Here is a 54561-nt window from a genome sequence, read left to right as displayed (position 1 = left end):
TCGAAATTCCATGCCGCGGCCATCTTGCCGCACGTTAGGCCGATTCTATAAGGGACGACGCGCCGCCATGTAAGCCGGAAATTGAGGCTAATCATGGCGGCAGACCGGCCTGCCGCCTCGTGGTGTACTCGACGGCGATCGTCTCGAAGCGATCCTGCTGGCCGGCGCCGCCCAAGGTAACGATGCCGTAGCGGGGCTAAGCGCATTTTCGAGGGGGCTCCACAGGCTGGCGAAGGACTGGTCGAAAGGGCGACCCTGACAGGGACATGAGTTCCTCCCGCTTCGCGAGGGAAAGGAAATGCGTCAGGCCGACACTTCGATGTCGTGGCCGCCGACGGCCGGCAGGGCGGCGTCGCCCGCGGCCGCGGCGATGACGCTGTCGAGCAGGCCGGGGAAGCGGGCGTCGAGATCGGCGCGGCGCAGCGTGATCATGCGGTTGGTGCCGACCACTTCGGCGCGGGTGACACCGGCCTCACGCAGCTTGGCGAGGTGGTAGCTCAGATTGGTCTTGGAGCCGAGATCGAGGAAGCGGCTGCAGTTCAGCGGCACGCCTTCCTTGCTGGCGAGATAGCGCACGATCGCAAGCCGCGTCGGGTCGCCGAGCACGCCGAGCACAATGGGCAGGCTGATCTGGTCCGTATTGGGGTGTGGCAAGGTCATGGCTGGAACCTAAGCACAGTTCGGGCCGATTTCAACGCGTCGATCCTGCCCGGTCCATACACACTGTTTCTCCAGTTCATGGCCGTCCTGACACAGGGCTGTCAGCATGGTTATGCTATTTTTGCCTGGCTTCATTGACATGATGCCCTTTTATGTCCAATTGTTCAATAACTTTTGAACTAAGGACGCTTTCCCATGGACAAGAGAATTTTCTGGCTTGCGCTCGGATCGTTTGCGATCTCGACCGAAGGCTTCGTCATCTCCAGCCTCCTGCCCGATATCGCCAGGGATGCCGGCATCTCCGTGCCGCTCGCCGGCTCGCTGATCACCGCTTTCGCGCTCGCCTATGCCGTGGGCACGCCGATCCTGGCGACGCTGACCGGCGAATGGGACCGGCGCCGCGTGATCCTGTGGACGCTGGTGTTCTTCGTCGTCGGCAATGTCGTCGCCGCCTTGAGCTCATCCTTCGAAGTGCTGCTCGTCGCACGCATCATCATGGCGCTGTCGTCGGGCCTGTTCGCGGCGACCGCGCAAGGCACGGCGGTGGCGCTGGTGGATGACCATCACCGCGCCCGCGCCATCGCCGTCGTCGTCGGCGGCACCACGGTGGCCGTCGCTGTCGGTGCACCGCTTGGCGCGCTTGTCGCGGCCATCGCCGGCTGGCGCGGCACCTTCTATGCCATTGCCGGCCTTGGCGCGCTGTCCGGCGCCATCCTGTGGTACCGCCTGCCGCGCGGCATCATCGGCACCAGGCTGCCGCTGAAGCGCCGGCTGGCGGCCGCCATGCGTCCCGGCGTGATGCCGATCCTGGTGACGACATTGCTGGCGCTGGTCGGTGCCTTCACCGTCTTTGCCTATGTCGCGCCGCTTGCCATCGAGGGCGGCGGGCTGAGCGAGATCGCGCTGCCCGGCATGCTGCTCGCCTTCGGCGTCGGCGCCGTCATCGGCAACATTGCCGGCGGCCAGGCGGCCGACCGTTTCGGCGCCACGCGCACCGTCGGCTGGTCGCTGGCGTTGAGTGCCGCCATGCTGATCATGCTGTCGGTCATCCCGACCTTCCTGCCGCAGCACATTGCCGGACCGGCGCTGATGGCGATGATGGTGCCGTGGGGCATCGTCGGCTGGGCGTTCCCGCCGGCGCAGGCCAGCCGCATCATCAAGCTGGCGCCGGACGCCGCCCCGATCGTGCTGTCGCTCAACGGCTCGGCGCTCTATCTCGGCGTGGCGGTGGGCGCGGTGGTCGGTGGTGGCGTGCTGCGCTACGGCGCGCCCGCCGATCTCGGCCTGGTCGCGGCGGTGTTTCCGATCGTCGGGCTCGGCATCGTGCTGGCGGGGCGGGTGTTTGCCCGGGCCGTCACCATGCCGGCGGAATAAGGCCGGCTCCGAGGCTTGCATCCTTGTTTTTCGCGGCCGCTTCTTCAGCTGGAAGGAGTGGCCGCGGGCAATTCCAGCTTCAACGCAGCCACTTCATCGAGTGTGGCCCGCAGTTTCGCGGCCTGCTCCGCGCCGATCATGGCCTCGAATTGCCGCTGGGCGACACTCCATAGCTTGATCGCCTCGTCGAGCTTGGCCTGTCCTGATTGCGTCAGCCGTACGCGCTTGACGCGGCGATCGTCCTTGTCGGGGAAGGTTTCGACATAGCCGTCGCGGACCAGGGGCTTCAGCGTGTGGCCGAGCGCCGACAGATCCATGATCAGCGCCTCGGCAATGGCTCCCATCGCCGGTTCGCTGCCGACACTGATCTGGAACAGCAGGCCGAACTGCGTGCCCTTCAGGCCGGAAGGCGCCAGCGCGTCGTCATAGAACCGGCCGAGCCTGCGCGCGGTGCGCCGCAAGGTGGCATTGTTGCAACGGCTAAATCCGTCAGCTTCACTCATGATCGCTCCTTGTGGAGCATCTCCGGCGAAACGCATCGCCTCCAATGCTCTCTCTTGTCACGCAATTCTGGGCGCAGAACCGCTGGGCACTTGCTGGAATTGTCTGGCAGGTGCGCCAGCCTGCCGCAGAAATAGTTTTCGCCGCCGCCGTTGACAAGATGGTGGCATATACCTACTTCGCGAAAAGTGGCATATACCACTAACTCGAATAGCAGCCTGGCCGGCGGATATTTATCCACCGGGGCCGAAGACAGCGAGCACAAGGAACGTGACAATGAGCAAGAATGACAACAAGGGCACGGCGGTCGTCACCGGCGCTTCATCGGGGATCGGCGCCGTCTATGCGGATCGACTGGCGGGGCAGGGCTACGACCTGGTGCTGGTGGCGCGCCGTGCCGACCGGCTGCAGGCGCTGGCCGAGAAGTTGCGCCATGACCACGGCCACAACGTGAGCGTGATCAGCGCCGATCTGTCCGACGACGGCGATGTGCGCCGTGTCGAGCAGTCGATATCAGCCGACGAAACCGTGACGCTGCTGGTCAACAATGCCGGCCTTGGCGGTCAGGCAGTGGTGGCAACCGCCGACGCCGACGCGGCCGAGCGCATGATCAAGGTCAATGTCGTGGCGCTGACCCGGCTGACGCGTGCCGTGCTGCCTGGGCTCCTGGCGCGCAACCGGGGCGGAATCGTCAACATCGCCTCGGTCCTGGCCTTCGACACCTCGTTCGGCGGCATCTACAGCGGCACCAAGGCCTATGTCCTCAACTTCACCGAAGCCCTGCATCGCGAGGTCGCGGGCACCGGAGTGACGGTGCAGGTGGTGCTGCCGGGCGCGACCCGGACCGATTTCTGGGAGCTTTCCGGCGGTGATATCGACCAGCTGCCGAAGGAGATCGTCATGACCGCCGACGACATGGTCGACGCCGCCCTTGTCGGCCTGGCCAGGGGCGAGGCCGTCACCGTGCCGGCGCTTGCCGATACGGGAAAGCTGGACACATTCCTAGGCGCCCGCCAGGCCTTCTACGGCAGCCTGCATGCCGACAAGCCGGCCCCGCGCTACGCGGCTTAGGCTGACGTGGCGGCCGACCGTCAGGCCGTCCGCCACATCGGGATGATCGAGGAGGCGAGCACCAGCGCCAGCACGATGTTGAGCGCGCGCCATTGCCACTCGGCCTTGAGCAGCCGCGCCAGCACCATGCCGGCCACGCACCAGACGGACAGCGAGATGGCGGCGGTGAGGCCGAAGGTCGAGCCGAGCAGCAAAGCGAGTTGTCCCGGACCGTCGGCAAGCGCGGCGAAGGAGGCCGCCGCGCCCAGACCCATCGCCCAGCCCTTGGGGTTCATCCACTGGATGCCGGCGCCGCCCAGAAAACTGTTGGGTTTGGCCATGGCGACATCGAGATTGGGCGGGCCGGCGCGGCCGATCTTGATTGCCAGCCAGACGAGGTAGAGCGAGCCGGCGATCTTCATGGCAAGCTGCAGCGAGGGCATGGCAAGCAGCAGCCCGGCAAGTCCGGCGGCGGCCGCCCCCGTCACGGTCGCGAGACCGGCGGCACTGCCGACCATCAAGGGAACCGAGCGGCGAAAGCCGAACTGCGCACCCGAAGCGGTCGACAATGTCGTGGCGATACCGGGCGTCGCGGTGGCCACGAAGGCAAACAGGATGAGCGGCAGGATCGGCTGGAGCATGGGGCGTCCTTTGTCGGAGGCTTCATGCTAGACTGAACGTGGCATCAGTAAATGCAATGTTTGCGATTATCGTCATTAGCACTTATAATGCCGGTCATGATCCGCAATCTCGATACCAGTCTCATGCGCACCTTCGTCACCGTCGCCGATAAGGCCAGCATGACGGCGGCGGCCAACGCGCTGCACCTGACTCAGGGCGCGGTCAGCCAGCAGGTCAAGCGGCTGGAAGAAACGCTCGGCTGTGGGCTGTTCGAGCGCGACCGGCGCGGTCTGCGCCTGACCCATTCCGGCGAGCGGCTGTTCGACAAGGCAAGGCGGCTGCTCAGCCTCAATGACGAGATCTGGACCGAGATGATGGGGAGCGCTGTTGCCGGACAGGTGCGTCTCGGCGTTCCCTACGACCTTGTCGGCACCTTGCTGGCGCCCATCCTGAAGGCCTATGCCGAGGCCTATCCGCAGGTCGAGATATCGCTGGTCTGCGCCTCCTCGCCGGAACTGGCGGCGGCACTCGGGGCCGGAACCATCGACCTCGCGGTAATCGAGGAGCGGGTCGGCCCGACCTCGGGCGAATGCCTGGCCATCGACCGGCTGGTCTGGGTCGGCGCAAGGGGTGGGGTGGCTCGCGCCAAGCGGCCATTGCCCGTCTCGATCGTTGCCGACACCTGCGCCTTCCGGCCGGTGGTGCTGGCGGCACTCAACGAGCATGGGCTGGAATGGCGCAGCGTGTTCGAGAACGGCAACATCGACGCGACGACGGCAACGGTGCGCTCCGATCTCGCCGTCACCACCTGGCTCGCTGCCACCGTGCCAGCCGATCTCGACATATTGCCGTTCGACACCGGCCTGCCGCCGCTGCCGAATTTCGCCATCAACCTGCACCTGCCGAGGCATGGCGTGAGCACGGCGGCGCAGGAATTCGCACGCCATATACGCGATGGGCTGGCGCGGCGATCGCAGGCTGCTTGATGCCCGAATTTACTTCCAGTTCTTGCGCCGCTCGAGTTCGGCCTGGGATGGCTCGCCCGTGACAAAGGAGCCGACCTTGATTTCGCCCGCGCGCTCATAGGTCGCGATGATGACGCCGGTGGTCGAAGTCTGCGATTTGACAAGCTTGAAAGCGGCCGGCATCGCTGCATCGCCGAACAGCCGCTTGCCCTTGCCCAGCAACAGCGGGAAGATCATCAGCCGGATCTCGTCGATCAGCCCGTTGGCGAGCAAGGTCTGAATGAGATTCCCAGATCCCTGGATGAGCAGGTCAGGTCCATCTTCCTGCTTGAGGCGACGCAAAGCCGTGGTGATATCGGGCCCAAGCGCGTGCGTGTTCTGCCAGGTCAAAGTATCCGGCCGATGCGTCGCCACATACTTGGTCGCGGGGTTGAACGCATCCGCGATCGGATCTTTCTGGTAGGGCCAGTACGCGGCGAAGATGTCGTAGGTTCTGCGGCCGAGCAGCAGGGCGAAGGGTTTGGAGAACAATTCCTCCATTGCCGCGCCTCCCACCTCATCAAAGTAGTGGAATGTCCAGCCGCCGAATTCGAAGCCGCCGACCGGATCCTCTTCCGGCCCGCCCGGCGCCTGCATGACGCCATCGAGGCTGACGAAGGTCGCGGCGATGATCTTTCTCATTGTGCTTTCCCTTGCTTGTGTCCACGCCATCGCGGCCGGACTTCAACCCAAGGACGGAGCAACCGCGCCCGTCCCGACAAAGGCCGCGAGATTTGGTCCGCCTCGATAGGTCAGCCGCGGACGCTCACGCCTTTCGACGAGAACCAGACATGCTCGAAGATCGCCGTGGCGGTGCGGTCCGGCTGCCTGTCCTCGACCAGCCAGATCGAGCGGCTGCGCGTGGCCTGCTCGCGTGTTGGGATCTTCGCCGCAAGTTCCGCGAGCGAGGCGCCGAAGCATGGGATGAACCAGGCACGCATGAACGGATTGCAGGCAAAGCCCTTTTCGGTGCGGGTCACCAGCATCGCCAGCGGGACGCGCTCGGCGGGACGCCAGGGGAAGATCATGCGGCCGCCGGGGCGCAACGCTTTCAGCCATCCGGCGGGAGGGGCAACGACACCGGCATTGACATAGATGATGTCGGATGGCGGCAGCGGCGACGTCACGGCATCGCCATGGACAATGGTCGCATTGCCGTAGGTTTCGAGATTCTTGCGCGCCAGCCCGGCCAGGTTTTCGTCGATCTCGAAGGCGGTGACGGTGCCGCTTGGCGAAACCAGTTTGGCCAGCAAAGCTGTGTAGTAACCGCTGCCGGCGCCGATATGCGTGATGGCCTCACCAGGCTTTGGCGCGAGTTTTCCGATCCACATGGCGTGCAGGAAGGGCTCGCCATTGTTGATGCCCTTGTCGGTATCGAGCGCCACCAGAACGTTCTGGCAGATGTGGGCCGGATCGGCGCTTGGCGTGGTGACCGTGCCGTTGCCGGTGATGACCGTCCATGGGCCGGGGCCGAGGAAGGCCTCGCGCGGTACGCTGGCGAACACCTCTTCCAGGCGCGGGTCCGATGAGGCGGCGTTGACCGCCATCAGCCGCGCGTAGAATGTCCTGATGTCCTCGAGGTCGCTCATGGCATCGGGAAGATAGCGCGATCCGGCGGTTTGTCCCGTGATTAAACGGAACTTCAGCCAACCCCGAACATGGTGTCGTAGAGCAGCTTGAAATTGAGCACCAGGATGATTGCCGCGACCACCCAGGCCAGTGCGGCGACCCCGCGCGGGATGGCGAGATTGCCCATCTTCTTCTTGTCGGACACGAACTGCACCAGCGGGACGACCGCGAAAGGCAGCTGCATGGACAACACCACCTGGCTGAAGACCAGTAGCTGGCCAGTGCCCTTCTCGCCATAGAGCGCGGTGACGACCACCACCGGTATGATGGCGAGGCCGCGGGTCAGCAGGCGCCGCGCCCAGTTGGGGATGCGCAGGCGCAGAAAACCTTCCATGATGATCTGGCCGGCGAGCGTTGCCGTCACCGTCGAATTCAGGCCCGACGCCAGCAGTGCCACCGCAAACAGGATCGAGGCGATGCCGAGGCCAAGCAGCGGCGACAGCAGCTTGAAAGCCTGGTCGATCTCGGCGACATCCTGGTGGCCGGTTTCGTGGAAGGCGACGGCCGCGACGATCAGGATGGCGGCGTTGACGAACAGCGCCAGCATCAGGGCGATGGTGGAGTCCGTCGTCGCCCATTTGATGGCATCGCGTTTTCCTGCTTCCGTGCGCTCATAGGCGCGGGTCTGCACGATCGAGGAATGCAGGTAGAGATTGTGCGGCATCACCGTTGCGCCGATGATGCCGATGGCGATGTAGAGCATCGCCGGATTGGTGACGATTTCGGAGGACGGCACGAACATCGAATGCAGGATCGTGCCGGCCGGCGGAGCGGCAACGAAGATCTGGATGGCAAAGCAGCTGAAAATGATGATCAGCAGCGCGACGACGAAGGCTTCGAGATAGCGGAACCCCTTGTTCATCAGGAGCAGAACCAGGAAAGCGTCGAGCGCGGTGAGCATGGCGCCGCCGATCAGCGGGATGCCGAACAAAAGCTGCAGCGCGATCGCGGTGCCGATCACCTCGGCGAGGTCGCAGGCGATGATGGCGAGCTCGCAGGCGATCCACAGCACGAGATTGACCGGGCGCGGATAGTAGGCGCGGCAGGCCTGGGCGAGGTCGCGGCCGGTGGCGATGCCAAGGCGCGCGGCCAGCGCCTGCAGCAGGATCGCCATCAGGTTGGACAGCATGATGATGAACAAAAGCGTGTAGCCGAACTGCGCGCCGCCGGCGAGGTCGGTCGCCCAGTTGCCCGGGTCCATATAGCCGACCGAGACCATGTAGCCGGGACCCATGAAGGCGAACAAGCGGCGGAACCAGACGCCTGATGTCGGCACCGCGATGGAGGAGTTGACCTCGCGCAGGCTGGGCTGATCGTCTTCATCCCGTCTGGCGAACCGCCATGCGGACCGGGAGGTTGTGACGTCTGCTTCTGACATGAAAAGGCTTTCCGCGACTTCCGGAGGATGCCCTCAAGGTATGCCATGGCTCAACATTATGCAATAAGCTATATTTCATTGTCGGTGCTTTTTAGCGTGTCGCGCGATACGTGCGAGGGCGGCACCTCGGATACGCCGGTTGCGCCTCTCTTGGAATGCAAATAAACGGCCTGAAGAATCAGAGCCCGTGCTATAAAGCAGGGACGGCAAACTCCCGAGGAGGAGCGCGCATTGGCGCTGAAGAACAGACCGGTCCCGCGTGAGCCGTTGCTCGATGCCGATGTCCATTCGGAAGGGTTCCGGCAGACGCGCGAAGCGCGCCGCAGCGCGCTTGTCGAGGATTATGTCGAGCTGATCGCCGACCTGATCGAGGACGGCAACGAGGCGCGCCAGGTCGACATCGCCGCGCGTCTTGGCGTCGCCCAGCCGACGGTGGCCAAGATGTTGACGCGGCTCTGCGCCGACGGGCTGGTGTCGCGAAAACCCTATCGCGGCGTGTTCCTGACCGAAGCCGGCCGCAAGGTCGCAGAGGAAAGCCGCATCCGCCACCAGACGGTCGAGGCCTTTCTGCGCTCGCTCGGCGTCAGCGCCGAGACGGCGCGCATCGATGCCGAGGGCATCGAACACCATGTCAGCGCCGAGACGCTGGAAGCGTTCCGCAAGGCGATGACGGCGCGCTGAAGCGCTTCATTGCCGCGTTTTCGACCATTTTAGCCGCTGGAACCGCCGGCGCTTATACGCGTTCCCCTCTCATTGCGCGCCTATCGCGCGCCAGGGAGGAAGCAATGGGCATCGAGCAGGCACCGACCGCAAAAGGCAAGCAGGCAGCCACAGGATTGGAACAGGCGGCCGCCAGGGACGAGCGCAAGACCGAGGCCGAAACGGGACATCCGCTGAAGAAAGGCGCCGATCGTTTCGAGGAACGCTCGAAAAGCTCCGACGGCAAGAGCGCCGGCGCCAAGCAGAAAGAGTAAGCGGCAGCAGTTCTGGACCGATGCGGATGACCATCGAGTGGCGCCCGCCTGAACGCTTTGTCTTTCAGGGACATTCGATCGCCTGGGGCGTCATGGGGGAAGGACCGCCGCCGTCGTTCTCCACGGCACGCCATTCTCCTCGGTCGAGTGGCGCCGCATCGCGCCATGGCTGGCGAAGCAGCGACGCGTCCACTATTTCGACATGCTTGGCTATGGCTGGTCGGACAAGCCGGACGGCGATGTGTCGCGTGGCATGCAGAACGAGCTGTTCGCGGCGCTCTATGCCCACTGGAAGCTGGAACGGCCCGACGTGGTCGCGCATGATTTCGGCGGATCGACCGCTCTGCGCGGTCATCTGCTCAACGGTTTGGAGTTCCGCTCGCTGGCGCTGATCGATCCAGTGGCGATCAGCCCGCAAGGTTCGCCGCTGGTCCAGGCAGCCAGGCAGAACGAGAAGGTTTTTGCCGGGCTGCCCGCATATGTCCACGAAGCGATCTTGCGGGCCTACATCGATGGCGCGACGGACAATTCGTTGCGCACAGACGAGATGCAGGCCTATCTGCGTCCATGGCTTGGCGACGAGGGCCAGAAGGCGTTCTGGAGGCAAGTCGCGCAGATGGACGACAGGTACACGGAGGAGGTGGAGTGGCGATATGGCGAGATTCGCTGTCCGGTCACCATCCTGTGGGGCGAAAATGACGATTGGATCCCGGTAAAGGACGGCAGGGAGCTGGCGCGGCGCATTCCCGGCGCGACGTTTCAGACAGTCCCCGGCGCCAAGCATCTCGTCCAGGAAGACGCGCCGGAGGCGGTCGCCGCCACGGTCCTCCAGTTCTGGCGGAGCCTGGAAGCCGGCTGGGGCGCTGGCAGTGTCTCAGTATGAAATTTGGTGGCGGACCCGCCCGTCTCGACCGGGGCCTCCAGCACATGACTGGCGCTCTTCCCCTGAGCTACGGGCCGCCAACCTGTTTATATCAAGCTACCCGCCTTTTGTAAGGGCCGCGATTGTCGACGTCGCGGGTGACGCCGAGCGCGGGGCCGAGCAAACGGCTGATCGACAGGCCGCCGCGCTCCAGCGCCTGCAAGGTGGCCGGATCGGTAACGGCGACGCTGGCATCGAGCGTCACCGCGCCGGCATTCGCAGCCCGAAGCCTGGAACCCCTCCCAATGCCGGCGATGCGACAGGCCTTGCGGCGCTCCCGGCCAGTGCGGTGGAGCGGCCATGCGGCGCTGCCTGGCCGCAAAAATGCTGTGACTTGGAGCAACCATTGCGATACTTGTTTGTTGGATTGAGCCGGCCCTGCCGGAGCAATGGGGAAGTTTGCAGCACGAGGAGTTGCCATGCTCTGGAGAGGCCGTCGTCAGAGTGACAATATCGAGGACGACCGCAGCGATGGCGGCGGCGGGATCGGTGGTGGTGGCGGCCAGTTCCGCATTCCGATCGGTGGCCGCGCCGGTGGCGGCGGTAGCATATTCCTCGTCATCCTGGTGGTGCTGGCAGGATGGTATTTCGGCTTTGATCCCTCAACGATCCTGGGCGGTGGCGACGGTGGCCTGCTGCCAGGCGGCGGTGGCCAGATATCGGACAACAGCGGCGGCCAGGACAGCGGCGCAACGCCAGCCAATGACGAGATGAAGCAGTTCGTGGCGACCGTGCTCGCCGAGACGGAAGACACCTGGACCGGCATCTTCAAGTCGCAAGGCCTGACCTATGAGGACCCGAAGCTGGTGCTGTTTTCCGGCCAGGTCCGCTCCGCCTGCGGCTTTGCCTCGGCGGCGGCGGGACCGTTCTATTGTCCGGGCGACCACAAGGTCTATCTCGACATGACCTTCTTCCAGCAGCTCGACCAGCAGTTCGGCGCTTCCGGCGAGTTCGCCCGCGCCTATGTCATCGCGCATGAGGTCGGCCACCACGTGCAAAACCTCACCGGCATCATGGGGAAGTTCAACCAGATGCGGCAAGGCATGAGCGAAGCCGATGCCAACCAGCTGTCGGTGCGCATCGAGTTGCAGGCCGACTGCTTCGCCGGCGTGTGGGCGCATTACACCGGGCAGAAGGGCATATTGGAGCAGGGCGACTTCGAAAGCGCGCTGAACGCGGCCAAGCAGATTGGCGACGATACGCTGCAGAAGAAGATGCAGGGCTATGTCGTGCCGGAAAGCTTCAACCACGGCACCTCGCAGCAGCGGCAGACCTGGCTGACACGCGGATACAAGAGCGGCAAGCTTTCGGACTGTAACACGATGAGCGGCCCGCTCTAAGCAGCCGTTTTCGGACATGGACCTGGCGGCCAAGACGCCGTCAGGGAGTGTCAGGATCAAAGCCTCCTGCCTGTTCCCGCATTGTTCCTTTCCGCGGGCTCGCCTATAAGGTGCGTCCGCCCGCGCCCCCAAGGCGGCCAGAGGAGCTTGACCATCATGATCGACCCCAAAACCGCCAAGCGGGGCCTTGCGCTGGTTTTCACCACGCTGCTGCTCGATATCATCGGCTTCGGCATGATCATGCCGGTGCTGCCGGCCTTTCTCAGGGAATTGACCGGCGTCGGCATCAGCGAAGCGGCGATCGAGGGCGGCTGGCTGTTCTTCGTCTATGCGGCCATGCAGTTCTTCTTCGCGCCCATCATGGGCGGCCTGAGCGACCGATTCGGGCGGCGGCCGATCCTGCTCGCCTCGGTGTTGACCTTCTCCATCGACAATTTGATCTGCGCCATCGCCTGGTCCTATCCGATGCTGTTCATCGGTCGCGTCCTGGCCGGCATTTCGGGCGCCAGCTATTCGACGACGTCGGCCTTCATCGCCGATATTTCGAACGACGAGAACCGGGCGAAGAATTTCGGCCTGCTCGGCATCGCCTTCGGCGTCGGCTTCGTCATCGGGCCGGTGCTGGGCGGATTGCTCGGTACGTTCGGGCCGCGCGTGCCGTTCTTTTTCGCCGCCGGGCTCGCCTTCGTGAACTTCCTCATCGCAATGTTCTTCCTGCCCGAAACGCTCGATGAAAAGCACCGCCGCCGCTTCGAGTGGAAACGCGCCAACCCGGTCGGCACGCTTCTGCAGATGCGCCAATATCAGGGCATCGGCTGGATTGGGCTGGTCTTCTTCCTGATGACGCTCGGCCACATGATGTATCCGGCGGTGTGGTCGTTCGTCTCCAACTACCGCTACGGCTGGAGCGAGCAGCAGATCGGCTTCTCGCTCGGCGCTTTCGGCCTGTGCGGCGCCATCATCATGGGCACGGTGCTGCCGCGCGTCATCCCCAGGCTCGGCGAGTGGAGGACGGCGGTCATCGGCCTGACGTTCACTGCGGCCAGCGCCTTCGGCTATGCCTTCGCCTCGCAAGGCTGGATGGTCTACGCGGTGATCGTCGTCGGCTGCCTGGAAGCGCTGGCCGATCCGCCGCTGAGAAGCCTCGCCGCAGCCAAGGTTCCCCCTTCGGCACAAGGCGAATTGCAAGGCGCGATGACCTCGATCTTCTCGATCACCTCGATCGTCACGCCGCTGCTCTATACCGCGATCTTTTCCTGGTTCACCGGCCCCAGCGCGCCCGTCACCTTCGGCGGCGCGCCCTATCTGGTCGGTGCATGCTTCCTGGTGCTGGCGGTCATCGTCTTCGTCACCAAGGTGGCTAGGCCGGCGACAGTCGTGACTGTCACGAACGATGTCGTGGAAGATGGAGCCCAGCTATAAGCCGGAGGCAAGTGAGGGGCAGCGCTGACGGATCGAGTCAAGCCCTTTCCACCAGCAATTCCTCGCCGCGCTTTTCGCGGATGAGGTTGACGAAGCGGCGGAACAGGTAGTGCGAATCCTGTGGGCCGGGCGAAGCCTCGGGGTGATGCTGGACCGAGAACACCGGGCGGCCGGTCAACGCGATGCCGCAATTCGAGCCGTCGAACAGCGAGACATGGGTTTCCTCGACACCCGCGGGCAGCGAGTCGGCATCGACGGCAAAGCCGTGGTTCATCGAAACGATTTCGACCTTGCCGGTGGTGTGATCCTTGACCGGATGGTTGGCGCCGTGATGGCCCTGGTGCATCTTGGCGGTCTTGCCGCCCAGCGCCAGCGCCAGCATCTGGTGGCCGAGGCAGATGCCGAACACCGGAATGTCGGTCTTGAGCAGGTCCTGGATGACCGGCACGGCATAGTCGCCCGTGGCTTCCGGGTCGCCGGGGCCGTTGGAGAGGAAGATGCCGTCGGGCCGCATGGCGAGGATTTCTTCCGAGCCGGTGCTGGCCGGAACCACCGTTACCTTGGCGCCCAGACCGGCGAGCAGCCGCAATATGTTGCGCTTGACGCCGTAGTCGATGGCGACGACGTGCAGCGAAGGGTCGGCCTGTTCGCCAAAGCCTTCGTTCCACACCCAAGGCGTCTCGCGCCAGACAGAAGACTGGCCCGACGTGACCTCCTTGGCGAGATCGAGCCCGATCAGGCCCGACCAAGCGGCGGCACGCCGCTTCAGCTCGTCGAGGTCGAAGACGCCGTCGGGCGCGTGCGCGATGACGGCATTGGGCATGCCTTTTTCGCGGATCAGCGCGGTAAGCGCCCGGGTGTCGATGCCCGAGAGCGCGACGATGCCCCGCTTCTTCAGCCACTGGTCGAGATGGCCGGCGGCGCGGTAATTGGACGGGCTGGTGACATCGGCCTTGATCACGGCACCGACGGCGCCGGCACGAGCGGCCGGATTGAGGTCTTCGATGTCCTCGCCATTGGTGCCGATATTGCCGACATGCGGGAAGGTAAAGGTGACGATCTGGCCGGCATAGGACGGGTCGGTGAGGATTTCCTGGTAGCCGGTAAGTGCCGTGTTGAAGCAGACCTCGGCAACCGCCGAGCCGGTGGCACCGAGGCCGCGACCCTCGATGACGGTGCCGTCGGCCAGCACCAGAAGGGCGGTCGGCTTTTCAGTGGCCCAGGCGGGCGTCATCTCGGCCATGGCGGCACTCCTATCAAGCCGCGCGCTTCCATAGCCCGGCGGGCGTTGGCGCGGCAAACGGCGCGAAGCGGCGAATTCGCGGCCTCCACGCACCCAAGCTTCAGTTCATGCAAGGCTCAGTACATAGGGGAAGGGGACAGGGCGGTCAATGATCATGCGAAAGAGGGCCGCGATTTATTTCATTGAGGAATATCATAGGCTTGCCCTGGCATATCAGGGTTTGCGTTGGCCTGTCCCCGGCGCTATTGTCCGCGCCGACCGAAGGAGAGAGAGCAATGCGCGCGAAAATCGCCGAATCCCTGAAGACCGCGATGAAGGCGCAGGACAAGCACCGGCTGCCGACATTGCGGCTGATCCAGGCCGCCATCCACGACCGCGACATCGCCAATCGCGGTGCCGGCAAGGAACCCGCCAGCGATGAGGAAATCCTGCAGATCCTGGCCAAGATGGTGAAGCAGCGCGAGGAATCGGCCAAGGCGTTCGAGGACGGCAAGCGCCCGGAACTGGCCGCGCAGGAACGCGGCGAGATGGAGATCATCCGCGGCTTCCTGCCGACGCAGCTTGACGATGCGGCGGTCACGGCGGCGGCGCGCGAGGCGATAGCGGCGACCGGTGCGGCCAGCCAGAAGGACATGGGCAAGGTGATCGCGGCGCTGAAGCAGAAATATGCCGGCCAGATGGATTTTGGCAAGGCGAGCGGCATCGTCAAGGCGCTGCTGCAGTAGGGCTTTCTACTCTCGCATCGTCGGCTTCCAACACGGCCACTCGACGCCAAGGCGCGGCTTGCTGTTAGGCCCGAGGTTCCAATGCGCGGCGCAATGCCGGTGCTTCCTGCTGGATATGGTCCCACAAGCGATTGGCGATCGGGCCGTGCGGCCGGTCGCGGCGGCGCGCCACCACCAATTCGTCGGTGCGGCCCGGCAGATGACTGCCGGCTATGGATAACAGCTGGGCGTCGCGCAGCTCTTCCGCGATCAGGAAGTGAGGCAGGTGGCCCCAGCCGAGCCCTTGCAGGATGAGTTCCTTCTTCATGGCCTGATCGGGGACCAGGCATTGCGGCGCGCCCTCGGCCACGAAATAGTCCTGTCGTGGCGAATGCAGGGCGGTGTCGCGCATCACGCACTGGGTGAATGCCTGCATTTTCTCCAGTGTGACCGGTTGGTCGACGCGCTCCGGCAGAAAGCCCGGCGCCACGACGGGAATGAACGACACCTTGCTGAGATCGATCCATTCCACCCGTACGTCGCCCTTGTCGATCCAGTGCAGGATGAGATCGGCTTTGTCGTCAAAAAGGCGTTCCCACGGGCCGCCGACGGCTTCGAAATGGAGATGCAGCCGCGTGCCGGGGCACTGGGCGAAGAACCGCCCAAGCATGCCCAGTACGTGCGGGCGCGGGCAGAGGTCGCCGATCACGACGTGGATATCGCTTTCCTCGCCCATCGAGAGCTGGGCGGCGTGGACGCTCAGGCCTTCCAGTTCGCGCAGCAGCGATTGCGCCCGTCGATGGAACGACAGCCCCGCTTCGGTCGCCCGCACGCGATAGCCGCCGCGATCCAGGAGGACGAGGTCGAGCTGTCGTTCGAGCCTGGCGACGGCGGCGAACACCGCCGGATGCGAGCGATGGAGCAGGGCCGCGGCCGGCTGAAAGCCGCCGCAGCGGATCACCGCGTCGAAGCACTGGAGGTCATGCAAGGTGAATTCGGCCATGTCAGCTTTGATTACAGAGATTGTCCTATCTTTGTAATATCACCAAATCCCAGCCACAGCTACGCTTTGCCTCATTCAACGTTCCAAAAGGATTTTAATCATGAGTGAGCTGAATTTCGTGACTGTCGGTGACGGCACGCGCATTGCCTACCAGCTCGACGGTGACGCTGGGCAACCGGTGCTGGTGCTGTCCAACTCCATCGCCACGACGCTGCACATGTGGGATGGCCAGATCGGCGAACTGTCCAGGCATTTCCGCGTTCTGCGCTACGATTTTCGCGGCCATGGCGGATCGAGCGTGCCGGTCGGCGCCTATTCGCTCGACCGGCTTGGCCGCGACGTGATCGAACTCATCGACGCGCTCGGCCTTGGCCAGGTGCATTTCCTCGGCCTGTCGCTGGGCGGTTTCGTTGGGCAGTGGCTTGGCATCCACGCGCCCGAGCGGGTCGACCGGCTGATCCTGAGCAACACTTCATCTCACCTCTCGCCGGCAAGTTATTTCGACGAGCGGATCGCCGTCGTGCGGCAGGCGCCGGACATGTCGGAAACCGCCGAAGTGTTCCTCAACAACTGGTTCCCGGCCGGCATGGTAGCGGCCAACGAGCCCGTCATCGAGAAATTCCGCGCCATGTTGCTTGAGATCGACCGTCTGGGCCTGGCGGGTCTGTTCGCCGCGGTTCGCGACGCCGACCTTCGCCGCACGGTGGCCCTGATCGACCGGCCGACATTGGTAATCGCCGGCCAGCACGACACGGTGACGGCGGCCAGCCACAGCGAACTGATCGCGGCAGCCGTGCCCGGGGCGAAGCTTGTCGTGCTGCCCGCGGTTCACCTGTCGAACGTGGAATACCCCACCGAGTTCATGCAGGCCGTGCTCGATTTCCTGCACTGAGCCGGAGCAGGGTGCCGTGGGTCCATCTCACGGCTCCTTGCACATCGGCAGTGGCTGCGGGGGCGCCGCCGGATGGTCCTTCTTGTACTGGGCAATGACCGGCTCGAGGGTTTTTCGCGGCCAGAATTTCGGCGTACCGATCTCTTTCAGGCAGGATGCGTTCCAGTAGGTGCCTGAACCGGAATGGCCGTTTGCCACGGCGGCGATGTCGCGCGATTCCGGATAGATATAGAGCGTGGTGGGGTTGTCCTTCACCATCGAGATGAGCTGCCTGGCATCGGCCGGCGACCAGCTGGTGCAGCCATTGCTGCGGCCGCCGGCATAGTCCACCAGCTTGCCGAACGGCACGAAGCCGTCATGGTCGGCATAGGAACTGCTCGGGCTCTTGCGCAGGCACATGCCGCGCAGCACCTGCGCCGCGTGGCCGCCGATCACGCGCTGCCTGGCGTTGGCGGCTTCGCCTTCGCCGTCGAACTGGATGAAGGTGCGCTGGAAAGCCACGTCCTGTTTGGCGCCGATGCGATAATAGCCCTTGAACGAGGTTTTCGCCTCGCGGGTCATGTAGGGACCGCCGGCGGTCAGTTCCGAATCCATGGCATTGCCGAAATTCCTGGCGCAGCGCCTGCCATTGGAGAAATCCACCGTGCCTTTCAGGTTGCGGCCGCCGCCGTGCCCCGACGAAATCGCGCGAAACGACTGGCTGGCTTCGCATACGACATAGTAGCGGCGCCCGAGCACGCCATTGCCCAAATCGCCGGGACGGGTGGCGTCCATGGCGAAGTAGCAGGGGTTCCGGACGACGCCCCGGGCGACTTTTTTCAGGTAAAGCGCGCGCGCCCGCTCCAGCACCACTTGTGAAATCTGGCCATCGCCATCTCCGACATGGGCCTGCAGCCAGGCCGGAATGGCCGATGGCGCGGCAAAGGACCGGGCCGATGCCATCAAGGCCATGACGACGACGAGGAGACCGAGGAACGTAACGACACCCAACGGGACAGATCTCAACCGCACCGGACCCATTCTCCTGTCGAAGCCGTTTGTGATCCCCGCGGAATCACCCGAGGCGATCATAAAACGCGGCGCGCCGCCAGGCGAAACACATCTTGTTTAGCGCACCGGCAAGTAGGCGCGAAAAGACCAGGCCGACGCGCAACCATCCATAAACGGACATGCTGGGTCAAGGCTTGCGGCAGGAGCCTCCATATCTACGAACGCCCGATTTTCGAGCCGGCGCGATTGGGCTATGATCTGATTCTGGCGTGGCCCACGCCTCCTCCCTCCGCCGGGAAAGCATCGTTCATGCGGGGCCATCCAATCACCGGACCGACTGTTCGAGCACCAGGCATAAGGAGGGGTTGCAAAAACTGCTCGCACCAGGAGGTTTTGCGATGAGGCTGTTTTGGCCCGTCTATCATCTGAAGCGTCAAGCCAGGCTGTTGTCCCGCGAGGTGAAAATACCGCTCCACCAGGCGCTCGACCGTATTGCGGCACAAGAAGGTTTCGCGAGCTGGAGCCTGCTTGCGGCGAAGGCCGCGGAAACTGGGCCCGCAGGCAGATTGTTTGCACAACTGGCGCCCGGCGACCTCTTGCTGGTCGGCGCCCGGCCGGGCCAGGGCAAGACGCTGATGAGCCTGGAACTGGCGGTCGAAGCCATGAGGCGCGGCCGGCGCAGCGTGTTCTTCACGTTGGAATATACGCAGGCGGACATTCTCGACCGCTTCCGCGCGATCGGGGTCGAGCCACGGCAATTCGAGGGTCGGTTCGAATTCGACAGTTCCGATGCCATCTCGGCTGACTACATGGTGGCGCGGCTGACCTCGGCCGGAGCCGGCACGCTGGTGGTGATCGACTACCTGCAATTGCTCGACCAGAAGCGGGAAAATCCGGATCTGATGATCCAGGTACGCAGGCTGCGATCATTCGCGCGCGACAGGGGGCTTATCCTGGTCTTCATCGCGCAGGTCGACCGTTCGTACGAACTGTCGAAAAAACCAGTCCCCGATATCGACGATATCAGGCTGCCCAATCCGCTCGACCTGTCGCTGTTCAGCAAGACCTGCTTCCTGAACAAGGGAGAGATACACTTCCAGGCGGCTTGAGCCCCCTGCTGTCCAAGGCTATGCCTGCAGCGTTTTTCAGGAGGCATCGATCATGGTCGAGATCGTCAAACCGGCGCTTGAACATCTGCCGAGCTACAAGGCGGCGCTCGAAAGCGGCTGGTCGCCGGACAATGTGCGGCTCCTGGACGCGACGCGCGAGCAGCTTGCGGCAATAGAGGAAGACCCGGCGGCGTTCCTGGCCAGCCTCGACGATCCCGAAGCCAAGGGGCCGCCCATCGCCTTGCCCGACGGGACACGGGTGCCACGCCTGCCGGGCTTCCGCCGCTGGATCTGGGACGGCGAGGCGGCGGGCTCGATCGGCTTTCGCTGGCAGAAGGGCACGGCGGAACTGCCTTCGCACGTGCTTGGTCATATCGGCTACGCCGTCGTGCCCTGGAAGCGGCAGCGCGGCTACGCCACCGAAGCGTTGCGGCTGATGCTGGACGAGGCGAGGGCGGTAGGCCTTCCCCATATCGAGATCACCGCCAAGCCGGGCAATCCGGCCTCGCACAAGGTGATCCTGGCCAATGGCGGCAAACTCGTCGAGCGCTTCTTCGAGGACGCCGCCTATGGCGGGGTGCAGAGCCTGCGGTTCCGGATCGATTTGTAAGAGGCGGTTTGGAAACTCCACGCCGGCGGCCATCTGATGGCGTTTTCCGCGCCTATCGCCTTTCGGGCTGGTCGCACAGCCAGTCGGCGAGCGATGCGCGATGCGTGCCGGCCCTGCCGGTGAATGCCTCGGCGGACAGCATGGAGTTCAACACCGCCTCCTGCGTCGCCTCCGCCGCCGCCCGGAAGAGAATATCGACGCGTGCTTCGTTGAGCGCGAGCAGCGGCACCAGATCTCGGTTTTCATCGTGGTCGACCGGGTTGCCGGTGCTGAAGGCGATGGCGATGTCCCCGCTGCCATTGCCCCAGAAGGAGCCGAGCCTGGCGATGCCGGCGCCCGCACGGCGCGCCAGGCGCTCGAGCTGGCGGTGTTCGAGCGGCACATCGGTCGCCAGAACGACGATGATCGAGCCGCGTTCGGCCTCGGCCTGCCGCCTGGGGTCGGGCCGGCGCCCATCGGGCAGGACGAGGTCGCCGGCCCTGCCGAAATTCGACAGGACGAGAACGCCAAGATGATGTCCGCCGGCGAGCGCGATTTTCCTGGAGGCCGAGCCGACGCCGCCCTTGAAGCCGAAGCAGCTCATTCCCGTTCCGGCGCCGACATTGCCCTGTTCGAACGCGCCTTCTCGGGCATCCGCCAGCGCGGCAAGGGCATGCTGCTCTGATATCGCCATGGCCTGGATGTCGTTCAAGGGACCGTCATTGCATTCACCGACCACCGGATTGACCGTTCCGGTGGTGCGGCCGATATCGGGGTTCTGGCGGATGGCGTCACGGATCAGCGCCGTGGCGCAGGTGCCGACCGAAAGCGTGTTGGTCAAGAGAATAGGCGTCTCGATGGTGCCGAGTTCCTTGACCTGCATCAGCCCGACGGTCTTGCCGAAGCCGTTGATGACATGGCTTGCCGCCATCACCTTGGTGCGGAACAGGTTTCCGCCATGCGGCAGGATCGCGGTCACGCCGGTGTTGATGTCGCCGTCGCGCAGCGTGCAGTGACCGACGCGCACGCCAGGCACGTCGGTGATCGCGTTTTGCGTGCCCGCCGGCAAGATGCCGCAGGTCAGGCCGAAATCGGCGACAGTCCTTGCCATCTTATTCGGCGGCCGCCGGTACCGGCGGGCCGATGTCGCTGCGCCGTTCCCAAAGATGGGAGATGACAGCCACAATGACGGCGACGAGCATCGCAAAGGCGCCAACAAGCGACAGGCTGCGATAGCCGTAGCCGGCATTGAGCATGGCGGCACCCAGCGATGCGGCCAGCGCGATGCCGATATTGAAGCCGGACGGGATGAGCGAGGCGGCGAGGTTGGAGGCGTCGGCCGTCCAGGCCAGGATGCGGGTCTGGATCGGCGTGCCGATGGCGAAGTTGAGGCCGCCCCAGACGATGATCGCGACGACCATCGGCACGGGATAGGGGCTGACGGCATAGATGATGGTCAGCGTCACCGCCTGCAGGGCAAGCATGGTGATCAGCGACGGCATCAGTTTCCAGTCGGACAGTTTGCCGCCCAGGAAGACGCCAAGCGTGGCGCCGACGCCGTTGAGCAGCAGCACCCAGGGCACCAGGTTTTCGTCGAGCCCGGTGACCTCCAGCAGCGTCGGGGTGATGTAGGTGAACAGGCAGAACTGGCCGAGCATCAGCATCAGCATCAGGATCAGCGAAGTCCAGACCTGCTGGCGCGCCAGGACGCGGACCTCGCTGGCAAGGCTCGCCGACCTGGCCTGATATCCGGTGGTGCGCGGCAGCAAGGCCGCCATGGCGAGCGTTGCCGCCACGCCCAGCGCGCACATCACCCAGAAGGTCGCGCGCCAGCCCCAGATGTTGCCAATGGCGGTGCCGGCCGGCACGCCGATGACGTTGGAGACGGTGAGACCCGACAGGATGACGGCGACCGCCATGCCGCGCTGATCCTCGCGCACAAGGCCGACGGCGACCACCATGGCGACGCCGAAATAGGCGCCATGCGCGACAGCCACGGCAATGCGCAGCAACAGCATCGAGGTGAAGTCGGGTGCCAGCGCGCAGGCCGCCTGACCGAGGGTGAAGACGACGGCGAGGCCAAGCAGCAAGGTCTTGCGCGATAGGCTCTTGGTGGCAAGCGCCAGCAGCGGCCCGCCGATGGCGATGCCGCAGGCATAGCCGGAGACGAGGTAGCCGGCGGAAGGAACCGAAACGCCTAGCCCCTGCGCCACCTGCGGCAGCACGCCGGCGATGACGAATTCGGTGGTGCCGAAAGCGAAGGCGGCGATGAACAGGGCGATGAGCGGCAGCGACATGAAAAGGAACCCCCGAATGCAGGGCTCAAACCATGGATGGCCTTGGCAGGCAATCCAGAAATTTTTGTCGCCGGTTTAGGTTTTCTTGACGGGACCGATCGATCGCAAGCCCTTCAAGTCACGGATTTGCGTCCGTAAGGAATCTTCAGCCATGCCCGCTCATGAAAATAATAGAGCAGCGACTTGGTGAAGACCTCCGTCACCCCGATGGCGGCCGCAAGCTTGATGCTTCCGGTCACCACCAGCGAGATGATCATCGTATCGATGGTGCCGGTCACGCGCCAGGAAAGCGCCTTGGCGAAACTGCGCGAATGGGTATCCATCGATTTCCTCCCGGTGGAAACGGATGCTTAGCCGACGGATGGCTGGATAAGCAAAGGCTAAATTTGGCGCTCTTTCCCGAATGATGGAAGCGTGTTCCAAATCGGTGCGATTGCAGGAAGCTTCCGCCAGTCAGCTCGCCTTCAGCCGCGATCCCGTGAGCAGGCCGCGCTCTTCCAGAACCGGGTAGGCCATCGAGGCCAGCAGCGAGTTGATCTGCTTCAGGTCGCGGATGGTGTCGAGGTGGATCGAGCTGGTTTCGACGCTTTTGGCGGTGCCTTCGCGCAGGCGCATAAAATGGCTGGCGCTGGTTTCCTTCTCGCGGTCGCGCAGCCGGTCCTTTTCCAGCACGAGCTGGCGCGCGGTTTCGGGATCGCGCGAGACAAGGACGTTGAAGGCGAGCCGGGCATTGGCCAACACCGAGCCATGGAAGGCGCACAATTCGCTCCAGCCTTCGTCGGTGAATTCCAGCCCGCGGTCGAATTTCTTCTTCACATGCACCAGCATGTTGCGCACGATGATGTCGCCGACCTGCTCGAGCTTGACGCAGGCGCCGATCAGCTCCTGGCAGCGCAGCGCCTCGTCTTCGGTCATCGGATTCCTGGTGACTTTGGCGAGGTAGAGCTTTATGGCCGCGTGCCTGCGGTCGACACGGTCGTCGAGGGCCGCCAGCGCCTTGATCTTGTCCGAGTCGGCGTCCTCATAGAGTTCGATGATGCGCTTGAGCATGATCTCGACCGTCTCGCAGACACGCACCACCTCGCGTGTGGCGTTGGCCAGGGCCTGGCTCGGCACATCGATCGCGCTTTCGTTGAGCGCCGACAGTTCGACGACGTCGAGCGCAGCGGCCGGCGCCGGCTTGGCGCCGAGCGCCACGATCCTTTCGGAGGTTCGGTAGACCAGACCGGCCAGCGGCAGGCCGGCGAGCAGGATGACCACGTTGAACAGGATATGGGCGTTGACGATCTGATCGGCCGCCGTCGGGCCGAGGAAGGCAACATGCGGCCGGAAGATCATGAACAGGATCAGCATGACCAGCGAACCCAGCCCGCGCATCAAAAGGTTGCCGACCGGCACGACGCGCACTTCGGGACTGGCCGAGCGTGTCAGCATCGGCGCGATCAGCGACGAACCGAGATTGACGCCGAGGATGAGGACAAGGCCGAGTTCAGGGCTGATCAGCCCACGGCCGGCCAGCGTCGCCATCAACAGCACCGCCGCGATGCTCGACTGGAACAGCCAGGTGATCATTGCCGCCAGCAGGTACGCGGTGATGGAATCGGTGGAGAAGTAATTGAGGATGACCGGCAGCAGCTGGCTGTTGCGCAGCGGCTCGGACGCCTGGCCGATCATTTCGAGGGACAGGATCAGGAGGCCGATGCCGACCAGGATGCGGCCGGTCTGGCGCCAGTCGCGCCGCTCCGTGGCCATGAACATCACCGTGCCGGCAATGAGGCAGAGCGGCACCAGCAGCGTGAGGTCGAAGGTCAGCAGCTTGACCACCAGAGCCGAGCCGATCTCGGCGCCACGCACGGCCAACTGACCGGCGGCGCCCGAGACGATGCCTGAACCGGCGAAGGAGCCGACCAGCAAGGTGACGGCGGTGGAGCTTTGCAGCGCGATCGCAAGGCCGGTGCCGGCCAGCACCGCCATGATCGGATTGCGCATGGTGGCGCGCAGGCGATGACGCAGCACGTCGCCATAGGCCCGTTCGACGCCGGTCTTGACCATGCGGGTGGCAAACAGCATCAGCGCCACCGCGCCGGCCAGGTGCAGAAGGACGACCGAGCCGCTCATCGCGGCGCCTGCATGGCGGCATGGCGCGCGCGGCGGGCAGCATGGCGACCGGTGGTTAAAGCGAGGGTACGAATCATGGTCATGGCAGCCTTGGAATATAGCCGGAATATTTTAGCCGGGTAATAAAAATTTGTCGATTTCAAGGGCTCGCCGCGAGGCGACGGCCGGTGTCGGAAAATGGACTGGCCCGCAAATGGTTGCACGGGCTTGAGCCGTGGATCGGCCGGACCTGCGAGGGTGTGGGCGCCACTGCTTGCGATGATGTTCAAATCTTCTGGATAAGCGGCGGGATTCATTACACAATTGTAATGCTGGCGTTCAGTTTCGGTTCATCCCCTGGCCGCTATTCCTCTGGCATCGGCAACCAAGGAGACTTCCGATGAAACGCATTGTTCTTTCCGCTCTGGCTTTCTCGATGCTGGCCGCCACCTCGCTCACCGGCCAGGCAGCGCCGATGAACGCTCCGGTCGCGCCGCAGTCGAACTACACCAAGGTCGATTGGCAGAGGCCCGGCGACCACAGGGATATGAAAAAGCGTGTGTTCAAGAAGAAGGTCGTGGTGAAGCGGAACAACTGGCGCAATGGCCAGAAATATTCCGGCTGGAGGCAGCACCGGCCGATCCGCGACTATGGCCGCTACGGCCTGCACCGTCCCGGCCGCGGCCAGGAGTGGATCCGCGTCGGCAACGACTATGTGCTGGTCGGCATCCTCTCCGGCGTCATCTTCGGTGCGCTTGCCGCGCAGTGAGTTCCGACTGGTGTCGGACTGAAAAAGAAAGGCGGTCCGCAATGGCCGCCTTTCTATCTGGCCTGTGGAAACCGGGCATCGTCCGCATTAGGGGTCGTCTGAAATCGCGGGCATGATTATATGGTGGGGAAACGAGTTCCCTAATGCGCTTTCCACCCGCCTTTCTCGACGAGATCCGCGACCGCGTGCCGATTTCATCGGTTATCGGCCTGCGCGTCGCGTGGGATCGCAAGAAGACCAATGCCTCGCGTGGCGATTATTGGGCGTGCTGCCCGTTTCATGGCGAAAAGAGCCCGTCTTTCCACTGCGAGGACAAGAAGGGGCGTTACCACTGTTTCGGCTGCTCGGTCTCGGGCGACCATTTCAAGTTCCTCACCGAACTCGAGGGACTGAGCTTTCCCGAGGCGGTCGAGAAGATCGCCGACATGGCCGGCGTGCCGATGCCGGTTCGCGATGCGCAGGAAGAACGGCGCGAGAAGGAACGCGCCAGCCTGACCGACGTCATGGAAATGGCGACCGTCTTCTTCCAGGAGCGCCTGCAAGGGCCTGAAGGCGCCAAAGCCCGCGCCTATCTGCGCGACCGTGGGCTGACGCCCGCGACGCAGCAGTCGTTCCGGCTCGGCTTCGCGCCCGACAGCCGCAATGCGCTGAAGGAACATCTGGCGGCCAAGGGCGTGCCGAAGGCCGATATCGAAGCCTGCGGGCTGGTGCGCCATGGCGACGATATCCCGGTCTCCTATGACTGGTTCCGCGACCGCATCATGTTTCCGATCCCGGATTCGCGCGGCAAGATCATCGCCTTCGGCGGTCGCGCGCTGGCGCCCGACGCGCTCGCCAAATACATGAACTCGCCCGACACCGAGCTCTTCCACAAGGGCAATGTCCTCTACAATTTCGCCCGCGCCCGCAAGGCATTGGCGAAAGGCGGTACGGTCATCGCCGTCGAGGGCTACATGGACGTGATCGCGTTGGCGCAGGCCGGCTTCGAGAATGTCGTGGCGCCGCTCGGCACCGCGCTTACCGAAAACCAGCTCGAATTGTTGTGGCGCATGGCGCCGGAGCCGATGCTGTGCTTCGACGGCGACAAGGCCGGGCTGAAGGCGGCGTGGCGGGCCGCCGACATGGCGCTTCCGTCGGTACAGGCCGGACGCTCGGCGCGCTTCGCGCTGCTGCCGGAAGGCAAGGATCCCGACGACCTGGTCAAGGCCGAGGGGCCGGATGCCTTCCGCGCCGTGCTGGCCGATGCGCGGCCGCTGGTCGACCTCCTGTGGATGCGGGAGACGGCGGGCGGCGTCTTCGACACGCCGGAGCGGCGGGCGGAATTGGGACAGACGCTGCGGGAACTCAGCAGCCGCATCCGCGACGAAAGCACGCGCTACCACTACCAGCAGGAAATGCGCGAACGGGTGCTGAGCTTCTTCGGCTCCCAACGCAATGCGCGCCAAGGCCGCCAGGACTGGAAACCGAGGCAGGGCAAGGCAGCCGCACCCGGTGGCCAATTCGCCAAGCCTGGCGGCGGCCGCATGGCGATCACCGAAAGCCTCGGCCAGTCGGCGCTGGTCAAGCGCGGCAGCGAAGGGATGTCGGTGCGCGAGGCGACGATCATCGTCGCCTTGATCAACCATCCGGCGCTGATCGACGAGAACTTCGCTCATGTCGAGTTCCTCGATCTCGCCAATTCCGATCTGACCCGGCTGCATGCCGCCATCCTCGACGCGATGGCGCATGACATGGCCAACGACCGCCACGCCGTGGTGGCGACGATCGAGCGCGCCGGCTGCGCCGAGATCTGGGAGCGCGCCGTCGGCCTGATCAAGCGGGCGCGGCAATGGCCGGCGCTGGAGACGGCGGCGCTCGAGGATGCCCGCGACGCCCTGAACCAGGCGTTGCACTTGCAGCGCAGCGCGCGCACCTTACATAAGGAACTGAAACAGGCGGAAGCGGCGCTGGAGGCGGACCCTTCGGACGAAAATTTCCGCCATCTGATCGAAATTCAGGCGCAGTTTCAGGATGTACAAGCGACGGAAGCGCTGATCGAAGGATTTGGCGTTTCGTCGGGCAGGGCTGGGCGAGCCTAAGTGCAGCTGAGTGCAGGAATGAAGGCGCGGCCGCGCTTCCCTTGGGGGCGCGGTGCGCTAAGTCGGGTAATTGATTCGCTTTTTTCATGCGAATCATGCCAGAGGCGCTTGACCTTCGGACAGAATGACGGAATCAGGACGATTCGAAACGTTAACCCGCACCCGCGTCGACGGGAAACAAGCGATGCAAGGTACTTGGTCACTGGACAGGCGGCCCGCCTGCCACAGATATCAGGGTTAATCTGGACTTAATGTATGCCGCCCAAGAGTGAAACCCGGTTTTGGGGCAACGGCATGCACCAAACAAAAGAGTGGATGCAGTTTGTGGGCCGGGTAAGGCGCGTTTAGAAAAACGGGCGTATCCGATTTGACTGGTCCGACAGCTTACGCGGCCCCGATGGCCGGCCGCTAGGAGAAGATAAAGACTATGGCGACAAAGGAAAAGGAAGAGGTCGAGACCGAACGCGAAGGCGCCACCGATGGGCCTCTGCTCGACCTTTCCGATGATGCTGTCAAGAAGATGATCAAGGCCGCCAAGAAGCGCGGCTATGTCACCATGGACGAGCTGAATTCGGTGCTGCCTTCCGAGGAAGTGACCTCCGAGCAGATCGAGGACACGATGGCGATGCTGTCCGACATGGGCATCAACGTCGTCGAGGATGACGAACAGGGCGAAGAGGCCGAGGCCGGCGACACCGCCGCCGATGCCGAGGAAGACGCCAACGAGCTGGCCGAGCAGACCGGCACCGCGGTCGCCGCCACCACCACCAAGAAAGAGCCGACCGACCGCACCGACGATCCGGTGCGCATGTATTTGCGCGAGATGGGCTCGGTCGAGCTTCTGTCGCGCGAAGGCGAAATCGCCATCGCCAAGCGCATCGAGGCCGGGCGCGAGACGATGATTGCGGGCCTGTGCGAAAGCCCGCTGACCTTCCAGGCCATCATCATCTGGCGCGACGAGCTCAACGAATCCAAGATCCTGCTGCGCGAGATCATCGACCTCGAAGCCACCTATGCCGGCCCCGAAGCCAAGCAGGCGCCGGTGGTCGAACGCGTCGAGGAAGCCCCCAAGGTCGAGGAAAAGTCGCGTCGCGGACGCGATGACGAAGACGACATCACCAATGTCGGCGCCGACACGCGCGGCATCGGCGATGATGACGAGGAAGACGAGGACGAGGCGAGCCTGTCGCTGGCGGCGATGGAAGCGGAACTCCGCCCTCAGGTGATGGAGACGCTCGACGTCATCGCCGACACTTACAAGAAGCTCAGGAAGCTGCAGGACCAGCAGGTCGAGAACCGTCTGGCCGCCGCCGGCACGCTGTCGCCCAGCCAGGACCGCCGGCTGAAGGAGCTGAAGGACCAGCTGATCAAGGCGGTGAAGTCGCTGTCGCTCAACACGGCGCGTATCGAGGCGCTGGTCGAGCAGCTCTACGACATCAACAAGCGGCTGGTGCAGAACGAGGGCAAGCTGTTGCGCCTGGCCGAAAGCTATGGCGTGCGCCGCGAGGAATTCCTGAAGGAATATCAGGGCTCGGAACTCGACCCCAACTGGACGCGTTCGATCGCCAACCTGACCTCGCGCGGCTGGAAGGAATTCACCAAGAACGAGAAGGACGCGATCAAGGATTTGCGCGCCGAGATCCAGAATCTGGCCACGGAAACGGCCATTTCGATCCTGGAATTCCGAAAGATCGTCAACCAGGTGCAGAAGGGCGAGCGCGAAGCCGCGATCGCCAAGAAGGAAATGGTCGAGGCCAATCTGCGCCTCGTCATCTCCATCGCCAAGAAATACACCAATCGTGGCCTGCAGTTCCTCGACCTGATCCAGGAAGGCAATATCGGCCTGATGAAGGCCGTCGACAAATTCGAGTACCGCCGCGGCTACAAGTTCTCGACCTACGCGACATGGTGGATCAGGCAGGCGATCACGCGTTCGATCGCCGACCAGGCGCGCACCATCCGCATTCCGGTGCACATGATCGAGACGATCAACAAGATCGTGCGCACCTCGCGCCAGATGTTGCACGAGATCGGCCGCGAGCCGACGCCGGAGGAACTGGCCGAGAAGCTCGCCATGCCGCTCGAAAAAGTGCGCAAGGTCTTGAAGATCGCCAAGGAGCCGATCTCGCTCGAAACGCCTGTGGGCGACGAGGAGGATTCGCATCTGGGCGATTTCATCGAGGACAAGATGGCGATCCTGCCGATCGACGCGGCGATCCAGGCCAATCTGCGCGAGACCACCACGCGCGTTCTGGCTTCGCTCACCCCGCGCGAGGAGCGCGTGTTGCGCATGCGCTTCGGCATCGGCATGAACACCGACCACACGCTGGAAGAGGTCGGCCAGCAGTTCTCGGTCACCCGCGAGCGTATCCGCCAGATCGAAGCCAAGGCGCTGCGCAAGCTCAAGCACCCGAGCCGCTCGCGCAAGCTGCGCAGCTTCCTCGATAGCTGAGTTCATTTTTGTCGCGAACAGTTAAGGGCGCCGATCGGCGCCCTTTTTCGTTTCGGGCGTCAAAGCAACGGCACGTTCAGCCGCGCGCCCTTGACGGTGATGCCGCCCCGGTTGCCGATCTCTATCGAGCCATAGCGCTGCCGGAAGCAGTCCGGCAGCGGACGGTCGCCGGGGACCGACAGCCACAGGCGCAGCATATGGCGCTGCTTGTCGGGATCCGGCCAATCGCGAAAGCCCATGCGATCGTGAAGCAGCGAATGATTGTAGACAAACTGCATGTCGCCGGGCTGGAGCCGCATAGACAGGTTCAGCCTGACATCATTGGCAAGGCTGTCGAAAAGATCCAGCGCCTCGACATGGGCTAGAGTGAGGCGCATGGCATCGGGGAAGCGCTGCGCGCTGTCGATGTACTGACGCTGATAGATGCCGGTCAGCAGTCCGGCATGCCAGTTGAGCACCGGGATTTCGAAGTAGGGCTTTTCGCCTTCCGGGATCTCGCCACGCCGGTCGGTGGCAATCGGATCGAACAGCAGGCGGACCAGATCGGGCCGTCTCTTGCGCATCTCGTTGTAGATCGTCACCGTGCTCACCAGCAGGGACTCGCCGCCCTGCATGGCATCGCGCAGGCAGAGCAGGCCGACGACATCGGCGGAATCGGTGTGGAATGTCTGGCGCTCGGATGTCTGGTAGATGCGCGTCGCGGTGTTTCTGGCGTCGGCACCGATGTCGCGGACATGGCCGAGTATATGGCCCTGGGCATTCTGGGACCGAGCGCTTCCCAGATGGGCGCCAACCCCGCGGAAGATCGTTGCCGCCATCTCGGTGGAATATCTCTCGACCGGGAGACCGCGCAGCACCTCGAAGCCAATTCCGGCAATCAGTTTTTCGCGAAGCGCGGCAAGGTGGCCGGCAAGCCGGGGCAAGGGGAAATCAGCCTTGGTCAGACTGCCGATATCGTGCGAGCCGGCGAGAAAGCCGGTTGCGGCAGCTTCCAACTCCGCGACGTCCTCTGGCTCCAGGTCGACCAGCCATTTTTCAGGACGCTTCGCCATGTCCTCGCCGATCCAGGCGGCGGGAATTTCGATCTGTTCCGGCGGCAGCTCTGATGTCTCGCGCATGAAGCTCTCCTGCGGCTGGATTGGCCCCGGATGGGGTATTTGCCGGCCTGGGGGCCACGACGGAGATTGCCGCAATCCGGCGGGTTTTTAAACCGGCTTTACCTGAACGCAGCCGGCTGATTTGCGGTTGATGCCTGCCAGCGCCTTTGTTGTGTCGGCTGGCGGGAGGTCGCGCCCGCTCGGCATTGGGTTCCCGCGCGGTAGCGCTTGCAGGATGTCGGCACTGGGAGGATACTTCGGCGTCGGATGCATTTTCGGGCGACAACCCCGGAAGCCCGCCCCGGTCGAGGCCATGTCGACAAACCAATGGCCTGAGTGCCGTGCTCCGCGGCCCCGGAGAGAGGCCTACCATGACGACCTACATCATGCTGATGAACTGGACCGAGCACGGCGCCAAGAACGTGCGCGACTCGCCCAAGCGCCTCGACGCCGTCAGGAAGCAACTGGGCGAGATGGGAGGATCGTTCAAGTCGTTCTACCTGACCATGGGCGAATTCGATATGGTGGCGGTGGTCGAGGCGCCCGACGATGCGGTGCTGGCGCGTTTCGCGCTGATGCTGGCCGCGGGCGGCAATATCAGGTCGCAGACGATGAAGGCTTTCCCGGAGCTCGCTTACCGCGAGATCATCTCGTCGCTTGGATGATAGTATCCGCCTTGCGCAAACAGGTCGGCACGGCCAATCCCGCATCGGTCCATTGCGCGGCGATTGACGGACGCCTGACAATCAAGAAGGACAAGGCCGGCAACGGGTTTTGCCACCTGCCCAACGGGCGCCTCTGTGAAGAGTGGGCGCTGTTTCGCGACAACAGACGCGTCGGGCCGTCATGCATCGGAACTGAGGCGCGGACTTCCCTTGGGCGATCTCGCAACCGTGCCTGGCGGTGTGGTCGATGACATGGCGTGCCATCATGATAGGGTGAGCCATGACCCATTCCCATTCGCATCTTTGGCCCGGCGTACCGCTTGCCCTCGGCTCAGCCGTCTTGTTCGGCGCGACGCCGCCCCTGTCCAAGCTGCTGCTCGACAGCGTCAATCCGTTCATGCTTGCGGGCCTGCTATATCTCGGCGCGGGCCTTGGCCTTGCCCTCTATCGCCTGTTGCGCGACCGGCAAGCCAATGCCGGCGAGGCGCGACTGGCCGCCGAGGATATTCCATGGCTTGCACTGGCCATCGGCATGGGCGGCATTGTTGGACCGGTCCTGCTGATGTTCGGCCTCATCCTCAACACGGCATCCAGTTCTGCATTGCTGCTCAACCTCGAAGGGCTGGCAACGATGGCGATCGCCTGGCTCGTCTATCGCGAAAATGTCGACCGGCACCTGCTTTTCGGTGCCTTCGCCATTCTCACTGGCGCTGTTTTGCTTTCGTGGCAAGGTAATGGCGTCACTTTCAACCTTGGCGCGTTGCTGGTCGCGGGGGCGTGCCTGGCATGGGGACTCGACAACAATTTCACGCGCCGGATATCGGCCACAGACCCGGTGGTGATCGCCATGCTGAAGGGGCTCGTGGCCGGTACCGTCAATGTCGGCCTGGCATTGATCGGCGGCGCCTCGCTTCCCGCCGCGCCGATTGTCGCCTCGGCGGCGGCTGTCGGTTTCTTCGGCATCGGCGTCAGCCTGGTGATGTTCATCCTGGCGCTGCGCCATCTCGGAACGGCGCGCACCGGAGCCTATTATTCGCTGGCGCCGTTCATCGGTGCCTTGCTGGCCATCGTCATGCTCGGCGATGCCGTGACGCTGAAGCTGGCGATTGCCGGGTTGCTGATGGGCGTCGGGCTCTGGTTGCATCTGTCGGAACGCCACGATCACGAGCATGAGCACGAGGCGCTGGAGCATGAGCACAGCCATGTGCATGACGAGCACCACCAGCATCATCATGACGGGCCGGCGACGAAGCCGCATTCGCACTTGCACCGGCATGCGCCGCTGCGCCACAAGCATCCGCATTATCCCGATCTGCACCACCGGCACGATCACGGCTGACACATGTCCAGGCCCGTGCTGACCGTCTGGTACAACACGCGCTGCCCCGTCTACGATGCCGGCATCGGTCGGCAGAAGCGGCGGCTGGTCGAGGCGGTCAAGGCCGGTCGGATCGAATTCCGCGACATCAACCTGGAGCCGGATGCGCTGTCGTCGCGTGGCATCGCGCTGGAGGACATCCGCTGCCGGCTGCATGCGACCGACGCCCAGGGCAGGCTGCTGGTCGGTGCAGACGTGGCCATCGCGGTCTGGCTGACAACGCCTGGCGAGGGATGGCTGGCGCGCCTGTTCGGCAATCGGCTCATGCTGCCGCCGACCCGCATTGCCTACGATCGCTTCGCCGATCTGCTCTACGGCTGGAATCGGCGCAAGGGCCGCTGGTAGCCCACTCACACACCATCCATTCCTGCCGCGCCTGACGCGTGGACGCCACCGCTGGCTAAGATACATCGTAAGATATATCTTGACTCATCGATGGGGTGTGCCTAATTAAGATATATCGTGAGATAGAACTCAAGGAGCAATCAATGCACAAGCACAATTTTGGGCACAATCATTCCGACCGTCATCATTTCGGCGAGCGCATGTTCATGCATATGGCCGGCAAGTTCGGTGGCAGGGGGGGCGGCGGCTTCGGCCCGTTCGGGGGCAGGGGCGGCGGCGGTCGCGGCGGCCCGGGGGACTTCTTTCGCGCCGGGCGCATGCTGGCCGACGGCGACCTCAAGCTGATCACGCTGTCGCTGCTGGCCGAGGCGCCGCGTCACGGCTACGACATCATCAAGGCGCTGGAAGAGCGCACCAGCGGCATCTACACCCCGAGCCCGGGCGTGGTCTACCCGACGCTGACCTTCCTGGAAGAGGCCGGCTATGCCGTGTCCTCGAGCGAAGGCAACAAGAAGGTGTTCTCGATCACCGAGGCCGGGCAGGCGCATCTGGCCGACAATCGCGAGATGATCGACGGCGTGCTCGATCATCTCGAGCGCTTCGGCCGCAAGATGGCCAAGGCGCGCGACTGGTTCGGCTGGAACGACGACGGCGAGGACCGTCGCGGCGGCCGCGGTGGCCGTGGCGAGCGCTCCGAAACGCGCGACGAATTCCGCGCCATCCGCCACCGGCTGCGCGCGGCACTCGGCGAGATCGTCGATGCCCCGGCAGAAAAGCAGGCCGAGGCGATCGCCATTCTGGAAGCCGCCGCCGAAGCGCTGGAAGCGCTGACACATCGCTGAGCCCACGATGCGGCGCGTCTCCTGAAGCGCGAAAGCTCAACAAAAAGCCCGGGGAGATCCGGGCTTTTCTCGTCAGGGCAGGTCGGCATCATTCCTTGCCGACATATTCATTGATCAGCTTCTCGTTGCGCGCCTTCTCGATCTTGGCGGTGGTCTCGGCGGAGATGCGCTCGTCGGTGCGGTACTTGACCAGGTTCACGAGGCTGCCGGTGAGCAGCAGGATGCCCATGGCCCAGTAGCCGATAGCAGGAATGAACCTCGTTCAAGACCTTTTGAACACTGTTCACGATACCCTGGATGTGGTAAACGAAGCGGCGTCGGGTCGAAAACAGCAGGTCATTTGCAAGGCGCGCTCATTCAGAAGGAAAGCATGGCACTCGACAAGGAAGAGACGGGCGAGCGGGTGCTGGCCATTGCCGAAGCGCTGCTCAACGAGGGCGGCATGGACAATCTGAAGGCCAGGACCATTGCCGAACAGGCGGGCATCTCGGTCGGCTCGGTCTACAACTTGTTTTCCGATCTGGACGGGGTGCACCGCGCCGTCAACATGCGCTTGCTCGACCGGCTGGGGATCGCGGGCGCCGCGGCGATGGCCGAGCTTGCCAGGCGTGGTATCACCGACGTGCGCCAACGGCTGATGGCACTGGCAGGCGCCTATGTTCGCTTCGTCGAGGCGCATCCCGGCAGCTGGCCGGCGCTGCTTGCCTTCAACAGGCGGCGTCCGGTGCTGACCGAGCCCGACGTCTACGAGGCGCGGCTCGACCGGCTGTTCGAGATCATCGCCAGCGTGCTTGCCGATGGCGGCTTCGATCTCGACGAGGACACGCGCCGGATCGCCGCGCGAACCCTCTGGTCAAGCGTACATGGCATCGTCACCAGCGGTTATACGGCTAGGTCCGACCGCCGCCAGGCCGATGAGATCGGCCAGCAGATCGAGCTCCTGGTCTCCGTCTTCATCAGGGGACTGGAACGCGGCGGCACATTCGCGCATGCTGGAGGAACAACGTCGTGAATCGCACGCGAACCGCGATCGCCGGCGACAGGGAGATTTGAGCGATGTCTTTTCTGAAGCGTCTTTTCGGCGGCGGCGGTGGCGGCGAAGCGGCCGAGCCTGGAAATGCCGCGCCCGCCAAGCAGGTCGAGCACAAGGGCTTCACGATCAGCGCCACGCCCTACAAGGCTGATGGCCAGTACCAGACCTGCGGCGTCGTCTCCAAGGAGGTCGACGGCGTTGTGAAGGAGCACAAATTCATCCGCGCCGACCGTTTCGCCGGGCTGGACGACGCCGTCGACATCTCGATCAAGAAAGGCATCCAGCTCGTCGACGAACAGGGCGAGCGGATTTTCGGCTAGGGCATGCCGTTCCCGAAGCGAGCCTGGGGTGCGCGTAAGAGGACCGAACCCTCGAGCACCGCGGTCGAAGCGCTCGAGGTCCTACGTCAGCCGGTTTGCATCCAGACGGGTATTATCCACGCTTGTGGATGACGCCGTAAAGCACGTTGCGGTTCTCGCCGAAGTAGACCTGCGCGTCGACTGCGTTGCGGTCGACGCTGGCGTTGATGATGTTCCACATGTCGACCTCCGACCGCAGCAGCAGCACCCAGTCCATGAACGTTTCCCGGTAGCCGGCGTCAGGAGTGCCCTCGGCGTAGTTGGCGAACAGGAAGGTCCCGTTCGGCTTCAGCATCTGCAGGCAGGTCTTGGTGAGTTTCACGGCGACGTTGTGCTGGAGGTAGTCGTAAAGGCCGGAGGCATAGATGAGGTCGAACTTGCCGAGCTTGTGGCCTCTGGTGAGCATAGTGCGCACCGAGCCGTCGATGGCCTCGACCGCGGTGCCCTGGAAGTCGCGCGCGATCAGTCCGACGCTCTGGGGATCCTGGTCGAGCGCGACCCAGCGCTTGAGGCCGCCCTCGGCCAATGCGGCCGAACGGTTCGCCTCGCGCAGATGGCCGGCAGCGATCGCCAGGACTTCCGTTTCGGGTCCGTTCCTGGCCGCGGTTTCATCGACATAGCGGGTCAGCAGATCGCGGCGCTCGCGTGCGGCGACGCATGACGGAACGTTCTGGGTGTGGCTGTAAAGCGCCTTGCCGACCTCCGAGGCGCTTGCGACGCTCTCGGCAACATGCGGGTCGCAATAGATGTAGTCGAGCAACTGCGCGTCGCCGGAATAACCCCTGGGCTTGGTGAAGGACCAATGTGTCAGCGGATCCTCCAGAAAGTACTTCTGGATCGGGTGGTTCTGCGCCACCGGTATCAAGGCCTGCCAAACGTCGGGATGGACCTTGGCGCGCAGCGCGTTGAGAAGCGACAGCAGGCGGCGGACGATCTCGGCGGGAAATTTTTGCTGCTCGACCTGTTGCTGTGTGGCGTGGAGGATGAGCGCCAGCTCCGCGCGAGCGGTTTCGAACGCTTCGCCATGATGCTCGGGCTTTCCTCGACGGAGACCACCGGCGATTGCTTCAGCAGTAATCAGACTCTGGCCGTCAAAGACAGTTTGCACACCAAGGCTCCATAGTTAACAGTCAGTTAACTTATTGCGTAGAATACTCGATTTGCCAACGGCGGCTCCGTTGCATTCTATCGATATGATTAATTTCCCGCTAACCATATCAATTCTTTGGGGTTTTTGAGGGCGGGATTCCGGGTTCGAGTTAACGGAAACTTGTCCTGCGTCATTGCATTTGATCGCGCGGCAAGTCGTGTCGCGCCAAGGAGTCGGTCTGCGTTGGGGGCAGAAGCTGGAAAAGAGTTCAGAACGCGAAATGTCCTTCAGTCGGGATTTGTCGTGAACGAACGCGCGTCATCCGCAGTGGCCGATGCGGTGGATGCGGAACCGCCGCGCCAGGAGCTGGGGGCGGCCGAACTTCGAACCCTTTACCGCACGGAAGCCCAGGCGAAGCGAAGGAAGGAAGCCAGGCCAGGCCTCTGGATCGCCGTCGTCATCTACGTCTTGTTTTCGGCATCGGATCTGCTGCTGATACCCGACGTGGCCGCCCTTACGATCACGGCCCGCTTCGCTGTCGGACTGACTGCACTGTTGGTCCTGGAAGCACAGCTTCGCAGGGGAGCCGCCACCGACTGGCTTGACGTAACCTGCGCCGCGGCCATCATCTTTGGCTATATCGGCTGGCTTTGCCCCGCGTCCATGGGCGCGAACAAGGAAAGCGTCGCCTATTATATGGTCTTTGGCACCATTTTCATGATGAGTGCCAATCTCTTCTTCACATTCCGCTTCAAGGTCTCGATCATAACGTCGACGATAATTTTGTGTATCTTGTATGTGGTGAACTACTTTTTACCCGCTACGCTGATATACAAGATGGTCTTCGGCACCTTCTACGTTTCGTGCTTCACATTCACGTCCTATGTGAACTGGAAGCTGAACGAAGAACGCTACAACGTCTTCCTGAACGCGCTGGAAGCCAAGATCCAGCACAAGGAGGCGACCGAGCGCGGCAAGGCCCTGCTCAGGCTGTCGCGGACGGATCCGCTGACAGGGCTGGAGAACCGGCGCGCGATCGACGAAAAACTGCGCGACTATTGGAACGACTGGCAAAAGCTTGGCCACGGTTTCGCGGCGATCCTCATCGATGTCGACTTCTTCAAGAAGTTCAACGATTGCTATGGCCATCAGGAAGGCGACCGTTGCCTGATCCAGGTCGCCGATGCGCTCAGCGACCTGATCAAGCAACATGATGGCTCCATCGGCCGTTATGGCGGCGAGGAATTCATCGTCCTGGCCCGCATGGACAAGAAGGGCGAGGTCGCGGATCTGGCGGAAGCCATTTGCCGCACGATCGAGAACCTGGCGATCGCGCATGAGTTGCGCCGGGATGGCATCTCGATCGTGACGGCGAGCGTGGGCGCGGCGTTCACCAGGAAGCAGACCGCCGCCAAGCTGGAGAAGATCATCCACGAGGCCGATCGAGCGCTCTATCTTGCAAAAGCCAGCGGCCGAAACTGTGCCCGGCTGTTCGATCCGACCGATCCCCAGAGCAGCGACGAGAGCGAGAACCTGGCGGCCTTGCTGAAGATCGCCATTGGCCAGGACCTCGTTTCGCTCGTCTACCAACCCATCCAGGACGTCGCGTCGGGCGGGTTCGAGGCCGTGGAGGCGCTGATGCGCCTCAAGATGCTCGACGGCACCCTGGTTCCGCCGAGCCTGTTCATTCCCGTCGCGGAACGAACCGGCGCCATCCTCGAGCTCGGGCGCTGGGCAATAAGGACGGTGTGCGCCGAACTCCTGGCGCAGGATCACGTGCGCGTCGTCAGCGTCAACGTCTCGCCGATCCAGCTCAAGACGCCCGGCTTCGCGACGTCGGTCGCGACCATTCTGGGCGAGACCGGCGTAACCGGAAACAGGCTGGCCTTCGAGATCACCGAGGGGCTGGAGATGGAGATGCATTCCGACATCCTGCGCTGCATCAGCGACCTGAAGCTGCTCGGGATCAGGATCTGGCTCGATGATTTCGGGACGGGCTTCGCCGGCCTTTCATGGCTTCGTCTCATCGACTTCGATACGGTCAAGATCGACCGCTCGTTCCTTCACGACTGCGGCACCCCCAAGGGCATGGCAATGCTGCAGGACATCATCGCGCTGGTCCGAAATCGCGGCCACAAGATCCTGGTCGAAGGGGTGGAGACCGAAGAGCAGATGGTCCTCATGCGCCAGTTCGGCATAGACAAGGTCCAGGGCTTTCACGTCGGCCGTCCCGCTCCGGCCGCGAATTTCCAGACCAAGCGGGCCATTCAAAAGCGGCCGTTCACGGTTCTCAAGTCGGCGTGACCGCGAGGTAGCATGGCTTGACCGGCCATTGGCCCGTCAAGCCCGTCTGCCCTCTGGCGACGATTGCAGTGCGGCGATGCCTATGCCGTCTGCAACGCCCTGCGTGGCAGCGGCGGGAAGGCGATCGCTATGCCCGCGGCACCCAGGCCGATAAGCGCCGAGCCGATGAACAGCCAATGGTAGCTGGCATAGGCGTCGAAGATCATGCCGCCGGCAAGCGGCCCTAGCGCCATGCCGAGGCTGGAGAGCATGGTGGCGGCGCCGAATACGGTGCCGAGGATGCGCTGGCCGAAATATTCGCGCGCCAGCACCGCGTAGAGCGGCATGACGCCGCCATAGGTGGCGCCAAAGATGACGGCCAGCATATAGAACTGGTCGAGCTGGCTGATCGAGAGATAGGCGGCAATGACGATCGCCTGGATCGCCAGCCCGGCGATAAGCACCGGCTTCACCCCGAGCCGGTCGGCCAGCACGCCGTAGAGCAGCCTGCCGCCGAGGCCTGCCAGACCCTCGACACTGTAGATCGAGACAGCGGCCATCGGGGCGACGCCGCACAGCATGGCGTAGCTGACCATGTGGAAGATCGGGCCGGAATGAGCCGCGCAGCAGGCGAAGAAGGTCAGCCCCAGCACGATGAATTGCGGCGAGCGCAGCGCCTGGCCGACCGTGAGGCCGGCGCCTTCGGCGGCTCGTGATGCGGCGGCACCCGAGGCGACAGGCTTCGGCGGCTGGCGCACCAGAAGCACGGCGGGCAGCAGAAGCACCCAGGCCAGAATGCCGATGTCGAACATGGCGCTACGCCATTCGTAGGCGGAGATCAGCCAGCGGGCGAGCGGCGAGATCGTCATCGGCGCCACGCCCATGCCGGCCGAGACCAGCGATACGGCCAGTCCGCGATTGGTGTCGAACCAGCCTGACGTCAGCGCGATCATCGGCGCGAAGAAGGCGCTGGCCGCGAGCCCGACGAGCACGCCATAGGTGATCTGGAAGGTGAGAAGCGAACCGGCGCGGCTTGCCAGCACCAATGCCAGCCCGAGCAGCACGGCGCCGATCGTGACGACGATACGGGCGCCGAACCGGTCGGACAGGGCACCCCAGGCGAAACCGCCAAGGCCCATCACCAGGAAATTGAGTGTCATGGCGCTCGAAATGCCCGCGCGCGACCAATTGGTATCGAGCGCCATGGGTTCGAGAAAGATCGCCAGCGAAAACATCGTGCCGATGGCGACACAGGACATCAGCGCGCCAGCCGCGACGATGACCCAACGGTAGGAATGGTTCATGGTTTTCTCCCATGCCGGAACGCGGTCTTGTGGTGGCACGGTCCAGCTTCGCCGTGCCCTTGCGTCCGAAGGACGCCGGCACCAGCGCCCATCCTACAATCCGGTTGCATTTTTTATCCAGTCTGGACGTTAGGGCTTTGACGGATACAGACCCTTGGATTTGCGCTGGCTTGTCCTAGATCGGCAGTTCCGATGTGTATTTGATCGTCTGGCTCGGTACGTCGGTCTTGACGTTCTGCACGCCCTTGATGCGGCTGAGATGCTCCGACTGGAAGCGCCGGTAGTCATCGATGCCGGCGGCCACGACACGCACCATGGCGTCGCAGTCGCCGAGCATGAGATAGCACTCCATCACTTGCGGCAGCTTGGCGACCTCGGTGGCGAAATGTTCGATCGTGTCCTCGTCCTGTGCCTTCAGCCAGATGCGGGTGAAGAAGGTGAGGCCCTTGCCGATGCTGGCCGGATTGATCACGGCGACATAGCGGTCGATGATACCGGCTTCCTCCAGGAGCTTGACGCGCCGCAGGCAAGGCGAGGGCGACAGGCCGACCTCATTGGCCAGATCATTGTTGGCCATGCGGCCGTCTCGCTGCAACGCCCGCAGGATGCGTTTGTCGATGTCGTCGAGCTTCATGGCGTTGAATTCCATTTTCCTGCGGCTTCGCAACAGTGAATGCCAAAATCTGACGAAAGACAACAATCTTCGCAACCAAATTGCGGAGAGCTGTAGGTATGTTTTGCCCCTGACATCACGGGATTTTCAAACGCAGGGCAGGGCGGCTGTGGGGCCGCCCAATGGCAGGGTATGAGCATTTCACAGGCAGTCGAGACGGTCGGCAATGGTTCGGGATCGGAGTTTCGCCGTGGCGTGGCATCCTGCGCGCCGGTGCTGCTCGGCACCATCCCCTATGCGCTGGTGCTTGGCGCCCAGGCCGTGCAGAAAGGGCTGAGCACGGTCGAGTTGTCCATGATGACGGGGCTGAACTTCGCCGGCGGCTCGGAATTCGCGGCGGTCCAGCTGTGGACGTCGCCGCCGCACATCCTGCTCATCGTCGCCATCACCTTCCTGGTCAACAGCCGCCATCTGTTGATGGGAGCGGCGCTCGCGCCGTTCCTGCGCGACCTGCCGCGGCGCAAGGTGTTTCCGGCGCTGTTCTTCCTATGCGACGAAAGCTGGGCGCTGGGCCTGGCCGACGCCAAACAGCGCGCCGCCGCCGGTGTCGCACCGGCCTTCAGCCCGCGCTATTACATGGGTGCCGCGCTGGCGATGTATCTGACCTGGGTAGCCTTCACCACGCTGGGCGCCTTGCTCGGCCCGATGCTGGGCCATGTCGAGACCTACGGTTTCGACATGGCGTTTCCGGCCGTCTTCCTGGTGCTGATGCGCGGCATGTGGAAGGGCGTCGCGGCGGCGCGGCCCTGGCTTGTCAGCCTGGCCGTCGCGGCGCTGGTCTATCTCTTCGTTCCCGGCGCCTGGTATGTCGCGGCGGGCGCGGTGTCGGGGCTGGCCGCGGCCTGGCTGATGGCGGGTGATGCATGATCGACGCAGCGACCCTTCTCACCATCGTGCTGATGGCCGGCGTCACCTATCTGACGCGGATCGGCGGCTATGTCGTGCTGCGCAACCGCGTGCTCAGTCCCCGCGCCACGGCGGTGATGGAGGCAGCACCCGGCTGCGTGCTGATCTCTGTCATCGCGCCGGCCTTCGTGTCGCGCAATCCCGCCGATCTCGCGGCATTGGCCATCACCTTGGTCGCCGCGACACGGCTTTCCATGCTGCCAACCGTGCTGATCGGGGTCGCTTCGGCCAGCCTGTTGAGGCATCTGATCGGCTAGAACGAAAAAAGCAGGCGCGAACGCCTGCCTTTGACAAACCATGGACCGAGAGTCTTACGCTGCAGCCGCGACATCACGGCTGGCGGCAACCAATGCATCGACCGTGGCCGTAGCCTTGGCGAGCGCGGCATCCACCGCGTCAGGTCCCTTGGAGACGCCCTCGATGCGGATGACGTCGACATCGGTCATGCCGATAAAACCGAGCACGCTGCGCAGGTAGGGGACGGCGTGATCGAACTGCACGGCCGCACCTTCGGAATAGATGCCGCCGGAGGCCAGCACGATGTAGACCTTCTTGCCGGTGACGAGACCCTTGGGGCCGTTCTCGCCATAGGCAAAGCTCTTGCCGGAGCGGGCGACGTGATCGACCCAGGACTTCAACGTCGAGGAGATGTTGAAGTTGATGAAGCCGGTGGCCAGGATCACCGTGTCGGCGGCGAACAGCTCGTCAAGCACGACATCGGAAACGCCGACCACTTCGGCCTGGCGCGGGGTGCGGGCATCGGCCGGCGTGTAGATGCCGGTCGCATAGTCGGCATCGATATGCGGCAGCGGGTTGGCGACGAGGTCGCGCACGACCAGCGTGTTCGACGGGTCAGCGGCGAGAAGCTTCTGGGCGAACTCGGTGGCGATGCGGGTCGAGTGCGAGGCAGCGCCGCGCGGGCTCGAGGTGACGAGAAGAATGGACATAGCGGGTCTCTCCAGTGGGATGAATTGTCCCGCCATATATGGGGCATCGACCAATCAGATAAACTGGTATATTTTCGATACGATCCATCCATAAAGTAGATACAACGATGCAGCCCAACCCGACCCTCGACCAGCTCCAAATCCTTGTCGCCGTTGCCGATACCGGCAGTTTCTCGGCAGCCGGCCGCAAGCTCAACCGCGCGCAATCCGTCATCAGCTACGGTATCGCCAATCTCGAGGCGCAGCTCGGGCTGAAGCTTTTCGAGCGCGAGGGCACGCGCGAGCCGCAACTGACCGAGATCGGCCGGGCGATGCTGGAAGACGCGCGGCGCATGATTGGCGTGCTGCAGCGCATGCGCTCGCGCGTCGACGGGCACCATCACGGGCTGGAGGCCGAGGTGGCGCTGGCGGTGGACGTATCATTGCCTTCCCCCGTGCTGGTGCGGGTGCTCAAGGCATTCGAGGCGCGGTTTCCGACCGTGATGCTGCGCCTGTATATCGGCACGCTCGGTCTCATCCCCGATCTTGTCGTCAGCGGACAGGCCGATCTCGGCATTGGCGGCCTGCTAGGCGATGTCGACGTGCATCTCGTGCGCATCGGCTTCATGTCGCTGGTGCCGGCGGCAGCGCCCAATCATCCGCTGGCCCTGCTGCCGAAGCCGGTGGCGCTCGAGGATGTGCGCGAGCATACGCAGCTTGTCGTGATCGACCAGTCCGAGCGCACCAAGGGACGCGATTACGGCGTCTTCGCCTACCGCACGTGGCGACTGACCGACATGCGCACCAAGCACATACTGATGCGCGAGGGGCTCGGCTGGGGCGGGCTGCCGCGCTGGCTGATCGCCGACGACCTGGCCAGCGGCCGCCTGGTGGAACTCGACCTCGAACCCTACAAGGAAGTGAGTTCGCCCCTGTTTGCCATGCACCGCAACGATCGCAGTCCAAAGCCGGCGGCGGCCTGGTTGATCGACCGGTTCAAGCGCGGGCTCGGCTGCTTCAACGAGTTCGAGCCGGGCGAGGTGCCCGAAGAGGAGCCGGACACCGACGGTGATGCGAACGCCGGCGGCTGAATCCTGGAACTCAGCCGAAAATCATTCGATCTGCGTCACCCCGGAAACCACGAGCTGCGCCGTACGGGCGGTCAATTTTCCGCATTTGCGCAGTGTCGGTTTTTCATAGGTCCTTTTCATGTGTCCATCCCAAATGTGAGCCCGCAAGGTGGGTGAGCCAGCCATAACGGGATTGGACGGTTTCGGTTGCCTCGCCATTGCATTCTCCGCTGCGTACAAGGACACGATCACCTGCCTTTCGGAGACTGTTGGGGAACTCCACGCTTCACAGCCGGTCGCGATAATGTCCTTCCACTTTGCTGGTCGTCGCGAAACCAATGTGTCGACCTCCATCTTCTGGTCTCCTCCCATCGCTAAGCCCTGCCGGACCAACGGCACGCGCCTCAGTCGGACTTTCCCAGACCTTTCAGGATAAAGCGAATCTGCTCGCGCAGGCCAGCTTCGTCATCTTCGCCGTGTCGAAGGCGGTGCTCGATCAGAATCGGGTGGAAAAACGGCGTGAAGGCGGTCTTGACCGCGCGCGCTGCTTCCACTGGATCTTCGACCCTGAATTCCCGTGTTTGGATGCCCTCGCGGATAATCGCTTCGAGGATCGTTACCACCCGCTCGGTATGCGCCTTGATGATCGCGCAGTTGTTTTGCATGGCGGCGACAATCATCTCGTGCATGCGCCTTTCCTTGACCAGTGTGGTCTTGCTGTGATGGTGCATCGCGGTCAGGAGTTGGTCGAGTTTCTCCGGGGCCGGCGCGCTCGTGCATGCGATCGCAGAGGCGATCCCGGCGACCTCGTTGACGACCCGCCCGCAGACGGACTCGATGATCGCACCCTTGGAGGGGAAGAAACGATAGACGTTTGCCGTGCTCATGCCGAGTTCGGAGGCGATATCAGCCACCGATGTCTTATGGGTGCCGAGGCGGCGAAACTGCTCGTCCGCCACAGCCAGGATGCGCGCGCGCATCTCGTCGGGATCAGTTCGTGTTCGAACTGGACGGTTCATGCATGTCTCCAGAATTGATGAAGCGAACCGGCCGGACTCGCGTGGGACGATCCTCTGTAAGCGGCAAGTTCGTGCCGTTGGCCTGTGTCCAGGCAGAGCCAACGGGCAAGAATTCGAACCGTCTCCTGCGACAACGGAGCCCTACTCGGCCGCCATTGCTGCCGGCACTTCCGGTTCCTCCGTTGAATTCTCCTGGTCATCCGTGGCCGGCTTGATCCGGAACCACGCGACGTAGAGTGCAGGGAGGAACAGCAGGATCAGCACCGTGCCGGCAGCCGTGCCGCCGATCAGCGTGAACGCCATCGATCCCCAGAAGACGGAGTGCGTGAGGGGGATGAAAGCCAGAACGGCGGCAAGTGCGGTCAGGATCACCGGCCTTGTGCGTTGCACCGTGGCCTCGATGACCGCCTGATAGTCGTCAAGACCGGCGGCACGGTTCTCCTTGATCTGTTCGGTCAGGATCAGCGTATTGCGCATCAGGATACCCGCCAGGCCTATCAGGCCCAGGATGGCGTTGAATCCGAAAGGCTGGTTGAAGGCCAGCAACATCGGTACGACGCCAACGAGACCGAGAGGTGCCGTCAGCATGACCATCGCCATCGTCGAGAAGGATCGCACCTGCAGTATGATGACGATCAGCATGGCGGCGAGCATGGCCGGAAAGACCTTGCCCAGCGCTGTGTTGGCCTTGGTTGCCTCCTCGATCGATCCACCCATTTCGATGCGATAGCCGGCAGGCAGGGATTGAATCAGCGGCTGAAGGGCCGTCATGATCTGCTTGGAAACCTCTGGAGGCTGGGTCGCCTCATTGATGTCCGAGCGGATCGTGATGACGGGTGTGCGATCGCGGCGTTTCAGGATCGGTTCTTCCAGACGAACTTCGGAGTGACCGATCTGGTCGAGTGGAATCTGGCGGCCCTCCCGGCTCATCAGCGAGAAATCCGCCAGACGCGATGGATCCAGTCGCTCGCCGCCGGCGCTGCGGGCCACGATGGGGACGTTGCGGATGTCCTCGCGGACCTGCGTGACCGGGATGCCGGTGAGGAGGAACTGGAGCTGCTGGGCCACTTCCGCCGGCGACAGGCCGATAAGGTTCAATCGGTCCTGATCCGGGATGAAGCGCAGTACCGGCGTGCGATTGCCCCAGTCGCGATTGGCCTGCCGCACGTCCGGTACGCCGCGCATGATGTCGAGAGCTTTTTCGGAGATGATGTACAATTGCCGCGGGTCTGGCCCCATGACCCGGAACTCGACCGGGAACGGCGTGTAAGGTCCGAACACGAGTTGCGTAACGCGGATGTTCGCTTCAGGGGCAAGCCCTGTCGCAACCGCTTCACGGAGCCTGTGCTTCAAGGCCTCGCGCGCGTCCGCGTCCGGTGTCAGGACGACGATCTTGGCGAAGGCGGGATCAGGCAATTCGGGCGCCATGGCGAAGAAGAAGCGGGGAGCGCCCTGACCGACATAGCTCGTGACGATCTTGGCCTCGGGCTGGCCGCCAAGCCAGTGTTCCAGTTTCTCGACCGTGGCGGTCGTCGTCTCGATGCTGGTGCCCTCCGGCAGGCGAACCTCGACCAGCACTTCGGGACGGTCGGATGTCGGGAAGAACTGCTGCTTGAGACCGCTCATGCCGACAACCGAAAGCGCGAAGACGATGCCGACGGCAGCGCAGGTCACGAACTTGTGGCGCACGGCAAAGGTGATGAGCCGGCGGAGGCGCCGATAGTTCGGTGTGTCGTATATGGCGTGAACGCCGCCTTCGACCGGTTTGATCGCGGGCAGCATCTTGACGCCCATATAAGGGGTGAAGAAAACCGCGACGACCCAGGAGACGATGAGGGCGAACCCCACGACCCAGAAGATGTTGCCGGCGTATTCGCCGGCCGTCGAGCGCGCGAAGCCCACCGGCAGGAACCCCGCGATCGTCACCAGCGTGCCCGACAGCATCGGCGCCGCGGTGTGGCTCCATGCATAGGCCGCCGCCTTGATGCGATCCATGCCCTCTTCCATTTTCACCACCATCACCTCGATGGCGATGATGGCGTCGTCGACGAGGAGGCCCAGCGCCAGGATGAGGGCACCGAGCGTGATGCGGTCGAAGAACCGGCCGGTTTCCAGCATGATGAGAAACACGACGGCGAGCGTCAGCGGGACGGCGGCCGCCACGACGATGCCGACGCGCCAGCCGAGGCTGAGCAGGCTCACCAGCAGCACCACGCCAAGCGCCATCGCGAATTTGATCATGAACTCGTTGACCGACGAGCCGATGTTGACGGCCTGATCGCTCACTTTGGCCAGCGTCATTCCGAGAGGCAGCGTCTGTGCGATCGCTGCTGACCTCTCCTCCAGTGCCTTGCCGAGTTCAAGACCATTCCAGCCCTCCTGCATCACCGCCGCGAGCATGATGGTCGGCTCACCCTGGTGACGGATGACGTAGGTGGCAGGATCCTCGTAGCCGCGCCGGATCACGGCGATGTCGGAGAGCTTCAACGTCCGTCCCGCGGCGACGATCGGCGTGTCGGCGATCGTCTGGACACTGTCATAGGCGCCGTCGACGCGGATGAAGACCTGCGGCCCCTCTGTGTCGATCGAGCCCGCCGGTGTGACGGTGTTCTGCCGCTGCAGGGCAGCGACGATATCCTGCGCCGACACGCCGAGGGTTGCCAGCTTGGCATAGGAAAACTCGACGAATATCTGTTCGGGACGTTCGCCGAGGATGTTGATCTTCTTGACGCCGGGCACATGCAGAAGGTCCTGGCGAATGGTCTCGGCCTGCCTGGCGAGTTCCCGCATGGGCAAGCCCTTCGCCTTAAGGGCGTAAAGAGCGAAACTCACATCGGAATATTCGTCGTTGACAAAGGGGCCGAGCACGCCGGGCGGCAGGTTGCGGGCTTCATCCCCGAGCTTCTTGCGGGCCTGGTAAAATTCCTCCTGCACGCTGGATGGCGGTGTGCTGTCCTTCAGTGTGACCGTCAAATAGGCATAGCCTGGCCGTGTCGTCGTCTCCACACGGTCGTACCAGGTCAACTCCTGAAGTCGCTTCTCCAACGGTTCGGCGACGAGGTCCTGCATCTCGCGCGCCGTCGCGCCCGGCCATACGGTCGTGACCGTCAGGGTCTTGATGGTGAAGTTGGGATCCTCCGCACGTCCAAGCATGAGGAAAGCGTAGGCGCCGGCGGCGACGAGCAGAATGATGAAGAAAAGGGTGACGGCTCGCTCGCGAACGGCGATCGCGGAAAAATTGAGGCTCATCAGTTGCTCCTGTTTTCAGAGGCAGTCCTGACGCGAGCGCCTTCCTGCAGGAGATGAGCACCGAGCGAAACGATCGAATCGCCCGAGCTCAGCCCGGAGATCACGGCGGTTTCGCTGGTTACACGAACAAGCTTGACGGGCCGAAAGTGTACGGTCGAGGTTGCGCCGTCCAAACTCCAAACGCCGGTCTTCTGACCGTCGTCCAGCACGGCTCCGAGCGGCACCTGGACTTCCGTTTGACTTGCCTGGCTTGCAAGCCGGATGGTTACCGTCGCGCCAAGCGGTGCTGCCGCGGCCTCACCATCGAGCACATAACGGGCCTCATAGGTACGAGTCTGGGGATCGGCAGCGTCCGACAACTGCCGGAGATGCGCCGTAAAATGCCGCCCATCGCCTCCATACAAGCCCGCCTCGGCTACCGAGCCGATCGCCGGCCGGATCGTTTCGGGAAGCGTGACCACCGCCTCACGGGGGCCGGCGTTCGCGATCCGAACCACGGTCTGTCCCGCGGCGACAACCTGTCCTGGCTCGCCAAGCGTTTCGACGACGGTTCCGTCGGCGTTCGCGTCCAGGACGGAATAGGCCGCCTCGTTTTCCGCGACCTTCGCTTCCGCTTCGGTGGCGGCAAGCTGTGCAGTCGCGGTATCGAGTGCTGCCTTCGCCTGCTCGTAACGCTGCGGGGTTGCGGCCAACTCCTTCTTGACCAGAACCGCATAGCGCTTCTCGTCCGCACTGGTCTGAACCAGGACAGCGCGCGCAGCCGCGACAGCGTTGCGCTTGGCGGTGAGGGCAAGGGCAAGATCGGTATCATCGATCCGCAGCAGCGGTTGGCCCGCCTTGACCTGTTCGCCGACATTTACAAGGCGCTCGATGATCTTGCCGGGTACGCGAAACCCAAGATTGCTCTGCACCCTCGCGGCAATTGTACCCGTGAAGCCGCGTTCGGATCCTGTCACCGCCACTGCCGTCACGAGTCTGACGATCGGTGCTTCCTGCCTCGGGTCAGCCACGACGGCGGCTGCCTGTGTGCGAATGGGAAGCGTGACGAATGCAGCCACCCCAAGCCCCGCGACCAGAACGCTCCCCAGCCCAATAATGAGTTTCTTTTTCATGCCCATCGCCTTCTGTGAAAATAGATTGCATTCGTACTCTATAACTGATATAGATTATGAACGCAATCAAAAAAGGAGACGAATGATGCGTGTGACTCGCAGCCAAGCTGAGCAGAACCGGCAAACCGTGATCGATGTAGCGAGCCGGCTTTTTCGGGAGCGCGGATTCGATGGCATCGGCGTCAAGGATCTGATGGAGGGCGCCGGGCTGACCCAAGGCGGGTTCTACAAGCAGTTCGCGTCCAAGGACGACTTGGTCGCGCAGGCGTCCAGACGGGCATTGGAAAGCGCTGCGAACCGATGGTCGGCGGCGGCCGCGGCGAGCCCTGAGGATCCGCTTGGCGCCGTGATCGACTTCTATCTCAGCACGGGGCATCGCGAGGAAAGGATGGACGGCTGCCCGGTGGTTGCGCTTGGCTCGGATGCTGCCAGGCAAGGCGCCGAGGTGAAGGCATCATTTGAGGCCGGCATCCGAGAATACCTCGAGATGCTGGGCTCATGGGTTGGCGAGGCGGACGGCGATGCGCCCGGCGGTAAAGCCATGGCCGTTCTCTCGACAATGGTCGGCGCGGTCGTCCTCTCGCGCGCCGTCAATGATCCCGATCTCGCGAAGGCTTTTCTGAGTGCCGCCACCGCTCAGGTTCGCAAAGCCGTCGCGGCTTGAAAGCCGCACGCGCTGGCCAAGTGATAGGAGAATAGATGCGACGGATCGTTGTTACGGGCATGGGAGCGGTCACGCCGCTCGCGGCCAATGTCGAAGCGTCATGGTCGCGCCTGCTGGCCGGTCGTTCGGGGCTTGGAAAGCTTCCGGACGACATGGTGGGGGACCTGCCGGCGAAGGTCGGCGGAATGGTTCCTTCCTTGCTGGAAGACCCCGAAGGTGGCTTCGATCCAGACACCGTCCTGGCGCCGAAGGACCAGCGCAAGGCCGACCGCTTCATTGTCTTCGCGCTGGCGGCTGCGGGAGAGGCGCTTGCCAAGGCCAGGTGGAACCCGGTCTCGGACGATGACAGGGCCCGCACCGCGACGATCATCGCTTCGGGTGTCGGAGGATTTCCCGCGATCACCGAAGCTGTGCGAACCGTCGACCAGCGCGGTGTTCGGCGTCTCTCACCGTTCACCGTGCCGTCGTTCCTGGTGAACATGGCGGCGGGACAGATTTCGATCCGATATGGGTTCAAGGGTCCGCTCGGCGCGCCGGTGACGGCCTGCGCGGCCGGCATCCAGGCGATCGGCGATGCGGCGCGTCTTATCCGCGCCAACGAGGCCGACATCGCGGTCTGCGGCGGAACGGAAGCCTGCATCAATACGGTCAGCCTCGGCGGCTTTGCCGCGGCACGCTCTCTTTCTACATCCTTCAATCATCGTCCTGAGGAGGCCTCCCGCCCGTTCGACATGTCGCGCGACGGCTTCGTCATGGGCGAAGGCGCCGGCATCCTGGTCATCGAGGCATTGAGCCACGCGCTTGCGCGCGGCGCCAAACCGCTCGCCGAACTGGCCGGCTACGGCACGACGGCGGACGCTTATCACATCACCTCCGGCCCCGAGGATGGCGACGGTGCGCGCCGGGCCATGGAGATCGCGATTGCCCAAGCCGGTATTTCGGCACGGGAGGTCCGCCACCTCAACGCGCACGCGACCTCCACGCCAGTCGGCGACTTGGGGGAAATCGCCGCGATCAAAAGGGTCTTCGGAGAAGATTTCGGCATAGCCGTCAGCGCAACGAAGTCGGCGACCGGCCACCTGCTTGGCGCCGCCGGCGGGCTTGGGGCGATCTTCACGGTCCTGGCGCTCAGGGACCAGGTCGCACCGCCAACCCTCAATCTGAGCGCCCCCGATCCGGCAAGCGACGGGATCGACTTCGTCCCAAACCACGCCCGGCCGATGGAGATGGATTACGCGATTTCCAATGGCTTCGGCTTTGGCGGCGTGAACGCCAGCGCATTGTTCCGGCGCTGGACGGACTAGCCGCGGCTTGCGGCAATCGTGATGTCCTGGTCGGGCAGTGGCAGCCGGCGACAAGTTTACGCATGGCGACATCGTCGCCCCGCACCCGGGCGATGACTGCACGATACATTCGCGGGGGCACTTCAGGCGCGCGACAGTCCGTCTATCAGCGCCGTCAGCACGGCACGGTAGTCTTCGCCTGACGCACCGGCCTCGATGGCGAGCGCCGCGCGGTCGAAGGCGGCGGCAAGCAGCGCGGTCAGCGCTTCGAGCGGCAATCTTTTCATCGACTGCGTCCGCATCGCCGCGACAAGACCCTCGCGCAGCGAGCGGTTGCTGTGGCGGTTGTCGATCGTGTCCATGGCGGTGCGGCCGAGCACGGCGGGGCCGTCGAGCAGCAAGAGCCTCGTGCGGCCGGGCGCGCGCATGGCCGTGAGATAGGCATCGGAACCGGCAATCAGCGCATCGCGGGCGCTGAGCGAAGGCGGGGAGGCGCGGTCAATCTCTCGCGCCACCGCCGCGGCTTCCTGTTCGACCACGGCGGCGAAAAGCGCCTGCTTGTCGGCGAAATGGTGGTAGAGCGCGCCGCGCGTCACGCCAGCGGCGGCAACGATCTCCGGTGTGCCGGTCTCGGCATAGGATTTTTCCGTGAACAGTTTGCGCGCCGCCGCGATCAGGTCGGCGCGCGTTGTCTCTGTGCGATCGCGGTTGGAACGACGCGCGGATTCCTGTTGCATACATGCAGCCTGTATGTTAATTCAATTTACATGCAGACTGTATGTTAGTTGACGGGAGAAGGAAAGATGAAGACGACGAGCTACTATCCGGTGCTGATGACCGGCGATGTCGCCGGCACGGCGGCCTTCTATGTCAGGCATTTCGGTTTCCGGCCGTTGTTTGAGAGCGACTGGTACGTGCATCTGCAGTCGGTGGACAACAAGCGCGTCAATCTCGGCATCGTTCAGGGCGACCACGAGACGATCCCCGAGGAGGGGCGGGGGCGGACTTCCGGGCTGCTGATCAATTTCGAGGTCCGTGATCCCGATGCGGTCCATGACCGGATCCTTGCTGCCGGCCTGCCTATCCTGCGAACGCTGCGTGACGAGCCTTTCGGCCAGCGCCACTTCATCACCAGGGATCCCAACGGCGTGCTGATCGACGTCATCAAGCCGACCCCGCCCAGCGAGGAATTCCTGGCGCAGTATGCGGAAGGCGCCAACGGGGGCTTGAACGGCAGCCTCAACTTGCCCGCGCCACCGGCGTCACCGCCACCTGGCTGACGCCGGTGCGGCGCACCACGGTGCACAGCGTCTCGCGGCCGATGCGCTCGGCGTCGAGCATGCGCACGAGGTCGTCGACGCCGGTCACCGGGCGGCCGGCGATTGCGGCGATGATGTCGCCTTCCCTGAGACCCGCCCTGGCCGCCGGGCCGTCCTTCTCGACGCTGCGCAGCCGTACCGCCGTGCTGGTCGAGACCTGCGACAAGAGAGCCGCGCGCCGCGGCAGGTTTACCGTGTCGGCGGAGACGCCAATGAAGGCGCGGCGCACGCGGCCGAAGCGGATGATCTCGGAAATGACGAAGTTCGCGGTGTTGGAGGCGACGGCGAAGGCGATGCCTTGCGCGCCATGGATCATGGCGGTGTTGACGCCGATAACCTCGCCGGCCGACGAGACCAGCGGACCACCGGAATTGCCGGGGTTGAGCGCGGCGTCGGTCTGGATGACGTCGTCGATCAGCCTGCCGGTCGAAGCCCGCATCGAGCGGCCGAGCGCCGAGACGACGCCCGAGGTGACGGTCCATTCGAAGCCCAGCGGATTGCCGATGGCAATCGCGATCTGGCCGCGCCGCAGCCGCTTGGAATCGCCCAGCGGCGCCACGTCGGCGAAGCTGCCGTCAGCGCGCACCAGGGCGATGTCGGTGTCGGGGTCGCGGCCGAGCACGCGGCCTTCGCTGGAGGCGCCGTCCGGCATTGAGACGCGTACCGTCCTGGCGTCACCCACGACATGGAAATTGGTGACGACCAGCCCGTCGGGCGCGATGACGAAGCCCGAGCCATGGCCGCCCGGCCCCCCGATGCGCTCGATGCGGCAGACAGCCGGGCCGATGCGGTCGACCGCTTCGGCAACCGTCGTCGAATAGGCGTCGAGCAATGTCTCGTCCGGTTGGAATTTTGGCGCGGCGAGGGCCATGGGAGGCTCCGTGTTTTCAGGCTTGATCGTGACTATATGTGCGGAGCGGCCGGAACCGCCGCGACCTGACCAGATGGCCAGTCGAACCTGCAACTAGCCGTCAGGCGAGTACCTCCTGGCGTACTGCCGAGCGATATCTGGGGCATGAGAAAACCCAGGAGATCATCATGAGCGACTTCAATCTGAATGCATTTTCCGATGCCATCGCCGATATCGCCGCCAAGGCGACGCCGGGAACGGCAAGCTTCGCCACGCATCATCACCGCACGGCGAGCGCCTTCCACTGGGGCGACGGCTATTTCGTCACCGCCGAGGAAGCCGTCGAGGCCGGCGAGGAGATCGAACTGACGCTGGCCTCCGGCGAGACGGCGAAGGCCGAACTGGTCGGCCGCGATCCTTCGACGGGCGTCGCCCTGCTGAAGCCCGCGGATGCGGCCAGCGCGCCTGTCCTCGATAGAGCCAGCCCCGTTCGGCCAGGCAATATCGCCATAGTCATCGGCAGCAGCCAGGGCGCGGTGCTGGCCGTATCGGGCTCGGTCGGCGAAGTCGGCCCGGCCTGGCGCTCGATGCGCGGCGGCACCATCGACCGGCGCATCAACCTGGCTGTCGGTGCCGGCGGCCGCTTCGAGGGTGGCCCGGTGCTGGACGCCAAGGGCGCGCTGATCGGCATGCTTCTGTTCGGCCCGCGTGGCCGCGCGCTGGTCATGCCCTATGAGACGATCGAACGCGCGGTGGCGACGCTTCGCGAAAAGGGGCATGTCGCACGTGGTTACCTCGGCGCCGGCCTGCATCCGGTACGCGACCGCGACGCGCGTGGCGCAATGGTGATGAGCCTCGACGACAATGGCCCGGCCAAGGCCGCTGGCCTCTCGCTCGGCGACATCATCGTGGCGTGGAACGGCGAGGCTGTGCATGGTCCGCGAGATCTGATCCGCCGGCTCGGGCCCGACAGCGCCGGTGCTTCGGTGAAGCTGGGTGTCGTGCGCGGCGGCGAACAGCGCGACGTCGTGCTGACGATCGGCGAAAAGCCGCTGAGCTGAGAGGACGGATGGAAAGCGACACGCTGACAAGGCCTGACGTGGCGCGCGGCGAACGCCAGCTCGTGGTGCTGATCGCACTGCGCGATGCCGTGCGTGCCGAGCGCTTGTCGGCTTCGCTTGCCATGGCCGACGATCTGCTGCCGGTCGTGGCCGGCGGCGGGGTCGCCGATGTCGCCATCGTCGATGACGCCGTCGCCAACAGCGCGGCCTCTGTCGATCGAGCCGGCGTCGGCAGCATCACGACGCCAAGGGTACTGCTTTCGGACCGCGCGGGCCGGCCGCAAGGCCAGGTGTTTGCGGTGCTGCCGTTGGCCACGGATGCAGCTTTGATCGCCGCTGCCGTCAGGCTGGCCGCCGCCGGCTACCGGGTGTCCGGCGAAGGGCGTTCGATGCCCGATAGGCATGAGGATTTCGACCGCGGTGACGCGGCCAATGGGGATGGAAGCCATAGCGGGTTGTTCGGCGAGGAAACGGTCGACGATGGCGCCGCCGCCCGGCCAGCGCTGTCGCCGCGCGAGGCGGAAGTGCTGGCGCTGCTGGCCGAAGGGGCGCCCAACAAGGTGATCGCGCGGCGGCTCAACATCTCCGTCCACACAGCGAAGTTCCATGTCGCCGCGATCCTGATCAAGCTAGGTGCCGCCAATCGTACGGACGCCATCGCGATCGCGATGCGGCAGGGGCTGGTTCTGGTTTAGGAGTGGATGTCGGGCAAGTCTGACGATTATCTTCAGAGATTGGCGCTGCCCCTCATCCGCCTACCGGCACCTTCTCCCCGTATAGTGACAGGGAGAAGGGAGTTGCCGCGACCTCGGCGCTCCCCTTGCAAAGGTGATGATTGGCGAAGGCCGCGATGAGAGCTGTCCAGCCGATAGATGGGTTACAGAATGAACCGGATACATAGGTAACAGTTCTCCCCCTATGCGTCCGCCGCAGCG

General features: G+C 63.9%; 57 protein-coding genes (1 of these 57 only partly in view). 31 read left to right on the top strand and 26 right to left on the bottom strand.

Going from position 1 to position 54561, the window contains the following annotated elements; genetic code table 11:
- On the bottom strand, positions 1 to 12 hold the 5' end (the start) of the coding sequence (locus tag LB516_RS28335) for an SH3 domain-containing protein (protein WP_411969446.1). 855 nt of this gene lie to the left of the window's left edge; the window shows 12 of its 867 coding nt (coding positions 1-12); its start codon is at positions 10 to 12; the stop codon falls past the left edge of the window.
- Between the two features lie 291 nt (positions 13 to 303).
- Positions 304 to 660, bottom strand: coding sequence for an ArsR/SmtB family transcription factor (locus LB516_RS28330; protein ID WP_015316191.1), 357 nt, complete (start codon positions 658 to 660; stop codon positions 304 to 306).
- 195 nt (positions 661 to 855) lie between these two features.
- Between LB516_RS28330 and LB516_RS28325 the strand changes: the two genes are divergently transcribed.
- Positions 856 to 2034 (top strand): MFS transporter, encoded by a 1179-nt coding sequence (locus LB516_RS28325; protein WP_015316192.1) that lies wholly within the window; start codon positions 856 to 858, stop codon positions 2032 to 2034.
- 44 nt (positions 2035 to 2078) lie between these two features.
- Here the strand turns inward: LB516_RS28325 and LB516_RS28320 are convergent, their stop codons facing one another.
- Positions 2079 to 2537, bottom strand: coding sequence for a MarR family winged helix-turn-helix transcriptional regulator (locus LB516_RS28320; protein ID WP_224585858.1), 459 nt, complete (start codon positions 2535 to 2537; stop codon positions 2079 to 2081).
- A gap of 274 nt (positions 2538 to 2811) precedes the next feature.
- Here LB516_RS28320 and LB516_RS28315 point away from each other — a divergent pair, with 274 nt between their 5' ends.
- On the top strand, positions 2812 to 3606 hold the full coding sequence (locus tag LB516_RS28315) for an SDR family NAD(P)-dependent oxidoreductase (RefSeq protein WP_224720791.1): 795 nt from the start codon (positions 2812 to 2814) through the stop codon (positions 3604 to 3606).
- Between the two features lie 20 nt (positions 3607 to 3626).
- Here the strand turns inward: LB516_RS28315 and LB516_RS28310 are convergent, their stop codons facing one another.
- Positions 3627 to 4226 (bottom strand): LysE family translocator, encoded by a 600-nt coding sequence (locus tag LB516_RS28310; protein WP_224720790.1) that lies wholly within the window; start codon positions 4224 to 4226, stop codon positions 3627 to 3629.
- A 96-nt stretch (positions 4227 to 4322) separates the two neighbouring features.
- Here LB516_RS28310 and LB516_RS28305 point away from each other — a divergent pair, with 96 nt between their 5' ends.
- The gene (locus LB516_RS28305; RefSeq protein ID WP_224720789.1) at positions 4323 to 5192 is read left to right on the top strand and encodes a LysR substrate-binding domain-containing protein; all 870 of its coding nucleotides are present in this window, start codon (positions 4323 to 4325) and stop codon (positions 5190 to 5192) included.
- A 9-nt stretch (positions 5193 to 5201) separates the two neighbouring features.
- Here the strand turns inward: LB516_RS28305 and LB516_RS28300 are convergent, their stop codons facing one another.
- The 3 genes from LB516_RS28300 to LB516_RS28290 form a co-directional block, all read right to left on the bottom strand.
- On the bottom strand, positions 5202 to 5852 hold the full coding sequence (locus LB516_RS28300; RefSeq protein WP_224720788.1) for a dihydrofolate reductase family protein: 651 nt from the start codon (positions 5850 to 5852) through the stop codon (positions 5202 to 5204).
- A gap of 110 nt (positions 5853 to 5962) precedes the next feature.
- On the bottom strand, positions 5963 to 6799 hold the full coding sequence (locus LB516_RS28295) for a protein-L-isoaspartate O-methyltransferase family protein (RefSeq protein ID WP_224720787.1): 837 nt from the start codon (positions 6797 to 6799) through the stop codon (positions 5963 to 5965).
- Between the two features lie 53 nt (positions 6800 to 6852).
- The gene (locus LB516_RS28290; protein ID WP_140789565.1) at positions 6853 to 8217 is read right to left on the bottom strand and encodes an Nramp family divalent metal transporter; all 1365 of its coding nucleotides are present in this window, start codon (positions 8215 to 8217) and stop codon (positions 6853 to 6855) included.
- A 231-nt stretch (positions 8218 to 8448) separates the two neighbouring features.
- Here LB516_RS28290 and mntR point away from each other — a divergent pair, with 231 nt between their 5' ends.
- The 3 genes from mntR (at position 8449) to LB516_RS28275 (ending at position 10074) form a co-directional block, all read left to right on the top strand.
- Entirely contained in the window at positions 8449 to 8898 is a 450-nt protein-coding gene (gene mntR, locus LB516_RS28285; protein WP_140761141.1) for a manganese-binding transcriptional regulator MntR, read from the top strand.
- A 104-nt stretch (positions 8899 to 9002) separates the two neighbouring features.
- A complete protein-coding gene (locus LB516_RS28280) occupies positions 9003 to 9191 on the top strand; it encodes a hypothetical protein (RefSeq protein ID WP_015316201.1) in 189 nt (62 codons plus the stop codon).
- 82 nt (positions 9192 to 9273) lie between these two features.
- Positions 9274 to 10074, top strand: coding sequence for an alpha/beta fold hydrolase (locus tag LB516_RS28275; RefSeq protein WP_224720794.1), 801 nt, complete (start codon positions 9274 to 9276; stop codon positions 10072 to 10074).
- A gap of 91 nt (positions 10075 to 10165) precedes the next feature.
- Here LB516_RS28275 and LB516_RS28270 read toward each other — a convergent pair whose 3' ends face one another.
- On the bottom strand, positions 10166 to 10318 hold the full coding sequence (locus LB516_RS28270; protein WP_224720786.1) for a hypothetical protein: 153 nt from the start codon (positions 10316 to 10318) through the stop codon (positions 10166 to 10168).
- A 214-nt stretch (positions 10319 to 10532) separates the two neighbouring features.
- Between LB516_RS28270 and LB516_RS28265 the strand changes: the two genes are divergently transcribed.
- Entirely contained in the window at positions 10533 to 11453 is a 921-nt protein-coding gene (locus tag LB516_RS28265) for a neutral zinc metallopeptidase (protein WP_224720785.1), read from the top strand.
- Between the two features lie 156 nt (positions 11454 to 11609).
- Complete coding sequence (locus LB516_RS28260; RefSeq protein ID WP_224720784.1) at positions 11610 to 12875, top strand: TCR/Tet family MFS transporter; 1266 nt, start codon at positions 11610 to 11612, stop codon at positions 12873 to 12875.
- Positions 12876 to 12912: 37 nt separating this feature from the next.
- On the opposite strand, the gene carA is transcribed toward LB516_RS28260, so the two are convergent.
- Positions 12913 to 14118 (bottom strand): glutamine-hydrolyzing carbamoyl-phosphate synthase small subunit, encoded by a 1206-nt coding sequence (carA, locus tag LB516_RS28255; RefSeq protein ID WP_224720783.1) that lies wholly within the window; start codon positions 14116 to 14118, stop codon positions 12913 to 12915.
- A 275-nt stretch (positions 14119 to 14393) separates the two neighbouring features.
- On the opposite strand from carA, the gene LB516_RS28250 reads away from it, so the two are divergent.
- Positions 14394 to 14843 carry a GatB/YqeY domain-containing protein gene (locus tag LB516_RS28250; RefSeq protein WP_015316206.1) on the top strand — a complete coding sequence of 150 codons (450 nt, stop codon included), beginning with the start codon at positions 14394 to 14396 and terminating at the stop codon, positions 14841 to 14843.
- A 64-nt stretch (positions 14844 to 14907) separates the two neighbouring features.
- On the opposite strand, the gene LB516_RS28245 is transcribed toward LB516_RS28250, so the two are convergent.
- The gene (locus LB516_RS28245) at positions 14908 to 15825 is read right to left on the bottom strand and encodes a LysR family transcriptional regulator (protein WP_224720782.1); all 918 of its coding nucleotides are present in this window, start codon (positions 15823 to 15825) and stop codon (positions 14908 to 14910) included.
- 100 nt (positions 15826 to 15925) lie between these two features.
- Here LB516_RS28245 and LB516_RS28240 point away from each other — a divergent pair, with 100 nt between their 5' ends.
- Positions 15926 to 16717: an alpha/beta fold hydrolase gene (locus LB516_RS28240; RefSeq protein ID WP_224720781.1), complete on the top strand. Its 792-nt coding sequence runs from the start codon at positions 15926 to 15928 to the stop codon at positions 16715 to 16717.
- Positions 16718 to 16744: 27 nt separating this feature from the next.
- Here the strand turns inward: LB516_RS28240 and LB516_RS28235 are convergent, their stop codons facing one another.
- Entirely contained in the window at positions 16745 to 17728 is a 984-nt protein-coding gene (locus tag LB516_RS28235; protein WP_224720780.1) for a murein L,D-transpeptidase catalytic domain family protein, read from the bottom strand.
- A gap of 377 nt (positions 17729 to 18105) precedes the next feature.
- Between LB516_RS28235 and LB516_RS28230 the strand changes: the two genes are divergently transcribed.
- Together LB516_RS28230 and LB516_RS28225 are read left to right on the top strand one after the other, a co-directional pair.
- Positions 18106 to 18816, top strand: coding sequence for a DNA helicase (locus LB516_RS28230; RefSeq protein WP_140617789.1), 711 nt, complete (start codon positions 18106 to 18108; stop codon positions 18814 to 18816).
- A 52-nt stretch (positions 18817 to 18868) separates the two neighbouring features.
- Entirely contained in the window at positions 18869 to 19426 is a 558-nt protein-coding gene (locus tag LB516_RS28225; protein WP_015316210.1) for a GNAT family N-acetyltransferase, read from the top strand.
- A 52-nt stretch (positions 19427 to 19478) separates the two neighbouring features.
- On the opposite strand, the gene LB516_RS28220 is transcribed toward LB516_RS28225, so the two are convergent.
- The 4 genes from LB516_RS28220 to LB516_RS28205 form a co-directional block, all read right to left on the bottom strand.
- Positions 19479 to 20516 carry a P1 family peptidase gene (locus tag LB516_RS28220; RefSeq protein WP_015316211.1) on the bottom strand — a complete coding sequence of 346 codons (1038 nt, stop codon included), beginning with the start codon at positions 20514 to 20516 and terminating at the stop codon, positions 19479 to 19481.
- 1 nt (position 20517) lies between these two features.
- The gene (locus LB516_RS28215; protein WP_224683768.1) at positions 20518 to 21702 is read right to left on the bottom strand and encodes an MFS transporter; all 1185 of its coding nucleotides are present in this window, start codon (positions 21700 to 21702) and stop codon (positions 20518 to 20520) included.
- A 113-nt stretch (positions 21703 to 21815) separates the two neighbouring features.
- Entirely contained in the window at positions 21816 to 22025 is a 210-nt protein-coding gene (locus LB516_RS28210) for a DUF2061 domain-containing protein (protein ID WP_015316213.1), read from the bottom strand.
- Between the two features lie 130 nt (positions 22026 to 22155).
- Positions 22156 to 23820, bottom strand: coding sequence for a Na/Pi cotransporter family protein (locus LB516_RS28205; RefSeq protein ID WP_224720779.1), 1665 nt, complete (start codon positions 23818 to 23820; stop codon positions 22156 to 22158).
- Positions 23821 to 24199: 379 nt separating this feature from the next.
- Here LB516_RS28205 and LB516_RS28200 point away from each other — a divergent pair, with 379 nt between their 5' ends.
- The 3 genes from LB516_RS28200 (at position 24200) to rpoD (ending at position 29098) form a co-directional block, all read left to right on the top strand.
- Entirely contained in the window at positions 24200 to 24568 is a 369-nt protein-coding gene (locus tag LB516_RS28200) for an RcnB family protein (RefSeq protein ID WP_015316215.1), read from the top strand.
- Positions 24569 to 24711: 143 nt separating this feature from the next.
- Positions 24712 to 26646, top strand: coding sequence for a DNA primase (gene dnaG / locus LB516_RS28195; RefSeq protein ID WP_224720778.1), 1935 nt, complete (start codon positions 24712 to 24714; stop codon positions 26644 to 26646).
- 427 nt (positions 26647 to 27073) lie between these two features.
- Entirely contained in the window at positions 27074 to 29098 is a 2025-nt protein-coding gene (rpoD, locus tag LB516_RS28190) for an RNA polymerase sigma factor RpoD (protein ID WP_140713786.1), read from the top strand.
- Positions 29099 to 29157: 59 nt separating this feature from the next.
- Here rpoD and LB516_RS28185 read toward each other — a convergent pair whose 3' ends face one another.
- Positions 29158 to 30216, bottom strand: a complete 1059-nt coding sequence (locus LB516_RS28185) for a TauD/TfdA family dioxygenase (protein WP_140713796.1) — start codon at positions 30214 to 30216, stop codon at positions 29158 to 29160.
- 350 nt (positions 30217 to 30566) lie between these two features.
- Between LB516_RS28185 and LB516_RS28180 the strand changes: the two genes are divergently transcribed.
- The 5 genes from LB516_RS28180 (at position 30567) to LB516_RS28160 (ending at position 33425) form a co-directional block, all read left to right on the top strand.
- Positions 30567 to 30860: a GYD domain-containing protein gene (locus LB516_RS28180; RefSeq protein ID WP_224683775.1), complete on the top strand. Its 294-nt coding sequence runs from the start codon at positions 30567 to 30569 to the stop codon at positions 30858 to 30860.
- Positions 30857 to 31111, top strand: coding sequence for a DUF333 domain-containing protein (locus tag LB516_RS28175; RefSeq protein WP_224720777.1), 255 nt, complete (start codon positions 30857 to 30859; stop codon positions 31109 to 31111). Before LB516_RS28180 ends, LB516_RS28175 begins: the two co-directional genes overlap by 4 nt.
- A 29-nt stretch (positions 31112 to 31140) precedes the next feature.
- The gene (locus LB516_RS28170) at positions 31141 to 32199 is read left to right on the top strand and encodes a DMT family transporter (protein ID WP_224720776.1); all 1059 of its coding nucleotides are present in this window, start codon (positions 31141 to 31143) and stop codon (positions 32197 to 32199) included.
- Between the two features lie 3 nt (positions 32200 to 32202).
- On the top strand, positions 32203 to 32583 hold the full coding sequence (locus tag LB516_RS28165; RefSeq protein ID WP_224720775.1) for a DCC1-like thiol-disulfide oxidoreductase family protein: 381 nt from the start codon (positions 32203 to 32205) through the stop codon (positions 32581 to 32583).
- Positions 32584 to 32726: 143 nt separating this feature from the next.
- A complete protein-coding gene (locus tag LB516_RS28160; protein ID WP_015316222.1) occupies positions 32727 to 33425 on the top strand; it encodes a PadR family transcriptional regulator in 699 nt (232 codons plus the stop codon).
- 88 nt (positions 33426 to 33513) lie between these two features.
- Here LB516_RS28160 and LB516_RS28155 read toward each other — a convergent pair whose 3' ends face one another.
- Positions 33514 to 33654, bottom strand: coding sequence for a hypothetical protein (locus LB516_RS28155; protein ID WP_224588124.1), 141 nt, complete (start codon positions 33652 to 33654; stop codon positions 33514 to 33516).
- A 141-nt stretch (positions 33655 to 33795) separates the two neighbouring features.
- Here LB516_RS28155 and LB516_RS28150 point away from each other — a divergent pair, with 141 nt between their 5' ends.
- Positions 33796 to 34437: a TetR/AcrR family transcriptional regulator gene (locus tag LB516_RS28150; RefSeq protein WP_140727043.1), complete on the top strand. Its 642-nt coding sequence runs from the start codon at positions 33796 to 33798 to the stop codon at positions 34435 to 34437.
- Positions 34438 to 34481: 44 nt separating this feature from the next.
- On the top strand, positions 34482 to 34778 hold the full coding sequence (locus tag LB516_RS28145) for an HlyU family transcriptional regulator (RefSeq protein WP_015316224.1): 297 nt from the start codon (positions 34482 to 34484) through the stop codon (positions 34776 to 34778).
- A gap of 112 nt (positions 34779 to 34890) precedes the next feature.
- Here the strand turns inward: LB516_RS28145 and LB516_RS28140 are convergent, their stop codons facing one another.
- Entirely contained in the window at positions 34891 to 35925 is a 1035-nt protein-coding gene (locus LB516_RS28140) for a class I SAM-dependent methyltransferase (protein WP_224720774.1), read from the bottom strand.
- Positions 35926 to 36210: 285 nt separating this feature from the next.
- Here LB516_RS28140 and LB516_RS28135 point away from each other — a divergent pair, with 285 nt between their 5' ends.
- Complete coding sequence (locus LB516_RS28135; protein ID WP_140793270.1) at positions 36211 to 38211, top strand: putative bifunctional diguanylate cyclase/phosphodiesterase; 2001 nt, start codon at positions 36211 to 36213, stop codon at positions 38209 to 38211.
- Between the two features lie 80 nt (positions 38212 to 38291).
- Here LB516_RS28135 and LB516_RS28130 read toward each other — a convergent pair whose 3' ends face one another.
- Together LB516_RS28130 and LB516_RS28125 are read right to left on the bottom strand one after the other, a co-directional pair.
- Entirely contained in the window at positions 38292 to 39494 is a 1203-nt protein-coding gene (locus LB516_RS28130; protein WP_015316227.1) for an MFS transporter, read from the bottom strand.
- A gap of 175 nt (positions 39495 to 39669) precedes the next feature.
- The gene (locus tag LB516_RS28125; RefSeq protein WP_015316228.1) at positions 39670 to 40128 is read right to left on the bottom strand and encodes an Lrp/AsnC family transcriptional regulator; all 459 of its coding nucleotides are present in this window, start codon (positions 40126 to 40128) and stop codon (positions 39670 to 39672) included.
- A 171-nt stretch (positions 40129 to 40299) separates the two neighbouring features.
- Here LB516_RS28125 and LB516_RS28120 point away from each other — a divergent pair, with 171 nt between their 5' ends.
- Positions 40300 to 41034 carry an AzlC family ABC transporter permease gene (locus LB516_RS28120; RefSeq protein ID WP_140713806.1) on the top strand — a complete coding sequence of 245 codons (735 nt, stop codon included), beginning with the start codon at positions 40300 to 40302 and terminating at the stop codon, positions 41032 to 41034.
- Positions 41031 to 41330 (top strand): AzlD family protein, encoded by a 300-nt coding sequence (locus tag LB516_RS28115; protein WP_015316230.1) that lies wholly within the window; start codon positions 41031 to 41033, stop codon positions 41328 to 41330. The genes LB516_RS28120 and LB516_RS28115 overlap by 4 nt, the downstream gene beginning before the upstream one ends.
- A 54-nt stretch (positions 41331 to 41384) precedes the next feature.
- Here the strand turns inward: LB516_RS28115 and LB516_RS28110 are convergent, their stop codons facing one another.
- Entirely contained in the window at positions 41385 to 42020 is a 636-nt protein-coding gene (locus LB516_RS28110) for an FMN-dependent NADH-azoreductase (protein ID WP_015316231.1), read from the bottom strand.
- A 107-nt stretch (positions 42021 to 42127) separates the two neighbouring features.
- Here LB516_RS28110 and LB516_RS28105 point away from each other — a divergent pair, with 107 nt between their 5' ends.
- A complete protein-coding gene (locus LB516_RS28105; RefSeq protein ID WP_015316232.1) occupies positions 42128 to 43090 on the top strand; it encodes a LysR family transcriptional regulator in 963 nt (320 codons plus the stop codon).
- A 383-nt stretch (positions 43091 to 43473) separates the two neighbouring features.
- On the opposite strand, the gene LB516_RS28100 is transcribed toward LB516_RS28105, so the two are convergent.
- The 3 genes from LB516_RS28100 to LB516_RS28090 all read right to left on the bottom strand — a co-directional run bounded on the left by LB516_RS28100 (position 43474) and on the right by LB516_RS28090 (position 48449).
- A complete protein-coding gene (locus tag LB516_RS28100; protein WP_140713810.1) occupies positions 43474 to 44088 on the bottom strand; it encodes a TetR/AcrR family transcriptional regulator in 615 nt (204 codons plus the stop codon).
- Between the two features lie 141 nt (positions 44089 to 44229).
- Positions 44230 to 47337: an efflux RND transporter permease subunit gene (locus tag LB516_RS28095; RefSeq protein WP_224720773.1), complete on the bottom strand. Its 3108-nt coding sequence runs from the start codon at positions 47335 to 47337 to the stop codon at positions 44230 to 44232.
- Positions 47337 to 48449 carry an efflux RND transporter periplasmic adaptor subunit gene (locus LB516_RS28090; protein WP_140713814.1) on the bottom strand — a complete coding sequence of 371 codons (1113 nt, stop codon included), beginning with the start codon at positions 48447 to 48449 and terminating at the stop codon, positions 47337 to 47339. The genes LB516_RS28095 and LB516_RS28090 overlap by 1 nt, the downstream gene beginning before the upstream one ends.
- 85 nt (positions 48450 to 48534) lie before the next feature.
- On the opposite strand from LB516_RS28090, the gene LB516_RS28085 reads away from it, so the two are divergent.
- Positions 48535 to 49113 (top strand): TetR/AcrR family transcriptional regulator, encoded by a 579-nt coding sequence (locus tag LB516_RS28085; protein WP_140713929.1) that lies wholly within the window; start codon positions 48535 to 48537, stop codon positions 49111 to 49113.
- 35 nt (positions 49114 to 49148) lie between these two features.
- Positions 49149 to 50417, top strand: a complete 1269-nt coding sequence (gene fabF / locus LB516_RS28080; RefSeq protein ID WP_140713816.1) for a beta-ketoacyl-ACP synthase II — start codon at positions 49149 to 49151, stop codon at positions 50415 to 50417.
- Positions 50418 to 50539: 122 nt separating this feature from the next.
- Here fabF and LB516_RS28075 read toward each other — a convergent pair whose 3' ends face one another.
- The gene (locus LB516_RS28075; protein ID WP_140713818.1) at positions 50540 to 51133 is read right to left on the bottom strand and encodes a TetR/AcrR family transcriptional regulator; all 594 of its coding nucleotides are present in this window, start codon (positions 51131 to 51133) and stop codon (positions 50540 to 50542) included.
- 66 nt (positions 51134 to 51199) lie between these two features.
- Here LB516_RS28075 and LB516_RS28070 point away from each other — a divergent pair, with 66 nt between their 5' ends.
- Complete coding sequence (locus LB516_RS28070; RefSeq protein ID WP_224720772.1) at positions 51200 to 51676, top strand: VOC family protein; 477 nt, start codon at positions 51200 to 51202, stop codon at positions 51674 to 51676.
- On the opposite strand, the gene LB516_RS28065 is transcribed toward LB516_RS28070, so the two are convergent.
- Positions 51636 to 52586 (bottom strand): S1C family serine protease, encoded by a 951-nt coding sequence (locus LB516_RS28065; RefSeq protein WP_224720771.1) that lies wholly within the window; start codon positions 52584 to 52586, stop codon positions 51636 to 51638. The two genes, LB516_RS28070 and LB516_RS28065, sit on opposite strands and share 41 nt — an antisense overlap.
- Positions 52587 to 52753: 167 nt before the next feature.
- Between LB516_RS28065 and LB516_RS28060 the strand changes: the two genes are divergently transcribed.
- Positions 52754 to 53626: a S1C family serine protease gene (locus LB516_RS28060; protein WP_224720770.1), complete on the top strand. Its 873-nt coding sequence runs from the start codon at positions 52754 to 52756 to the stop codon at positions 53624 to 53626.
- Between the two features lie 8 nt (positions 53627 to 53634).
- A complete protein-coding gene (locus tag LB516_RS28055; protein WP_224720769.1) occupies positions 53635 to 54321 on the top strand; it encodes a response regulator transcription factor in 687 nt (228 codons plus the stop codon).
- Positions 54322 to 54561 lie beyond the last annotated feature (240 nt).

This window comes from Mesorhizobium sp. CO1-1-7 (assembly GCF_020164885.1).
Classification (GTDB): Bacteria; Pseudomonadota; Alphaproteobacteria; order Rhizobiales; family Rhizobiaceae; genus Mesorhizobium; species Mesorhizobium australicum.
This window is presented reverse-complemented; position numbering and strand designations above follow the sequence as displayed.

What these genes read in the sequence shown, in the direction of transcription:
- LB516_RS28330 (WP_015316191.1), bottom strand. Translation starts at nt 660, where the DNA reads ATGACCTTGCCACACCCCAATACGGACCAGATCAGCCTGCCCATTGTG.
- LB516_RS28325 (WP_015316192.1), top strand. Translation starts at nt 856, where the DNA reads ATGGACAAGAGAATTTTCTGGCTTGCGCTCGGATCGTTTGCGATCTCG.
- LB516_RS28320 (WP_224585858.1), bottom strand. Translation starts at nt 2,537, where the DNA reads ATGAGTGAAGCTGACGGATTTAGCCGTTGCAACAATGCCACCTTGCGG.
- LB516_RS28315 (WP_224720791.1), top strand. Translation starts at nt 2,812, where the DNA reads ATGAGCAAGAATGACAACAAGGGCACGGCGGTCGTCACCGGCGCTTCA.
- LB516_RS28310 (WP_224720790.1), bottom strand. Translation starts at nt 4,226, where the DNA reads ATGCTCCAGCCGATCCTGCCGCTCATCCTGTTTGCCTTCGTGGCCACC.
- LB516_RS28305 (WP_224720789.1), top strand. Translation starts at nt 4,323, where the DNA reads ATGATCCGCAATCTCGATACCAGTCTCATGCGCACCTTCGTCACCGTC.
- LB516_RS28300 (WP_224720788.1), bottom strand. Translation starts at nt 5,852, where the DNA reads ATGAGAAAGATCATCGCCGCGACCTTCGTCAGCCTCGATGGCGTCATG.
- LB516_RS28295 (WP_224720787.1), bottom strand. Translation starts at nt 6,799, where the DNA reads ATGAGCGACCTCGAGGACATCAGGACATTCTACGCGCGGCTGATGGCG.
- LB516_RS28290 (WP_140789565.1), bottom strand. Translation starts at nt 8,217, where the DNA reads ATGTCAGAAGCAGACGTCACAACCTCCCGGTCCGCATGGCGGTTCGCC.
- LB516_RS28280 (WP_015316201.1), top strand. Translation starts at nt 9,003, where the DNA reads ATGGGCATCGAGCAGGCACCGACCGCAAAAGGCAAGCAGGCAGCCACA.
- LB516_RS28265 (WP_224720785.1), top strand. Translation starts at nt 10,533, where the DNA reads ATGCTCTGGAGAGGCCGTCGTCAGAGTGACAATATCGAGGACGACCGC.
- LB516_RS28260 (WP_224720784.1), top strand. Translation starts at nt 11,610, where the DNA reads ATGATCGACCCCAAAACCGCCAAGCGGGGCCTTGCGCTGGTTTTCACC.
- carA (WP_224720783.1), bottom strand. Translation starts at nt 14,118, where the DNA reads ATGGCCGAGATGACGCCCGCCTGGGCCACTGAAAAGCCGACCGCCCTT.
- LB516_RS28250 (WP_015316206.1), top strand. Translation starts at nt 14,394, where the DNA reads ATGCGCGCGAAAATCGCCGAATCCCTGAAGACCGCGATGAAGGCGCAG.
- LB516_RS28245 (WP_224720782.1), bottom strand. Translation starts at nt 15,825, where the DNA reads ATGGCCGAATTCACCTTGCATGACCTCCAGTGCTTCGACGCGGTGATC.
- LB516_RS28240 (WP_224720781.1), top strand. Translation starts at nt 15,926, where the DNA reads ATGAGTGAGCTGAATTTCGTGACTGTCGGTGACGGCACGCGCATTGCC.
- LB516_RS28230 (WP_140617789.1), top strand. Translation starts at nt 18,106, where the DNA reads ATGAGGCTGTTTTGGCCCGTCTATCATCTGAAGCGTCAAGCCAGGCTG.
- LB516_RS28225 (WP_015316210.1), top strand. Translation starts at nt 18,869, where the DNA reads ATGGTCGAGATCGTCAAACCGGCGCTTGAACATCTGCCGAGCTACAAG.
- LB516_RS28220 (WP_015316211.1), bottom strand. Translation starts at nt 20,516, where the DNA reads ATGGCAAGGACTGTCGCCGATTTCGGCCTGACCTGCGGCATCTTGCCG.
- LB516_RS28215 (WP_224683768.1), bottom strand. Translation starts at nt 21,702, where the DNA reads ATGTCGCTGCCGCTCATCGCCCTGTTCATCGCCGCCTTCGCTTTCGGC.
- LB516_RS28210 (WP_015316213.1), bottom strand. Translation starts at nt 22,025, where the DNA reads ATGGATACCCATTCGCGCAGTTTCGCCAAGGCGCTTTCCTGGCGCGTG.
- LB516_RS28205 (WP_224720779.1), bottom strand. Translation starts at nt 23,820, where the DNA reads ATGAGCGGCTCGGTCGTCCTTCTGCACCTGGCCGGCGCGGTGGCGCTG.
- LB516_RS28200 (WP_015316215.1), top strand. Translation starts at nt 24,200, where the DNA reads ATGAAACGCATTGTTCTTTCCGCTCTGGCTTTCTCGATGCTGGCCGCC.
- dnaG (WP_224720778.1), top strand. Translation starts at nt 24,712, where the DNA reads ATGCGCTTTCCACCCGCCTTTCTCGACGAGATCCGCGACCGCGTGCCG.
- rpoD (WP_140713786.1), top strand. Translation starts at nt 27,074, where the DNA reads ATGGCGACAAAGGAAAAGGAAGAGGTCGAGACCGAACGCGAAGGCGCC.
- LB516_RS28185 (WP_140713796.1), bottom strand. Translation starts at nt 30,216, where the DNA reads ATGCGCGAGACATCAGAGCTGCCGCCGGAACAGATCGAAATTCCCGCC.
- LB516_RS28180 (WP_224683775.1), top strand. Translation starts at nt 30,567, where the DNA reads ATGACGACCTACATCATGCTGATGAACTGGACCGAGCACGGCGCCAAG.
- LB516_RS28175 (WP_224720777.1), top strand. Translation starts at nt 30,857, where the DNA reads ATGATAGTATCCGCCTTGCGCAAACAGGTCGGCACGGCCAATCCCGCA.
- LB516_RS28170 (WP_224720776.1), top strand. Translation starts at nt 31,141, where the DNA reads ATGACCCATTCCCATTCGCATCTTTGGCCCGGCGTACCGCTTGCCCTC.
- LB516_RS28165 (WP_224720775.1), top strand. Translation starts at nt 32,203, where the DNA reads ATGTCCAGGCCCGTGCTGACCGTCTGGTACAACACGCGCTGCCCCGTC.
- LB516_RS28160 (WP_015316222.1), top strand. Translation starts at nt 32,727, where the DNA reads ATGCACAAGCACAATTTTGGGCACAATCATTCCGACCGTCATCATTTC.
- LB516_RS28155 (WP_224588124.1), bottom strand. Translation starts at nt 33,654, where the DNA reads ATGGGCATCCTGCTGCTCACCGGCAGCCTCGTGAACCTGGTCAAGTAC.
- LB516_RS28150 (WP_140727043.1), top strand. Translation starts at nt 33,796, where the DNA reads ATGGCACTCGACAAGGAAGAGACGGGCGAGCGGGTGCTGGCCATTGCC.
- LB516_RS28145 (WP_015316224.1), top strand. Translation starts at nt 34,482, where the DNA reads ATGTCTTTTCTGAAGCGTCTTTTCGGCGGCGGCGGTGGCGGCGAAGCG.
- LB516_RS28130 (WP_015316227.1), bottom strand. Translation starts at nt 39,494, where the DNA reads ATGAACCATTCCTACCGTTGGGTCATCGTCGCGGCTGGCGCGCTGATG.
- LB516_RS28125 (WP_015316228.1), bottom strand. Translation starts at nt 40,128, where the DNA reads ATGAAGCTCGACGACATCGACAAACGCATCCTGCGGGCGTTGCAGCGA.
- LB516_RS28120 (WP_140713806.1), top strand. Translation starts at nt 40,300, where the DNA reads ATGAGCATTTCACAGGCAGTCGAGACGGTCGGCAATGGTTCGGGATCG.
- LB516_RS28115 (WP_015316230.1), top strand. Translation starts at nt 41,031, where the DNA reads ATGATCGACGCAGCGACCCTTCTCACCATCGTGCTGATGGCCGGCGTC.
- LB516_RS28110 (WP_015316231.1), bottom strand. Translation starts at nt 42,020, where the DNA reads ATGTCCATTCTTCTCGTCACCTCGAGCCCGCGCGGCGCTGCCTCGCAC.
- LB516_RS28105 (WP_015316232.1), top strand. Translation starts at nt 42,128, where the DNA reads ATGCAGCCCAACCCGACCCTCGACCAGCTCCAAATCCTTGTCGCCGTT.
- LB516_RS28100 (WP_140713810.1), bottom strand. Translation starts at nt 44,088, where the DNA reads ATGAACCGTCCAGTTCGAACACGAACTGATCCCGACGAGATGCGCGCG.
- LB516_RS28095 (WP_224720773.1), bottom strand. Translation starts at nt 47,337, where the DNA reads ATGAGCCTCAATTTTTCCGCGATCGCCGTTCGCGAGCGAGCCGTCACC.
- LB516_RS28090 (WP_140713814.1), bottom strand. Translation starts at nt 48,449, where the DNA reads ATGAAAAAGAAACTCATTATTGGGCTGGGGAGCGTTCTGGTCGCGGGG.
- LB516_RS28085 (WP_140713929.1), top strand. Translation starts at nt 48,535, where the DNA reads ATGCGTGTGACTCGCAGCCAAGCTGAGCAGAACCGGCAAACCGTGATC.
- fabF (WP_140713816.1), top strand. Translation starts at nt 49,149, where the DNA reads ATGCGACGGATCGTTGTTACGGGCATGGGAGCGGTCACGCCGCTCGCG.
- LB516_RS28075 (WP_140713818.1), bottom strand. Translation starts at nt 51,133, where the DNA reads ATGCAACAGGAATCCGCGCGTCGTTCCAACCGCGATCGCACAGAGACA.
- LB516_RS28070 (WP_224720772.1), top strand. Translation starts at nt 51,200, where the DNA reads ATGAAGACGACGAGCTACTATCCGGTGCTGATGACCGGCGATGTCGCC.
- LB516_RS28065 (WP_224720771.1), bottom strand. Translation starts at nt 52,586, where the DNA reads ATGGCCCTCGCCGCGCCAAAATTCCAACCGGACGAGACATTGCTCGAC.
- LB516_RS28060 (WP_224720770.1), top strand. Translation starts at nt 52,754, where the DNA reads ATGAGCGACTTCAATCTGAATGCATTTTCCGATGCCATCGCCGATATC.
- LB516_RS28055 (WP_224720769.1), top strand. Translation starts at nt 53,635, where the DNA reads ATGGAAAGCGACACGCTGACAAGGCCTGACGTGGCGCGCGGCGAACGC.